Annotated in this window: 50 protein-coding genes and 1 pseudogene (1 of these 51 cut by a window edge); 44 read left to right on the top strand and 7 right to left on the bottom strand. The window is 59.0% G+C overall.

The features are described 5' to 3' along the window. Window positions 1-92: 92 nt before the first annotated feature. From BY454_RS07650 to flhB, 19 genes and pseudogenes are all read left to right on the top strand, one after another. Window positions 93-980, top strand: a pseudogene (locus tag BY454_RS07650) (sigma 54-interacting transcriptional regulator); the annotation flags it as partial. A 256-nt stretch (window positions 981-1,236) separates the two neighbouring features. Beyond that, complete coding sequence (gene fliE / locus BY454_RS07645) at window positions 1,237-1,614, top strand: flagellar hook-basal body complex protein FliE (protein WP_104415901.1); 378 nt, start codon at window positions 1,237-1,239, stop codon at window positions 1,612-1,614. Between the two features lie 15 nt (window positions 1,615-1,629). Further along, window positions 1,630-3,345 carry a flagellar basal-body MS-ring/collar protein FliF gene (gene fliF, locus BY454_RS07640; RefSeq protein WP_104415900.1) on the top strand — a complete coding sequence of 572 codons (1,716 nt, stop codon included), beginning with the start codon at window positions 1,630-1,632 and terminating at the stop codon, window positions 3,343-3,345. Next, window positions 3,335-4,357, top strand: coding sequence for a flagellar motor switch protein FliG (gene fliG, locus BY454_RS07635; RefSeq protein ID WP_104415899.1), 1,023 nt, complete (start codon window positions 3,335-3,337; stop codon window positions 4,355-4,357). Before fliF ends, fliG begins: the two co-directional genes overlap by 11 nt. Continuing rightward, complete coding sequence (locus tag BY454_RS07630; RefSeq protein ID WP_104415898.1) at window positions 4,357-5,244, top strand: flagellar assembly protein FliH; 888 nt, start codon at window positions 4,357-4,359, stop codon at window positions 5,242-5,244. The genes fliG and BY454_RS07630 overlap by 1 nt, the downstream gene beginning before the upstream one ends. Continuing rightward, window positions 5,225-6,607 carry a flagellar protein export ATPase FliI gene (fliI, locus tag BY454_RS07625; RefSeq protein ID WP_104415897.1) on the top strand — a complete coding sequence of 461 codons (1,383 nt, stop codon included), beginning with the start codon at window positions 5,225-5,227 and terminating at the stop codon, window positions 6,605-6,607. Before BY454_RS07630 ends, fliI begins: the two co-directional genes overlap by 20 nt. Further along, window positions 6,607-7,050 carry a flagellar export protein FliJ gene (gene fliJ, locus BY454_RS07620; protein ID WP_104415896.1) on the top strand — a complete coding sequence of 148 codons (444 nt, stop codon included), beginning with the start codon at window positions 6,607-6,609 and terminating at the stop codon, window positions 7,048-7,050. Before fliI ends, fliJ begins: the two co-directional genes overlap by 1 nt. Window positions 7,051-7,181: 131 nt before the next feature. Next, complete coding sequence (locus BY454_RS07615) at window positions 7,182-7,487, top strand: STAS domain-containing protein (RefSeq protein ID WP_104415895.1); 306 nt, start codon at window positions 7,182-7,184, stop codon at window positions 7,485-7,487. Next, window positions 7,432-9,213: an ATP-binding SpoIIE family protein phosphatase gene (locus BY454_RS07610; RefSeq protein WP_104415894.1), complete on the top strand. Its 1,782-nt coding sequence runs from the start codon at window positions 7,432-7,434 to the stop codon at window positions 9,211-9,213. Before BY454_RS07615 ends, BY454_RS07610 begins: the two co-directional genes overlap by 56 nt. Next, window positions 9,206-9,544, top strand: a complete 339-nt coding sequence (locus tag BY454_RS07605; RefSeq protein WP_104415893.1) for an Hpt domain-containing protein — start codon at window positions 9,206-9,208, stop codon at window positions 9,542-9,544. The genes BY454_RS07610 and BY454_RS07605 overlap by 8 nt, the downstream gene beginning before the upstream one ends. A 99-nt stretch (window positions 9,545-9,643) precedes the next feature. Next, window positions 9,644-10,948, top strand: a complete 1,305-nt coding sequence (locus tag BY454_RS07600) for a flagellar hook-length control protein FliK (protein WP_104415892.1) — start codon at window positions 9,644-9,646, stop codon at window positions 10,946-10,948. 183 nt (window positions 10,949-11,131) lie between these two features. Continuing rightward, window positions 11,132-11,638: a flagellar basal body-associated FliL family protein gene (locus BY454_RS07595; protein ID WP_104415891.1), complete on the top strand. Its 507-nt coding sequence runs from the start codon at window positions 11,132-11,134 to the stop codon at window positions 11,636-11,638. A 41-nt stretch (window positions 11,639-11,679) separates the two neighbouring features. Further along, window positions 11,680-12,678 (top strand): flagellar motor switch protein FliM, encoded by a 999-nt coding sequence (gene fliM / locus BY454_RS07590; RefSeq protein ID WP_104415890.1) that lies wholly within the window; start codon window positions 11,680-11,682, stop codon window positions 12,676-12,678. Further along, a complete protein-coding gene (fliN, locus tag BY454_RS07585) occupies window positions 12,671-13,168 on the top strand; it encodes a flagellar motor switch protein FliN (RefSeq protein ID WP_104415889.1) in 498 nt (165 codons plus the stop codon). Before fliM ends, fliN begins: the two co-directional genes overlap by 8 nt. 52 nt (window positions 13,169-13,220) lie before the next feature. Further along, complete coding sequence (gene fliO / locus BY454_RS07580; RefSeq protein ID WP_374953541.1) at window positions 13,221-13,619, top strand: flagellar biosynthetic protein FliO; 399 nt, start codon at window positions 13,221-13,223, stop codon at window positions 13,617-13,619. Between the two features lie 5 nt (window positions 13,620-13,624). After that, complete coding sequence (fliP, locus tag BY454_RS07575; protein WP_104415887.1) at window positions 13,625-14,401, top strand: flagellar type III secretion system pore protein FliP; 777 nt, start codon at window positions 13,625-13,627, stop codon at window positions 14,399-14,401. 9 nt (window positions 14,402-14,410) lie between these two features. Next, window positions 14,411-14,680 carry a flagellar biosynthesis protein FliQ gene (gene fliQ / locus BY454_RS07570; protein WP_104415886.1) on the top strand — a complete coding sequence of 90 codons (270 nt, stop codon included), beginning with the start codon at window positions 14,411-14,413 and terminating at the stop codon, window positions 14,678-14,680. A 3-nt stretch (window positions 14,681-14,683) separates the two neighbouring features. Then, window positions 14,684-15,469 (top strand): flagellar biosynthetic protein FliR, encoded by a 786-nt coding sequence (fliR, locus tag BY454_RS07565; RefSeq protein WP_104425549.1) that lies wholly within the window; start codon window positions 14,684-14,686, stop codon window positions 15,467-15,469. A gap of 14 nt (window positions 15,470-15,483) precedes the next feature. Continuing rightward, window positions 15,484-16,620 (top strand): flagellar biosynthesis protein FlhB, encoded by a 1,137-nt coding sequence (gene flhB, locus BY454_RS07560; protein WP_104415884.1) that lies wholly within the window; start codon window positions 15,484-15,486, stop codon window positions 16,618-16,620. A gap of 159 nt (window positions 16,621-16,779) precedes the next feature. Here the strand turns inward: flhB and BY454_RS07555 are convergent, their stop codons facing one another. Further along, the gene (locus BY454_RS07555) at window positions 16,780-18,036 is read right to left on the bottom strand and encodes a uracil-xanthine permease family protein (RefSeq protein WP_104415883.1); all 1,257 of its coding nucleotides are present in this window, start codon (window positions 18,034-18,036) and stop codon (window positions 16,780-16,782) included. A gap of 2 nt (window positions 18,037-18,038) precedes the next feature. After that, the gene (gene upp, locus BY454_RS07550) at window positions 18,039-18,677 is read right to left on the bottom strand and encodes a uracil phosphoribosyltransferase (RefSeq protein WP_104415882.1); all 639 of its coding nucleotides are present in this window, start codon (window positions 18,675-18,677) and stop codon (window positions 18,039-18,041) included. Between the two features lie 219 nt (window positions 18,678-18,896). Between upp and flhA the strand changes: the two genes are divergently transcribed. From flhA to BY454_RS07470, 16 genes are all read left to right on the top strand, one after another. Beyond that, window positions 18,897-21,068: a flagellar biosynthesis protein FlhA gene (gene flhA, locus BY454_RS07545; protein WP_104415881.1), complete on the top strand. Its 2,172-nt coding sequence runs from the start codon at window positions 18,897-18,899 to the stop codon at window positions 21,066-21,068. A 55-nt stretch (window positions 21,069-21,123) separates the two neighbouring features. Continuing rightward, window positions 21,124-22,425: a flagellar biosynthesis protein FlhF gene (flhF, locus tag BY454_RS07540; protein ID WP_104415880.1), complete on the top strand. Its 1,302-nt coding sequence runs from the start codon at window positions 21,124-21,126 to the stop codon at window positions 22,423-22,425. A 69-nt stretch (window positions 22,426-22,494) separates the two neighbouring features. Continuing rightward, the gene (locus tag BY454_RS07535) at window positions 22,495-23,307 is read left to right on the top strand and encodes a MinD/ParA family protein (RefSeq protein WP_104415879.1); all 813 of its coding nucleotides are present in this window, start codon (window positions 22,495-22,497) and stop codon (window positions 23,305-23,307) included. Window positions 23,308-23,344: 37 nt separating this feature from the next. Continuing rightward, the gene (locus BY454_RS07530; RefSeq protein ID WP_104415878.1) at window positions 23,345-24,085 is read left to right on the top strand and encodes an RNA polymerase sigma factor FliA; all 741 of its coding nucleotides are present in this window, start codon (window positions 23,345-23,347) and stop codon (window positions 24,083-24,085) included. 66 nt (window positions 24,086-24,151) lie between these two features. Continuing rightward, on the top strand, window positions 24,152-24,535 hold the full coding sequence (cheY, locus tag BY454_RS07525; RefSeq protein ID WP_104415877.1) for a chemotaxis response regulator CheY: 384 nt from the start codon (window positions 24,152-24,154) through the stop codon (window positions 24,533-24,535). Between the two features lie 20 nt (window positions 24,536-24,555). After that, on the top strand, window positions 24,556-25,341 hold the full coding sequence (locus BY454_RS07520; RefSeq protein WP_104415876.1) for a protein phosphatase CheZ: 786 nt from the start codon (window positions 24,556-24,558) through the stop codon (window positions 25,339-25,341). A gap of 20 nt (window positions 25,342-25,361) precedes the next feature. Next, window positions 25,362-27,464, top strand: a complete 2,103-nt coding sequence (locus BY454_RS07515) for a chemotaxis protein CheA (RefSeq protein ID WP_104415875.1) — start codon at window positions 25,362-25,364, stop codon at window positions 27,462-27,464. A gap of 62 nt (window positions 27,465-27,526) precedes the next feature. Beyond that, window positions 27,527-28,699: a protein-glutamate methylesterase/protein-glutamine glutaminase gene (locus BY454_RS07510; RefSeq protein WP_104415874.1), complete on the top strand. Its 1,173-nt coding sequence runs from the start codon at window positions 27,527-27,529 to the stop codon at window positions 28,697-28,699. Continuing rightward, on the top strand, window positions 28,699-29,439 hold the full coding sequence (locus BY454_RS07505) for a flagellar motor protein (RefSeq protein ID WP_104415873.1): 741 nt from the start codon (window positions 28,699-28,701) through the stop codon (window positions 29,437-29,439). The genes BY454_RS07510 and BY454_RS07505 overlap by 1 nt, the downstream gene beginning before the upstream one ends. Before the next feature lie 26 nt (window positions 29,440-29,465). Continuing rightward, on the top strand, window positions 29,466-30,254 hold the full coding sequence (gene motD, locus BY454_RS07500; protein WP_104415872.1) for a flagellar motor protein MotD: 789 nt from the start codon (window positions 29,466-29,468) through the stop codon (window positions 30,252-30,254). Window positions 30,255-30,437: 183 nt separating this feature from the next. Continuing rightward, window positions 30,438-31,235 (top strand): ParA family protein, encoded by a 798-nt coding sequence (locus tag BY454_RS07495; protein ID WP_104415871.1) that lies wholly within the window; start codon window positions 30,438-30,440, stop codon window positions 31,233-31,235. Then, the gene (locus tag BY454_RS07490; protein ID WP_104415870.1) at window positions 31,228-32,046 is read left to right on the top strand and encodes a chemotaxis protein CheW; all 819 of its coding nucleotides are present in this window, start codon (window positions 31,228-31,230) and stop codon (window positions 32,044-32,046) included. Before BY454_RS07495 ends, BY454_RS07490 begins: the two co-directional genes overlap by 8 nt. Window positions 32,047-32,176: 130 nt before the next feature. Beyond that, a complete protein-coding gene (locus BY454_RS07485; protein WP_104415869.1) occupies window positions 32,177-32,665 on the top strand; it encodes a chemotaxis protein CheW in 489 nt (162 codons plus the stop codon). Between the two features lie 65 nt (window positions 32,666-32,730). Continuing rightward, window positions 32,731-33,126: a DUF2802 domain-containing protein gene (locus BY454_RS07480; protein WP_104415868.1), complete on the top strand. Its 396-nt coding sequence runs from the start codon at window positions 32,731-32,733 to the stop codon at window positions 33,124-33,126. Between the two features lie 37 nt (window positions 33,127-33,163). Continuing rightward, window positions 33,164-35,443: an ATPase, T2SS/T4P/T4SS family gene (locus BY454_RS07475; RefSeq protein ID WP_104415867.1), complete on the top strand. Its 2,280-nt coding sequence runs from the start codon at window positions 33,164-33,166 to the stop codon at window positions 35,441-35,443. Then, entirely contained in the window at window positions 35,440-36,543 is a 1,104-nt protein-coding gene (locus tag BY454_RS07470; RefSeq protein WP_104415866.1) for an ATP-binding protein, read from the top strand. The genes BY454_RS07475 and BY454_RS07470 overlap by 4 nt, the downstream gene beginning before the upstream one ends. Here BY454_RS07470 and BY454_RS07465 read toward each other — a convergent pair. Both BY454_RS07465 and fliK read right to left on the bottom strand, forming a co-directional pair. Next, window positions 36,540-36,842 (bottom strand): EscU/YscU/HrcU family type III secretion system export apparatus switch protein, encoded by a 303-nt coding sequence (locus tag BY454_RS07465; RefSeq protein ID WP_104415865.1) that lies wholly within the window; start codon window positions 36,840-36,842, stop codon window positions 36,540-36,542. The two genes, BY454_RS07470 and BY454_RS07465, sit on opposite strands and share 4 nt — an antisense overlap. Next, complete coding sequence (gene fliK / locus BY454_RS07460) at window positions 36,839-38,218, bottom strand: flagellar hook-length control protein FliK (protein ID WP_258075590.1); 1,380 nt, start codon at window positions 38,216-38,218, stop codon at window positions 36,839-36,841. The genes BY454_RS07465 and fliK overlap by 4 nt, the downstream gene beginning before the upstream one ends. A 130-nt stretch (window positions 38,219-38,348) precedes the next feature. On the opposite strand from fliK, the gene ccmA reads away from it, so the two are divergent. From ccmA to ccmI, 9 genes are read left to right on the top strand one after another with little or no spacing between them, the layout of a single operon-like run. Further along, window positions 38,349-38,987 carry a cytochrome c biogenesis heme-transporting ATPase CcmA gene (gene ccmA / locus BY454_RS07455; RefSeq protein WP_104415864.1) on the top strand — a complete coding sequence of 213 codons (639 nt, stop codon included), beginning with the start codon at window positions 38,349-38,351 and terminating at the stop codon, window positions 38,985-38,987. Beyond that, on the top strand, window positions 38,977-39,702 hold the full coding sequence (ccmB, locus tag BY454_RS07450; RefSeq protein WP_104415863.1) for a heme exporter protein CcmB: 726 nt from the start codon (window positions 38,977-38,979) through the stop codon (window positions 39,700-39,702). Before ccmA ends, ccmB begins: the two co-directional genes overlap by 11 nt. Window positions 39,703-39,758: 56 nt before the next feature. Next, entirely contained in the window at window positions 39,759-40,502 is a 744-nt protein-coding gene (locus BY454_RS07445) for a heme ABC transporter permease (RefSeq protein ID WP_104415862.1), read from the top strand. A 3-nt stretch (window positions 40,503-40,505) separates the two neighbouring features. After that, the gene (gene ccmD, locus BY454_RS07440; RefSeq protein ID WP_104415861.1) at window positions 40,506-40,745 is read left to right on the top strand and encodes a heme exporter protein CcmD; all 240 of its coding nucleotides are present in this window, start codon (window positions 40,506-40,508) and stop codon (window positions 40,743-40,745) included. A gap of 13 nt (window positions 40,746-40,758) precedes the next feature. Continuing rightward, window positions 40,759-41,229: a cytochrome c maturation protein CcmE gene (gene ccmE, locus BY454_RS07435; protein ID WP_104415860.1), complete on the top strand. Its 471-nt coding sequence runs from the start codon at window positions 40,759-40,761 to the stop codon at window positions 41,227-41,229. 34 nt (window positions 41,230-41,263) lie between these two features. After that, on the top strand, window positions 41,264-43,261 hold the full coding sequence (locus BY454_RS07430) for a heme lyase CcmF/NrfE family subunit (protein WP_104415859.1): 1,998 nt from the start codon (window positions 41,264-41,266) through the stop codon (window positions 43,259-43,261). Beyond that, the gene (locus BY454_RS07425; RefSeq protein WP_104415858.1) at window positions 43,258-43,794 is read left to right on the top strand and encodes a DsbE family thiol:disulfide interchange protein; all 537 of its coding nucleotides are present in this window, start codon (window positions 43,258-43,260) and stop codon (window positions 43,792-43,794) included. Before BY454_RS07430 ends, BY454_RS07425 begins: the two co-directional genes overlap by 4 nt. Continuing rightward, entirely contained in the window at window positions 43,794-44,279 is a 486-nt protein-coding gene (locus tag BY454_RS07420) for a cytochrome c-type biogenesis protein (RefSeq protein ID WP_104415857.1), read from the top strand. The genes BY454_RS07425 and BY454_RS07420 overlap by 1 nt, the downstream gene beginning before the upstream one ends. A gap of 54 nt (window positions 44,280-44,333) precedes the next feature. Next, window positions 44,334-45,602 carry a c-type cytochrome biogenesis protein CcmI gene (gene ccmI / locus BY454_RS07415; RefSeq protein WP_104415856.1) on the top strand — a complete coding sequence of 423 codons (1,269 nt, stop codon included), beginning with the start codon at window positions 44,334-44,336 and terminating at the stop codon, window positions 45,600-45,602. Between the two features lie 24 nt (window positions 45,603-45,626). On the opposite strand, the gene BY454_RS07410 is transcribed toward ccmI, so the two are convergent. The 3 genes in view from BY454_RS07410 to BY454_RS07400 are tightly spaced (each overlapping or abutting the next) and all read right to left on the bottom strand, a layout consistent with a single transcriptional unit that may run on beyond the window. Further along, on the bottom strand, window positions 45,627-47,000 hold the full coding sequence (locus BY454_RS07410) for a BatD family protein (RefSeq protein WP_104415855.1): 1,374 nt from the start codon (window positions 46,998-47,000) through the stop codon (window positions 45,627-45,629). Next, window positions 46,994-48,724, bottom strand: a complete 1,731-nt coding sequence (locus BY454_RS07405) for a VWA domain-containing protein (protein WP_104415854.1) — start codon at window positions 48,722-48,724, stop codon at window positions 46,994-46,996. The genes BY454_RS07410 and BY454_RS07405 overlap by 7 nt, the downstream gene beginning before the upstream one ends. Next, window positions 48,717-49,638, bottom strand: the 3' portion of a protein-coding gene (locus tag BY454_RS07400; protein ID WP_104415853.1) for a VWA domain-containing protein. It continues 98 nt past the right edge of the window; only the last 922 of its 1,020 coding nucleotides appear in the window; its start codon lies off the right edge, out of view — the gene reads right to left on this strand; the stop codon is at window positions 48,717-48,719. The genes BY454_RS07405 and BY454_RS07400 overlap by 8 nt, the downstream gene beginning before the upstream one ends.

Below are 49,638 nucleotides of genomic sequence, written 5' to 3'. Positions count from 1 at the left end.
AGAAATTGCCAAAGCTATTGAAATCGTTTTTCGGTCATCCGGACCTGGCTTATATCTCCGGGTAATGTTCGCTTACTTTATTTCGGATTAGTAACTGCGCAGCCATCCCCGAGAACATGCTGGAAGCCATCCTGTTTGGCCATGAGAAAGGCGCATTCACCGGTGCAGTGTCCTCCTCACCCGGTAAATTTGAACAGGCCAATGGCGGTACCATCCTGCTGGATGAAATTTCCGAGATGGACATGAACCTGCAGTCCAAGTTGCTGCGGGTCTTGCAGGAGCGTGAAGTGGAGCGGGTAGGCGGTCGCAAGACCATTTCCCTGGATGTACGGGTGATTGCCACCACCAACCGTGATCTTGGTGATTACGTGCGTGAAGGCAAGTTCCGGGAAGACCTCTACTACCGCCTGACCGTCTTCCCGATGCACTGGCAGCCGCTGCGCGAGCGGCCCCTGGATATCCTGCCGCTGGCCAAGTCCTTGCTGCGCAAGCATGCCCGCAAGATGAAGCTGACCGGTATCAGCCTGGCCGAAGATGCCCGCAAGGCACTGACCACCCATGCCTGGCCCGGAAACGTGCGTGAACTGGATAACGCCATCCAGCGGGCGCTGGTGTTGATGCAGGGCAACGTTATTCACGCCGGTGACCTTTGCCTGGAGCTGGGCATCACCGGCAAGCCGGACCTGCAGGCCGCCGAGCCGGTGGCGGCCACCGCGCCGGAAGTGCCGATTTACACTGCGGAAGAGCAGGCGGCACAGCAGGCTCCTGCGGAGGAAGACGCAAGCGATGGCAGTGGTTCACTGGGTAACGACCTGCGTCAGCAGGAGTTCCGCATCATCATCCAGACACTGCGTAATGAAGGTGGCCGACGTAATCGCGCGGCCGAGCAGTTGGGTATCAGCCCCCGCACCCTGCGCTACAAGCTGGCCCAGATGCGTGATGCTGGCATTGATCTGGATGCCGAGCTGGCCACGGCCTGATCGCGAAATCGCTTAAATATAACTTCTACTCCTTCGGGCACCCTGCGGGGTGCCACTTTTTTGTTTCTCGCCTTTGTGGTTCTCCCGAGCCGTCAATTCTCCGACGCAGAAGATTTTATGTCGTCTTTTGTGTTGTTCAAGTATTTGAAAATGAACGATAAATAAATGTTGGCCTTCTGATTGCTTGATCCCCTGTAACAACCTCTGTCATGAAAAGATGAACAGGCACCCCTTTGGGGGTCACCGGGAGAGAAACATGGTCCAGCGTGCCGACATCAACAGCGTACTGTCCGACATCCGGAATCTGCGTTCCCAGATGATGCAAAATCAGCAGAACCAGCAGATTGAGCCGAATCAGAACGTTCGCGGTCGTGTCGATAGCCCTCGCGATGTGCAGCAAACCCGCGAAACACCAAGCTTTGGTGATATGCTTGGCAACGCTGTGAACAACGTCAACGAGCTTCAGCAGCAGACCAGCGAGTTGAGAACCGCTTACGATATGGGCGACCCGAACGTGGACATCACCCGGGTGATGATCGCCGCCGAAAAATCTTCCGTGTCCTTCGAGGCGCTGACCCAGGTGCGCAACCGTGTGGTCAGGGCGTATGAAGACATTATGAACATGCCGATTTGATAACGGAGCAGTAGCATGGCAAGCGTACCCGCACAAACCAACGCTTCTGACCTGCCTGCAAGCAGCGAAGGCGAAACCCCTGAGAGCGGCAACAAGATGCTGCTTGGTTTCAATCGGCTGAACCTGCTGCGCCAGGTGGGCTTGATGGTCGGCCTGGCCGCCAGTGTCGCTCTGGGCGTCGCGGTGGTGCTTTGGGCCCAGGAGCCCAACTACCAGCCGGTGTTGGGCGATCTGTCCTCATACAACCCTCAGGATGTGTCCAGTATCCTGGAAAGCAACGGCATCGAGTACAAGATGGACCCGCGTTCCGGGGCTTTGTTGGTGCCGTCGGACAAAGTCTATGATGCCCGCCTGAAACTGGCGGCCGAAGGGGTGACCGACCGGGAGACCATTGGTTATGAGTTGATGGACCAGGAGCGGGGCCTGGGTACCTCCCAGTTTATGGAAACCATCACTTATCGCCGTGGCCTGGAAGGCGAGCTGGCCCGCACCATTGGCAGTATGCGTGGCGTCAAGAGTTCCCGGGTTCACCTGGCCATTCCGGAGCGTTCTGTCTTTATCCGTGACGCCCGTGAACCCAGTGCGTCGGTATTTCTCGACCTGTTTGCCGGTCGTCGGCCGGAGCAGGAGCAGATCCGCGCCATTGTTAACCTTGTCGCGGGCAGTGTGCCCATGATGAAGCGCGAACAAGTGACGGTCGTTGACCAGAACGGCAACCTTCTGACCGGCAATGAGCCGAAGACAGAAGTGGACCAGATGAAGGACCAGTACGAGTACACCGCCAAACTCGAGGAGCGCCTGACCCGTCGTGTTGCTTCCATGATTTCACCTATCGTGGGTGATGGCCGTTATCGGACAGAGGTGAGCGCAGACCTGGATTTCTCGTCTGTTGAGCGCGCAGAGGAGCTGTTTAATCCGGAGCAGCAAGCCATTCGCAGCGAACGTGAGCTGACCGAGCAAACCGTTAATGGCAGCAATGGCGGCGTTCCGGGAGCCCTGTCCAACCAGCCTCCGGGAGCGGCGTCTGCGCCGGAGCAGGCCAACAATGCCCAGAACGGCCAGAATGGCCAGGACGGCGGCAATGCCCAGCCCACGAATGTGCGCCGCGAAGCAACCCGTAACTACGAAGTGGATCGCACCGTCAGCTACACCCGCAAGGAGTTGGGTGCCGTTAACCGTGTGACCGTGGCCCTGGCCGTGGATGACAAGAAAGTGGTGGACCCGGAAACCGGTGAAGTCAGCTACGAGCCTTGGAGTGAGCAAGAGTTGCAGCGCCTGAGCATGCTGGTGCGCGATGCGGTTGGCTACTCCGCCGCTCGGGGCGACAGTGTGACGGTGATGAACACTGCATTTGCCCCGGAAGAAACCGTGGAGTTTGAAGAGCCGGCGTTCTGGGAGCAGCCCTGGTTCTGGGACCTGATGAAACAGGTGCTGGCCGGCCTGGTGATCCTGATTCTGGTACTGGGCTTGTTGCGCCCGACTCTGAAGGCGCTGTCTGGCGGTGGCCGCAGTGAGCAGCGGAGCGGAGACGATGATGAATACGGTTCGCTGGATGGTATTGAAGGCGGCGGTGCGTTGCGCGATGCCATGTCATCCCAGGATGACCTGCTTTTGCCGGGCGCAACCGACGGTTATGATAGGCACCTGAATGCCCTCAAGGGTCTGATTGCTGAAGACCCGGCTCGGGTATCACAAGTATTGCGTCAATGGGTGAACGTCGATGACGGATGAGAATGGCCAGAAGGCAATGCGTAAGATCCCTCGTGTCGAGCAGGCCGCTATCCTGCTGATGTCCCTGGGTGAGGCGGATGCCGCCGAAGTGCTTAAACACATGGGCCCCAAGGAGGTTCAGCGGGTCGGTGTGGCCATGGCCCAGATGCAGGATATCAGCAAGGACGAAGTGGAGTACGTGCTGTCCCAATTCGTGGATGCCGTGGGTGGGCAAACCGGCCTGGGTGTGGGCAATGACGATTACATTCGCACCATGCTTACTCAGGCACTGGGGGACGACAAAGCCTCCGGGCTGATTGACCGAATTCTGATCGGTGGTGACACCACTGGGCTTGATACGCTGAAATGGATGGAGCCCAAGGCGGTGGGCGATGTCATCCGTTACGAGCACCCCCAGATTCAGGCCATCGTTATCTCCTACCTGGACCCGGACCAGGCCGCGGAAATTCTGGCGACACTGGATGAAAAGGTCCGACTGGATGTGATGATGCGCGTTGCCTCGCTGGAAAGCATTCAGCCCCAGGCGCTGCAGGAACTCAACTCGATTCTGGAGAAGCAGTTCTCCGGTGGTTCCGCGGCCCAGACGAGCCGTATTGGCGGCGTCAAGCGGGCGGCAGACATCATGAACTTTATGGATCGCAGCATCGAAGGTGGTCTGATGGATTCCATCAAGGACATGGACCCGGACCTGGCCACCACCATCGAAGACCTCATGTTTGTCTTCGATAACCTCAAGGATGTGGACGATCGTGGTATTCAGGCGCTGCTGCGTGAAGTATCCTCCGAGGTGCTGGTTGTCGCGCTGAAAGGCGCCGACGATGGCGTCAAGGACAAGATCTTCAACAACATGTCCAAGCGGGCGGCCGAATTGCTGCAGGATGACCTCGAGGCGAAAGGTCCGGTCAAGGTCAGCGAAGTGGAAGCAGCCCAGAAGGACATCATCACCATTGCCCGTCGTATGGCGGAAGCCGGCGAGATTTCCCTCGGCGGTGCCGGTGAAGAAATGATGTAATGAGAGACTCGGACCAGGATCGCAAAACCCGACCCAAAGAACAGATGACCGCCTGGGAAAGGTGGGAGTTGCCCCTGCTTGACGAACAGGGCAACGAAGTGGCCCAGGAAGCGGAAGTCAAACCCATGACCGCCGGCGAGTTGCAGGAAATTCGCCAGGCCGCGCAGGACGACGGTTTCAAGGAAGGTCGTGAGGAAGGCTACAAGAGTGGCCTGGAGCAGGGCCGGGCCGATGGTCGTGAGGAAGGCTTTGCCGCTGGCCAGGAAGAGGGCCGCGAGCAGGGGCGACAGCAGGGGGTTGAAGATACCCGTCAGCAAATGGCCGCCACCATGGATCGGTTGGAACACCTCATGGGGGAATTGGTGTTGCCGATCAAGCGCCATGAAGAAGAGCTTGAAACGGCGCTGGTAAACCTCACCACGGCCCTGGCACGGTCAGTGGTCTATCGGGAATTGACCCTGGATTCCTCACAGATTCGTCAGGTGGTGCGCCAGGCATTGGCGGCCCTGCCTTCCACTACCGAAAACCTGCGTATTCACATCCATCCGGATGACCTGGAGCCGGTTCGTGAAGTGACCGAGCGCCTGGAAGTCACGCCCAACCTGATAGAAGACGACAGCCTGTTGCCCGGTGGTTGCAAAGTTCAGACCCGTCATAGCCTGGTGGACTACACCGTGGAAAAGCGCTTCCAGCATGCCATCCAAAACATGTTGGAAGAGCAGTTTGGTGAACCCGTGGATGCCATCGCTGCGGATACAGGCATGCAGATGGGTGAGCTGACCGATTTCCATCGGGATGTGCTCGAATCGTCTGCCATGGAGCCCCTATCCTCCAGTCCCCAGTCAGGCGATGAGCCGGAGGAGGACGATGACCTCCCGGCTGGCTGACCGTCTGCGTCAATTACAGGACGCTATTCCACCCGAACCCGCCCCGGAGCTGTCTGGCCGTCTTACCCGCATGGTGGGCCTGACCCTGGAATGCGTGGGTTGCCCCATGGTGGTGGGCGACCGCTGCGTGATTCAGGGTGAAGCCACTGGCAATGTCGAGGCCGAAGTGGTGGGCTTTGAGGAAGACAAGGTTTACCTCATGCCACTGACGGCCATTGAAGGCTTGAAACCTGGCGCCAGGGTCGTGCCCTTATCCGCCACCAGCCGCGTGCCCGTGGGCCCGCAAATGCTTGGCCGCGTGGTCAATGGTGCCGGCGATCCGCTGGATGGCAAGGGCCCGCTGCAGGCCGAGGCCCGGGTTCATCTGTCTGGAGACATTATCAACCCGTTGGACCGGGCGCCGGTGCGCCAGTCCATGGATGTGGGCATCCGCGCCATTAACTCCCTGCTGACGGTGGGCCAGGGCCAGCGCCTGGGTCTGTTTGCCGGCAGTGGCGTCGGTAAGAGTATGCTGCTGGGCATGATGACCCGTTTTACCAACGCCGACATCACCGTGGTGGGCCTGATCGGCGAGCGGGGCCGGGAGGTCAAGGAATTCATCGAGGATATCCTGGGCGATGAAGGCCTGGCCCGTTCCGTGGTGGTTGCCTCACCAGCGGACGACTCCCCCCTGATGCGCCTTCGGGCCGCCATGCTGACCACCCGTATTGCCGAGTATTACCGGGACCAGGGCAAGCGTGTCCTGCTGTTGATGGATTCGCTGACCCGCTATGCCCAGGCCCAGCGGGAAATCGCCCTGGCCGTGGGCGAGCCACCGGCCACCAAGGGTTACCCGCCGTCGGTGTTTGCCAAACTGCCGCAGTTGGTGGAGCGAACCGGCAATGGCCGCCCTGGTGGCGGTTCCATCACCGCGTTCTACACCGTCCTCACCGAAGGCGACGATCAGCAGGATCCCATCGCCGATGCTACCCGGGCCATTCTCGATGGCCACATCGTGCTGTCCCGACGCCTGGCCGAAGAAGGCCACTATCCGGCTATCGACGTGGAAGCCTCCATTAGCCGGGTCATGCCCCAGGTGACCGATCCTGAGCACATGGCTCGGGCCCAGCGTTTCAAACAGGTATATTCCCGCTACCAGCAGGCCCGTGATTTGATCAGTGTTGGCGCCTACGTAAAAGGCTCGGACCCGGAAACCGACTTTGCGATCCAGCACATTGGCAATATGCGCCAGTTCCTGCAACAGGGCCTGAATGAGAGTGCGCCGCTGCAGGAAAGTATTGATCAGTTGATGGCAGTGGTGCCGGAAAGACGTGGTCAGGATCGCCCGAAACGGCCGCCAAACAACCAGAAGGGTAATGGCTGATGCGTCGTTCCCAACGATTACAGCCAGTCCTGGCGCTGGAAGAGCGCAAGGAACAGGAGGCCCTGGACCGCATGGGTGAGGCCCGGCAACAGGTGGAAGCGCATCGCGAGCAGGTGAAGAACCTGGAGCAGTACCAGCAGGAATATCGCAACCAGATACGGGCCAGCCAGCAGGGGGTGGTCTCGGTCAACCGCCTGCAGGCCTGGCAGGCATTCATCGCACAGCTGGATCAGGTCATTCGGCAGCAGGAAAAGCAGCTGCAGCAGGCCGAGCAGGTGTTTGAAGCCCGTCGCCAGGAATGGCTGCAAGCGTGGGAGCGCCGCCGGGGCATGGAGAAGTACATTGAAACCTGTCGGCAGCAGGAACAACGAGAGCAGGATCTGAAAGAGCAGAAGCTGGCGGACGAGGCCGCAGGGCGCGCTTTTGCCAGGCGCCAACGCTAACGCTGTTCCATTGAGTGGTGGTATTGATGCATGCAAAATCTCACATGTCAGCTATGCTTGTCCTCAGACAGTAAGTGGCGGAAGTCGCGTTAAAGGATAACAATTGTCGTCATTTTTCGGGGGGTTAGGTAATGCCAATAGCAGCGCATCGTGTGGATGACGGGCAAACGTTGGTAATCCGGGTCGATGGCCGTTTTGATTTCAGCACCCATCAGGCGTTCCGCGATGCCTACGAACAGGCCGACCCCGCCATCAAACGCTATGTTGTCGATCTTTCCGATACCACCTACCTGGACAGTTCTGCGCTGGGCATGCTGCTGCTGCTGCGGGACCATGCCGGTGGCGACTCCGCCCGGATCTCCATAGAGAACTGCAATAGCGATGTCCGGCGAATTCTCTCCATCTCAAACTTTGAACAGCTTTTCCGGATCTGCTGAACCCTCCAGGCTTCGGATACTGGTCGCGGAGGATAACAAGCCCGACCGGATGATCCTCTGTGCGTTGCTGCAGAAGCTTGGACATGAGGTGTTTGAGGTGTTTGACGGGACCGCTGCTGTGGACCAGTTTCACGAAGTCGATCCCGATATTGTCTTGCTGGATGCCATGATGCCAGAGTTGGATGGCCTGTCCGCCGCCCGGCAAATCAAGTCAATGGCGGGTGAGCGCCTGGTGCCGGTGATCTTTTTGACGGCCCTGACAGATCCCAAAGAACTGGCCCGTTGCCTGGAGGCGGGCGGTGATGACTTCCTGATTAAACCCTTCAATCGTGTCATTCTCGATGCCAAGCTGAATGCGTTGGACCGCATGCGCCGCCTGCATCAGGCCCTGGCGGAACAGGTTGATCAGGTGCGCCAGAAAAACGAACAGATGCTGGCGGAGCAAAAGACCGCCCGCCGGGTATTTGACAACATTGCCCACACCGGGAGCCTGGATTCACCGAATATTCGCTATCACGCCTCTCCCATGTCGGTCTTTAATGGCGACGTCCTTTTTGCTGCTACCCGGCCGGGTGGCGGTAGTCTGGTGTTCCTTGGAGATTTTACCGGCCACGGTCTTCCGGCCGCCATTGGGGCCATGCCAGTGGCAGAGATCTTTTACGGCATGGTGGGGCAGGGATTTGGGGCTGCGGCCATTCTGCGTGAAATCAACGCCAAGCTCAGGCGCATATTGCCGGTTGGCATGTTCTGTTGCGGCGCCATGCTTGAAACCGATTCCCGCCAGGGATTGGTTCGCGCCTGGAACGGTGGCCTGCCGGATGCCTGGCTCCTGCGAGGCTCGGGCGAGCGGGTCGCCATCCCTTCCCGCAATCTGCCGCTGGGCGTACAGAACGCGGAAAACTTCTCCACATCGATGGTGGTTTTTCAGGTTACGCCTGGTGATCATGTTCTGTTGATGACCGACGGATTCCCCGAGAGTGCCAATGAGCAAGGGGAATTGTTGGGGGAATCCGGCGTTCGGCAGGTGCTGGCCGGGCTGAGTTCGCCGTCTGATGCCTTTGACGCCTTGATGCACCGGGTCCGGGAGTTCACGGGACAGCCCGAGGCGGCGGATGACCTGACGCTTTGTTGTGTGGCCATCCCGGAACTGGAGCAGGCCAGGCCCTCGGCTCGGAAACCGCCAGACGCTGAGCCCATTGGGCCGGCGGACTGGCAGTGTGTCTACGAAATCCGGGAGAGAACCCTGTCTGAGTTCAACCCGTTGCCCCTGCTGCTGCACATCTGCATGGAGGTGCCGGGGCTGCGCAGTCGAAGCGGGGAGGTGTATACCCTGCTGTCAGAACTCTACAACAACGCTCTGGAGCACGGTGTGCTGGCGCTGTCCTCGGACTGGAAGAGCTCGCCCCGGGGCTTTGCACTTTATTACGAGGAGCGCCAACGCCGGCTATCTGATACCGATGGCCACTTCATTCGATTTTCGCTCAGTCACGAATCCCGAGACCCCGGTGGGCGCCTGAGGGTGATCTGCGAAGACAGCGGTGCTGGCTTTGATTTTGCGGAGCATTCGGCGAGGGCGTCCAAAACCCGGTCCATTCCGGGCAGTTCCTACGCCGGTCGCGGCCTGGAATTGCTGCGTCGCATGGCGACCCATTTCCACGTGCATGGCGAGGGTAATCGGGTGGAAATTGTTTATGACTGGCAACCTGGGAGGGAAGACGATGATTGACCAACCCCACCTGGACGAAGCCGCCCTGGCGGAACTTCGAGATGTAATGGAAGACGACTTTGGCGTGCTGGTTGATACCTTCCTTGCTGATTCCCGGGCTCGTCTTCGTCACTTGCACCAGGTGCTGGAGCAGGAAGATTCCGACCAGCTGGCGAAAACGGCCCATAGTTTCAAGGGCAGTTGCATCAATATGGGCGCAACGCATCTCAGTGAGCTGTGTGCGCAGCTGGAGCGGGCCGGCAAGGCGGCTGATCTGTCGGCCGCCGCCCGGTTACTGGATGGTGTTGAAGCGGAGTTCGCGGAGGTTGCCTCCTGCTTTGAGCAACTCTGAGATCAAAGACAAGGTTGATGTCATTGGCATTGCTCTTGCTGGTACTTAAGAAAATCGCCCGTTAAGGGCTTTCTGAGAAAAAAGCGGCAAGAGGTTGCCATGCAGCAGAACATTCTCTCCCAAGTGCCGGCTTCCGGCTCACCACAGGATGTGCCCGGTTCCCGGGCAGGCCAAAGTAGCCGTGATCCGGATACCGGCAAGAGTCGCTTTGATGAAGTGTCTCGTGCCGAACAGCAGCGCATGGAGCACAAGCGTCTGGAGCAAAAGCGCCTGGACCAGAAGCAGGCCGACCGCCGGGAAGAGGCGGATCGGCTGCAGGAAAAGCGTGCGGAGCAGCGTGCCCAGGAGTCGGATAACCGTCGCGCGGATGAACCGCGTAACGACCGGAAAGTGGATAAAAAGTCGAGCGATAAAGCTGCGGAGAAAAACGATAAAGCTGACAAGTCCGAGGCATCGAAGGCTGACGGAAAGTCCACTGAAAACGCCGAAAAGGCCACAGAGAAGAAAGAGACGGCTTCGACCGATACGGAAACCAAAGACATTTCCGAGGGTGCTGAAATAGCTATAGAGGACCCTGATGCCGCCATGCCGCCGGTAACGTTCGCCATGCTGCAGACGATGACCGGCGCGGCAAACACCGCCTCTGGTGCCGAAAATGCCGTTGCTGTGAACTCACAAATGACCGGCAAGTCGTTTCTTCAGGGCATGCTGAATGGCCAGTCCAATCAGCCGGGGCAGCCAGCAGGCAGTGCTGGCAAAGTATTGCCACCTGGTGCACAGCTAACGGACCTGCTCTCGGCCAACGTGGGCAGCGACACGTCGCGCCCGATTGATGCGGCCAGCCTGGTCAGTGTCCCCAAATTCCAGACAACGCTGGATCAGGCGGCCCAATCACTCCAGCCAGGTAACCTGCAAGCCGGTAAACTGACGGCCGAAAATGCGGTTCCCTTGCGCAGCTATGCCACCTCGGTCGATGTGCCGGTCGGGCAGGCTGAGTGGGGAGACAAGGTAATGGGTAAACTGAGCTTCCTGACGGCCCGCAATATGAAGGAGGCTGAAATCCATCTCACGCCACCAGACATGGGGCCGATGGAAGTCAAAGTGCGCATGCATAACGAACAGGCTCATGTCACTGTGCATGCTGCTAACCCGGTAGTCCGGGAACAGCTGGAACTGAACTCCCACCGCTTGCGCGACATGCTGGGCGAACAGGGAGTGGAGCTTGGGCAGTTTGATGTTTCCAGCCAGTCCGAACAGCAAACCAGTGAGCAGGGCGACGAAGCCGGTACCGGTGGGTCCGGTCAGGGTGGCGGAATGCTGGCCCAGGGAGAGTCCGACATGGATGAGGTTCAAGCCTCTCATCTGGATCTTTCCTGGAAAGGTGAGGTTGATTTGTTTGCCTAAAGATTGATCGAATTCCGACCAATTTACCGGTTCACCGCAATCCCCTTTGCCCATGCTCTCTGGCGGCGCTAAACTGCCTTCCTGAATCCGAGAGCATGGGCAACTTGGCTCGCCCCTTGCTTCAAAGTCTTAACAGGATCCCCTGACCTCTCAGGGCGACGGAAAATCGACGAAGCGGACAACATGGCAGAAAACACCACACCCGAGGAAGAAGCCCCCAAGAAAAAGGGCAAACTCAAGCTCATTATCATGCTGGTGGTCATCCTGATATTGGCGATCGGCCTGTCGGTGGCGGGGACCCTCTGGTTTCTGAATGGCAGTCTGCCTGGCATGGGTTCGGATGAAACGGCGGAGAATGCCGAGCCGGAGTTTATCCCAAGCAACTACACCGACCTGGAAGACGCGTTGGTGACCTCTCTCCGGGCCGAAGGCCGACAGCGGTACGCGCAGGTATATCTGTCGTTTGAAGCGAAGGATCCTCAGGCCCTGGAGGCGGTGGAGCTTCATATGCCACTGCTGCGCAGTGAATTGACCATGTTGCTCAGCAATACCGATTTCACCGAACTGCGTCGTCCTGAAGGACGACAGGCACTGGCGGAACGCATGTCGGAAAGGGTTAACCAGGTGCTCGAACAGGAACAAGAACCGACCATTGAGCGGGTGTTGTTCAGAAACTTTGTCGTTCAATGATCGCCCGGGTAGGGTGAAATACAGTCAGGGCAGGACCAGCTATGCAGGACTTGTTGTCGCAGGACGAGATTGATGCCCTTCTCCACGGTGTGGATGACGGGGACATTGATACCTATGAAGAAACCGACGACACAGGCGTAAAACAGTACGATCTGGCCAGTCAGGATCGGATTGTTCGTGGTCGGATGCCCACGCTCGAGATGATCAACGAGCGTTTTGCCCGCTATACCCGCATCAGCCTGTTCAACCTCTTGCGTCGTAATGCCGACGTATCCACCGGCGGTGTGCAGATCATGAAGTTCGGTGAGTATGGGCACACCCTTTACGTACCGACCAGTCTGAACCTGTGCAAGGTCCGCCCTCTGCGCGGCACCTCACTGTTTGTTCTGGACGCCAAGCTGGTGTTCAAGTTGGTGGACAACTTTTTCGGCGGGGAAGGCCGTCATGCCAAGATCGAGGGCCGGGAGTTCACCCCCACGGAAACCCGCATCGTGCAGATGGTGCTGGAGCAGGTTTTCCACGACATGAAGGAAGCCTGGCATGCGGTACTGCCGGTGGAGTTCGAATACCTGAGCTCGGAAGTCAATCCGGCCATGGCCAACATTGTCAGCCCCAGTGAAGTGGTGGTGGTCAGCACGTTCCACATTGAGCTGGATGGCGGTGGCGGTGAACTGCACTTCGCCCTGCCGTACTCCATGATCGAGCCGATTCGTGATGTGCTGGACGCCGGTGTACAGAGTGACATCGATGATGTGGATGAACGCTGGGTGAATGCCCTGCGTGAAGATATCAAGGAAGTGGAAGTTCCGATCAACACAACGGTGTGCCGCCGCCGTATTTCCCTGCGGGAAATTGCGGGGCTGAAAGCAGGTGATGTCATACCGGTAGAAATTCCGGAACATCTGACCGTCACCGCAAACGGCATTCCGGTCTACAAGGCCACGTTGGGAACCCGAGACGACAAACTGGCGCTGAGAATCCATGAACGGGTGAAGCTGCCCAAGGTGAAGAAACAATTGAAGGTGAATCGCAATGGCTGATGACGACAAGAAAGACGATCAGGAACTCAGCGAAGACGAAAAACTGGCGGCTGAATGGGAAGCGGCCATGGGCGAATCCGGTGACGACGATTCACGGGAAGACGAATGGGCGGCTGCCATGGCGGAAGCCGAGGGTGGGGGCGATGATGATTCGAACCACGACAACGTCCGCGCCGCACCCATGGAAGAGTTTGGCCCCGATTCGGGCTCAACGGGAGAGGGCGGTGCACCCGATATGGATGTCATCATGGACATCCCGGTTACCATTTCCATGGAAGTGGGCAATACCCAGATTCCCATTCGCAACCTGTTGCAGCTGAACCAGGGCTCGGTGATTGAGTTGGATCGTCTGGCGGGTGAGCCGCTGGACGTGCTGGTCAACGGCACCCTGATCGCCCACGGCGAGGTGGTGATGGTGAACGAGAAGTTCGGTATCCGCCTGACCGACGTGATCAGCCCGGGCGAGCGTATCCGCCGGTTGCAGAAATAACATGGCACGCGTTTGGGGGTTGATAGCCATGGTACTGGCCAGCGCGCCCGTGATGGCGCAGCTGAGTCCCGATGAGGGCGGCGCGGAAAATGCGGCCCGCGCACCGGACACCCTGGCTACTGTGTTGAGTCTGGGTGCCGGTTTGCTGGCGGTGATCGCCATCATCTATGGCTGCGCGTGGCTGATTCGCCGCATGAGCGGCATGACGGGCATGAACAACAACGCCATACGGGTGGTGTCGGTCATGGCCATCGGCGCCCGGGAACGGATTGCCCTGGTAGAAGTGGGTGGCCAGCAAATCCTGCTTGGCATCACCCCCAGCGCTATTCGCACCCTGCAGGTGTTTGAAGAACCGGTGGTTGATGCCGGCAATCCGCCCGATAGTGATTTTGCCCGCCGCTTGCAGAGCATGATCGGCAAATCCTGGACCGCTCCGAAAAGGAAAGACTAGTCTCCATGCTTGCCGCGACTCTCCGACGACTGATTCCGCTACTCGTAATACTGGCCGGAATGGCCTGGGCGCCGCTGGCACTGGCACAGGAACCCACGGGTATCCCGGGGATTCCAGCGTTCACCGTGACCCCTGGTGAAGATGGTGGAGCCCAGGAATACAGCGTAACCCTGCAGATCCTGGCGCTGATGACGGCGCTGACCTTCCTGCCGGCGATGCTGATGATGATGACGTCCTTCACCCGCATCATTGTCGTGTTTGCCATCCTGCGTCAGGCCCTTGGCCTGCAGGCCACGCCTTCGAACCAGATCCTTCTGGGGCTGGCCCTGTTCCTGAGCATTTTCATCATGAAGCCGGTGCTGGAGGAGGCCAACGAGGTAGGCCTGCAGCCCTACCTGCAGGAGGAGGTCACCTCGCTGGAAGCAGTAAAGCTGGCCAGTCAGCCGTTCAAGAATTTTATGCTGGAACAGACCCGGGAAGACGATCTGGGGCTGTTCATGCGCATTGCCGACGTGCAGTACGCGACCCCGGAGGATGTGTCCTTCTGGGTACTGATGCCGGCGTTTGTGACCAGTGAGCTGAAAACCGCGTTCCAGATCGGCTTTATACTGTTTATACCGTTCCTGATTATCGACATGGTGGTGGCCAGTGTTCTGATGGCCATGGGTATGATGATGCTGTCACCCATCATCATTTCTTTGCCGTTCAAGATCATGCTGTTCGTGCTGGTGGATGGTTGGGCCCTGATTATGGGGACTCTGGCCGCGAGCTATGGAATATAGGAGGCATCAATGACTCCGGACACCGTTATCGACATCATCCGGGAAGCTCTGTGGCTGATCGTAATGCTGGCCACCATGATTATCGGGCCGGGGTTGGCCATCGGCCTGGTGGTCAGTACCTTCCAGGCCGCAACCCAGATTAACGAGCAGACCCTGAGTTTCCTGCCCCGTTTGCTGATCACGCTCATCGTGATCATCGTGATGGGGCCATGGATGCTGACCCAGCTCCTGGATCATGCCAACGGCCTGATTTCCCGTATTCCCTACCTGATTGGCTGACGGATGATTCCAGCGGAAGTCAGTGCAGACCTGATAGGTCAGTGGGTGGGCCAGTACTTCTGGCCGCTGTTCCGCCTGGGTAGTTTCCTGATGGTCATCCCTATTTTTGGTACCCAACTGGTGCCGGCCCGTGTCCGCCTGGGGCTGGCGTTGATGATGACGGTGCTGATCTCTCCGATGATTCCCGAAGTGCCCCAGGTGGAGGCCCTTAGCGCCGACGCGGTGGTTATTACGCTGCAGCAGGTCCTGATCGGGGTAGGGATGGGCTTTGCCCTGACTGCCCTCTGGCAACTGTTTGTTGTCGCCGGCCAGATGATCGCCATGCAGATGGGCCTTGGTTTCGCGTCCATGGTGGACCCCGCAAACGGCGTAAACGTGCCGGTCCTGTCCCAGATCTACACCATCACGATTACCCTGTTGTTTCTGGTGATGAACGGTCACCTGGTGGCCTTCGAGGTGTTTATCGAAAGCTTCTACACCCTGCCCATTGGCATGGAAGGCCTGGGCCAGGGTGGAGTATGGAAAATTGCCCATCGCATCAGTTGGATGTTTGCCTCCGCGATGCTGCTGGCACTGCCGGCTATGACGGCCGTCTTGATCGTTACCATTTCCTTCGGTGTGATGACCCGGGCCGCGCCGCAGATGAACATCTTCGCACTCGGCTTCCCGATCAGTCTGATTTTTGGCCTGTTTGCTATCTGGGTGCTGCATGCCAATTTTCTGCCACACTTCGAAGAGTATACCCGGGAAACCTTCCAATTCATGCGGGGCCTTCAGGGGCAACCCTGACAGGCTGGTGAATCATGGCTGAAGAGAACGACAACAGTCAGGAAAAAACGGAAGAGCCGACGCCCCGACGCCTTGAGAAAGCCCGGGAAGACGGCCAGACCGCCCGGTCGAAAGAGCTGGGAACCATGGCGGTGTTGATGGCCGGGGCTATTGGGCTTCTGGTGTTTGGTGGTCAGTTGGGGGCGGCCCTGGAGGGCATCATGCGCGATGCCTTTGTGATTGAACGTTCGGCCATGTTTGATACCCGCCACATGAGCATCCAGCTGCTTGCTTCGGCCAAGGAAGCTGCCTGGGCATTGGCGCCTTTTATGGCCGTGCTGGTGATTGCGGCGGTAGCCGGCTCTATCGCTATTGGCGGGTTGCTGTTCAGCGGCAAGGCCATCCAGCCAAAATTTAACCGCATGAACCCGATCAAGGGGCTGGGACGCATGTTCTCCATGCGCTCGTTGATCGAGCTGGTGAAGGCGATTGCCAAGGTTGGGCTGGTCATGGTGGTCGCGATACTGATCCTGAACGCCCGCACCGAGGACCTGCTCAGCATTGCAGAAGAGCCCGCCATTCCTGCCATGGTGCACGTGCTGTGGACTTTGGGCTGGAGCTTCCTGCTGCTGTCGGCGGCCACCATTGCAATTGCTGCGATTGATGTACCCTTCCAGATCTACGATCACACGAAAAAGCTGCGCATGACCAAGCAGGAAGTGAAGGACGAGTTCAAGGACACCGAAGGTAAGCCCGAGGTCAAAGGCAAGATTCGCCAGTTGCAGCGGGAAATGGCTAACCGGCGCATGATGCAGGACGTGCCGGAAGCCGACGTGGTCATCACCAACCCGACCCACTATGCCGTGGCACTGAAATACGACCAGGATAGCATGGGCGCGCCAGTGGTGGTGGCCAAGGGCGCGGATGAGGTCGCCTTCAAGATCATGGAAATTGCCCGGGAGCACAAAGTCGAGCTGTTGCGCACGCCACCGCTGACCCGGGCGGTTTACCACAACACCGACGTCGGCGAGGAAATCCCCGACGGCCTCTACATGGCCATCGCCCAGGTGCTGGCTTATGTGTTCCAGCTACGTCAGTTCCGCAAGGGCTACGCAGCCAAACCCACCATGCCGGACTTCCCGATTCCCAAGGATATGCGGCGTGATATTTGATTTGGTTTGGCGATACCAGAAAAGCCGAAACATCAGGGCTGACTGGCTCTGATGTCTCCCGAGCTGGCAGGCTAGGGCAGAGGCAATCAGTAATCTGGAAAAACGAAGGGAATGCTGAAAAGCATGCCGGCCCCCGGAAAAGAGGGCCGGCACAAAGCTTCAGTCAACGCGCTTTTCGTGCATGCGCTTACCCCAGGCCTCCTTCTCACCCGGTAGCACCAGGTTCAGGATGACCGCAGCTACCGCGCATAGGGCGATGCCTTCCAGGTGCCCCAGCACCATGTTGCCGATGCCGAACACCAGGGTCACACCCACAATCACCAGATTTCGTGAAATCGACAGATCCACGTTGTGACGAATCAGCGTGTTCAGACCCACCACCGCGATGGAGCCGAACAGCAGGCACAGGATGCCGCCCATGACCGGCACCGGAATGGTCTGTAGGGCTGCGCCGAACTTGCCGATGAAAGCCAGGACGATGGCCACGCCAGCGGCCCACCACATGACTTTGGGGTTGAAGTTCTTGGTCAGCATGACCGCACCGGTCACCTCTGAATAGGTGGTATTGGGCGGCCCGCCAAGCATGGAGGCAGCGCTGGTGGCCAGGCCATCGCCCAGCAAGGTGCGGTGCAGGCCCGGCTTTTCCAGGTAGTTCTTCCGGGTGACGTTACCAATGGCCAGAACATCCCCGATGTGTTCGATAGCTGGCGCAATGGCCACCGGAATCATGAACAGGATCGCGCTCCAACTGAATGCCGGGGTCGTAAAGTTCGGTACCGCGAACCAGGGGGCTTGCTCAACAGCCGTGGTGTCGACGACGCCGGTGAACCAGGAAATAATGTAGCCCACGATCACACCGATCATGATCGGGATCAGGCGGAAAATGCCCTTGGCCCAGACCGACATGATGATGGTCACGGCCAGGGAAATCATGGAGATCCAGATGGCGGTGTCATAGGGGATCAATTGCGAGCTACCGTCGCCGGTGCGGCCGGAGGCCATGTGAACCGCCAACGGCGCGAGACCCAGGCCGATGGTCATGATCACCGGCGCAATCACCACCGGTGGCAGCAGGCGGGTGACAAAGCCCGTGCCGCGCAGGCGAATCGCGCCGGACAGGATAACGTAGAGGATACCGGCGGCCATCAGCCCGCCCAGGGTCTCCTCAATTCCGAACTTGCCCTTGGCGGCAATGATCGGTGCAATGAAGGCAAAGGACGATGCCAGGAAAATCGGAATTTGCCCGCCGGTCACCACGTGGAAGATCAGTGTGCCGACGCCGGCGGTAAACAGGGCTACGTTTGGGTCCAGGCCGGTAATCAGTGGCATCAGTACCAGTGCACCGAAGGCCACCAGCAGCATCTGTGAACCGGCAATGGCCTGTTTCCAGACTGGGTCCTTGAGATGGTCCTGCATGATTATTCGTCCTTCTGCTTGGTGCCGAAGATTTTGTCGCCAGCATCGCCCAGCCCCGGCAGGATATAGCCTTTCTCATTCAGGCAGTCATCCACGGAAGCGGTGTAGATGGACACGTCCGGGTGTTTTTCCAGAACCTTTTCCACGCCTTCGGGAGCCGCGACCAGTACCAGTGCCCGGATTTCCGTGCTGCCGGCTTTCTTGAGCAGGTCGATGGTGGAAATCATCGAGCCACCAGTGGCCAGCATCGGATCAACAATCAGCGCGGTGCGCTGATCCATCTCGCCCACCAGTTTTTCCAGATAGGTTTCGGCTTCCAGCGTTGTTTCGTTGCGAATCTGGCCAACCACGCTTACTCTGGCGACCGGAATCAGGCTCAGTACGCCATCGAGCATGCCCAGGCCCGCCCGCAGAATCGGTACAATGGTGATTTTCTTGCCGTGAATCTGTTCCACGGTCACCGGGCCCGCCCAACCTTCAATGGTTTGCTCCTGCAGGTTGAAATCCTTGGTGGCCTCGTACGTCAGCAGGGCGCCAACTTCCTGCGCCAGTTCGCGAAAGTTCTTGGTGCTGATGTCGGCGCGGCGCATCAGGCCGAGTTTGTGCTGGATCAGGGGGTGCTTCACTTCGTGGATCGGCATGGGGTCACCTGTTGCGAATTTGCGAGCTTGGATTTTGATCAGTTAAACGGCCGAAGGATACCGTATCTGCCTGCTCGCGTCAGGCGTTGATCGCCCTGAATTCGGCAATTTTCTATGGCCTGGTATGAATATTGCCGGAGAACCTCCTGAATAACGGTAAGTGCCAGGTTTTCGACTCAACACCCGACTGAAAACACAGAAACCGGAGAACATTCCAGCATGGACAGATCATTAGTCCTGAATAACGTCAAAACCCTGACGCGGGGGAACTTTGGTGTTCCGCTGATGCTGATGGGGTTGCTGGGCATGATGATTCTGCCCATGCCCGCGTTCCTGCTGGACGTGTTCTTCACTTTCAACATCACGCTTTCCATCGTCATTCTGCTGGTGTGTGTGTACGCCTTGCGGCCGATGGAGTTTGCCTCGTTCCCCACCGTCCTGCTGGTTGCCACACTGCTGCGGCTGGGCCTGAACGTGGCGTCCACCCGGATCGTATTGCTGGAAGGGCACGAGGGCGGGGATGCCGCCGGTAAGGTGATTGAATCCTTCGGTGAAGTGTTGATCGGCGGTAACTACGCCGTGGGTCTGGTGGTGTTCGCCATCCTGATGATCATCAACTTCCTGGTGGTGACCAAGGGTGCCGGCCGGGTATCCGAAGTAAGTGCCCGCTTTACCCTCGACGCCATGCCCGGCAAGCAGATGGCCATCGATGCCGACCTGAACGCCGGTCTGATCAATCAGGATGAAGCCAAGCACCGTCGGGAAGAAATTGCCCAGGAAGCGGACTTCTACGGGTCCATGGACGGTGCTTCCAAATTCGTGAAAGGCGATGCCGTCGCCGGTCTGTTGATTCTGGCCATCAACATTATTGGTGGTATTGCCATCGGCATGATGCAGCATGGCCTGGATTTCGGGCTGGCGGTGGAGCGTTACGCCCTGCTGACCATTGGTGACGGCCTGGTAGCCCAGATTCCGTCACTGTTGCTGTCCACCTCCGCCGCCATCATGGTGACCCGTGTCACCTCCAGCCAGGACATGGGCGGGCAGATCATCGAGCAGATGTTCAGTGCCCCCAAGGTGTTGGCTATTGCCGCAACCATCCTGATTATTCTGGGTCTGATCCCGGGTATGCCGCACATCGCTTTCCTTGGCCTGGGTGGCATTGCCGGAGGTGCCGCCTGGTTTATCTGGAAGAAGCAGCGTCAGACTGTTGAGGAGGAAGGCACGTGGGCTGGCCGAGGTGCGTCGGCAGGCTCGGCGCAGCGCCAGGGTACGGAGACTTCTGCCGACCAGGGTGGTGACGGACAAGCCCTGCCGGCGCCGGGTGAGACCCGCGAGCTGGGCTGGGACGATGTAGCTACCGTCGACATCGTGGGGCTGGAGGTGGGCTATCGCCTGATTCCGCTGGTGGACAAATCCCAGGGTGGTCAGCTGCTCAGCCGGATCAAGGGTGTGCGCAAGAAGCTGTCCCAGGACCTGGGCTTTTTGATGCCCTCGGTGCACATTCGCGACAACCTTGACCTGATGCCCAATGTTTATCGAATCACCCTGATGGGCGTCACCATTGCCGAGGCTGAGATACACCCCGAGCGGGAACTGGCCATCGACCCGGGCCAGGTGTTCGGCAAGGTGGAAGGTATTGCCGGCAAGGATCCGGCGTTTGGGTTGGAGGCCACCTGGATTGAGCCCGACCAGAAAGACCAGGCCCAGACCCTCGGCTACACCGTGGTGGATGCCAGCACTGTGGTAGCGACCCACCTGAACCAGATCCTGCAGAGCCACGCCCACGAGCTGATTGGCCACGAGGAAGCCCAGAAGTGGCTGGACCAGCTCGAGAAGATTTCGCCCAAACTGGCCGAAGAGCTGGTGCCGACCACCATCACCGTCAGTATTTTGTTGAAGGTGCTGCAGAACCTGCTGAAAGAAGAAGTGCCGATTCGCGATATGCGCTCGATTGCCGAGGCTATTGTGAACGTTCATCCGAAGAGCCAGGACCCCAAGATTCTTACCACTGTGGCGCGCCAGGCCTTGCGTCGGATGATTGTCCAGAGCATCTGTGGCAACGAAAAAGAGATCCCCGTGATCACATTGGATCCAGACTTGGAACAGTTATTGCTAAAGTCTGTTCAACAGAGTCAACAATCCGGCGGACAGGAAGATATTGGCCTGGTGCTCGAGCCCAACATGGTGGAAAAGCTGCAACGCTCACTGCAAGACAGCGTTCAGCGCCAGGAAATGATGGGCAAGCCAGCCATCCTGCTGGTCTCCGGGCCCTTGCGGCCAGTGCTGGCGAAGTTTGCCAGCTACGGAGTAGAGCGCTTGCATGTGCTCTCGTACCAGGAAGTGCCGGATAACAAACAGATCACGATCGTCGCCTCTGTAGGCCAGTAAGGGCCTCAGGGCAGGGCGGGCAGCCAAACCGGCAGCCGGTGGAGGATGAAGCACTATGAAAGTAAAACGGTTTTTCGCGCAGACCATGGCAGAGGCCCTGAAGCAGGTCAGTAACGAAATGGGCCCGGATGCCGTTATTCTGTCCAATCGTCGGGTGGATGGCGGCGTCGAAATTGTGACGGCCCTGGATTATGACGAAAATATGGCGCGTCAGCGGCTGGGCGAAAAAGCAGGGGAAGCCACCAACGGTGCCCGGCTGGCCGAAATGCAGGCCGACCAGCACCGCCACCTGGAAAGCGAGCTGACCCGTTCCCGGAGCCGTATCCAGGAAGTCCGTGAGAAGCGGGCCGCCGCCGGCGCCCAATACACCGGTGTGGCCTTTAACGATGCGGCGCTGGATGAAGAAATGCCGGTTGCCCAAGCTCCGCAGAAGCCGGCGACGGATAGCGGCTATTCCGACGAACTGGCCAGCATGAAAGCGGAAATCAAGTCGCTGCGCGAGCTGGTAAGCAACTCGTCCGCCCAGGCCGAGCGTAAAAAGCCGGAAGGGCCTGGCAATGCGGTGCAGCAGCGTCTGTCCGAGCGGCTGCAGGAATTCGGTCTGGGCCATGAACTGGCCGGTAGCCTGGCTCAGCAGAATCGCAACGCCCGGCTGGAAGATGCCTGGAAGCAGTCCCTGAAAATGCTGGCCACCGGTGTGCGCACGGCACGGGAAAGCTGGCTTGAGGCTGGCGGTGTCTACGCCCTGGTCGGGCCAACCGGCTCTGGCAAAACCACCACAATTGGCAAACTGGCGGCTCGCTATGTGCTTGAACACGGCCCGGATTCCCTGGCGCTGGTTACCACCGACCGCTACCGGGTGGCGGCACACGAACAGCTGTTTGTCTTCGGTCGCATCCTGAATGTCCCGGTGCGGGTGGTTGATGAAACCCATTCGCTGGACGACATTCTCGATGAGCTGTCAGACCGTCACCTGGTGTTGATCGACACCGCCGGCCTGACCAGTGCTGACCGCGGCTACCAAGAGCAACTGGCTGAATTGGCACGCAGCCACCACAACATTCGCAGCCACCTTGTGGTCTCGGCTACCAGCCAGCCAAGAATCATGAAATCCGTTTGGCATTGCTATAAGATGGCAAACCTTGCCGGCTGCGTGATGACCAAGATTGATGAGGCCCTCACGTTGGGTGAATCGCTTGGTTTTGTGATGGAAACCGGTCTTCCGGTGGCCTGGTATACCGATGGCCAGAAAATTCCCGAAGACCTGCACCGGGCCCAGGCCGTTCCCCTGGTTCGGCTCGGTGTCGAGCGGCTGCGGGCCATGCAGCATTCACAGGCGGTTGCCGAGGGTGCGTAACAGCACTGGCAGCAGAACAACAACCCGGCAGGCATGCCTACAAGAACGTAGTGAGAGACTGAGAACAGTATGAGCAGACCACATCCGGTTCAGGTAATCGCGGTTTCCGGCGGCAAAGGCGGCGTCGGGAAAAGCAACGTGTCAGTCAATCTGGGTATTGCGCTGGCCGAAAAGGGTAGGAGAGTCGTGATTCTGGATGCGGATCTCGGTCTGGCCAACATTGACGTGCTGTTGGGGATCAAGGCCAAGCGCAACCTTCAGGACGTGCTCAATGGCGAGTGCGACCTTAAGGACGTTCTGGTCAACGGGCCAGGTGGCATCAAAATTGTGCCGGCTTCCTCCGGCACCCAACGCATGACGCAGTTGAGTGCGATGGAGCATGCGGGATTGATCAACGCGTTCAGCGAGCTGGGGGACCAGATTGACGTTCTGATTGTCGATACAGCCGCCGGTATCTCTGAATCCGTGGTCAGTTTCCTGCGGGCGTCCCAGGAGGTGCTTCTGGTTGTCTGCGACGAGCCCACCTCAATCACCGACTGTTACGCGTTGATCAAACTGATGAATCGTGACTACGGCACCAACCGTTTCCGTATCGTGGCCAATCAGGTTCGTAACGACCAGGAAGGGCGGGTGCTGTTTGATAAACTGACCCGAGTCACCGAAAGGTTTCTGGATGTGGCGCTACAATACGTCGGCATAGTGCCTTATGATGAGGCCGTGAAAAAAGCGGTCCAGCGCCAGAAAGCCTTTCTGGAGGCTTATCCGAGGGCGCGTGCATCGTCGGCTATTCGCACGCTGGCGCAGAAAGTGGACAACTGGCCCCTGCCGACGACACCTCGGGGGCATCTGGAATTTTTTGTGGAGCGGCTGATCGAAGCCTGACTCCGAACGGAATCCATTGCTTTAAGAAGCCGGTTACATGACGTTGGCAAAACACCTGGGTTTGTACCAGCAAACAAGCGCCAAAACGCCTTCAGAATTAATTGAAGAGCATGCGCCGCTGGTCAAGAAAATTGCGCTTCACCTGATGGGTCGGTTGCCGGCGTCCGTGCAGCTTGAAGACCTTATGCAGGCTGGCATGATCGGGTTGTTGGAAGCGGCTCAGCGTTATTCTTCCGGTAAGGGCGCCACGTTTGAAACCTACGCCGGTATTCGCATTCGCGGTGCCATGGTTGACGAGATCCGCAAGGGCGACTGGGTGCCGCGTTCGGTCCATCGCAATGCCCGCAAGATTGCGGCTGCCATTAAAGCAGTGGAAGATCGCACCGGTCGTGAGGCGCAGGACGTTGAGGTTGCCGAAGAGCTGGGGATGGAGCTTGATGACTACCACGCCTCCCTGGCCGATTCGAACAGCGGCCGCCTCTTCAGTCTTGATGAATTAAATGAATCGGGCGAGCTGCCGTTACAGGAAGTAGAGACCAGCGACAATCCGCTGGAAGGTATTTCATCCAATGCCTTTCGGCAACATCTGGCCGAAGCCATTGAAGGGCTTCCCGAGCGGGAAAAACTGGTGCTGAGCCTTTACTACCAGGAAGAGCTCAACCTGAAGGAAATAGGCGCCGTGCTCGGGGTCAGTGAAAGTCGGGTCAGCCAGATCCATAGCCAGGCGGCACTAAGGTTGCGCGGACGGCTTTCGGGTTGGCACGACGACAAAGATTAAGACGGGGTTTCACCTGTTCCAGTGAAACGCAGAATGAAATCCGGGTGTTACTGACTGGAGGTCCCATTGGACAAGAATATGAAAATACTCATTGTGGACGATTTCTCCACAATGCGTCGAATCGTCAAAAACCTGTTGCGTGATCTTGGCTTCACCAATACCGATGAGGCTGACGATGGCAACACCGCATTGCCTATGCTCAAAAGCGGCAAATACGACTTTCTGGTGACGGACTGGAACATGCCCGGCATGTCCGGCTTTGATCTGCTTAAAGCGGTTCGTGCGGATGAGCAACTCAAGGATCTGCCGATCCTGATGGTCACCGCCGAGGCCAAGCGCGATCAGATCATTGCCGCTGCCCAGGCTGGCGTGAACGGTTACGTGGTCAAGCCCTTCACTGCGGCCACGCTCAAGGAAAAGATCGAAAAAATCTTTGACCGAATCCACTAACCAGAGGCCGGATAGCTGCCATGAGTGACAGCCAAAACAACCAGCCGGGCCTGGACCCGGAGGTCACAGAAAAGCTGGAGCAGCAGACCTCGGAACTGGCAGAAAGTGTCAATGCCGGCGACTACGCCAAGGCGATGTCCATCATCAATGAATTGAGTGATGTCCGGGATCAAAGCCTTTACCAGGAAGTGGGGCGGCTGACCCGAAGCCTGCACGAGGCCATTCGCAATTTCCAGATCGATCCGCGCAGTGCCGAACAGCAGGAAGCCCTGTCAAAAATGTCAGACGCTTCGGACCGGCTGAATTATGTCGTGGAAATGACCAACCAGGCCGCCAACCGGACCATGGACCTGGTCGAGGAAAGCATGCCCCTGGCTCACACCATGCGTGATGAAGCCATAGAACTTCGTGATGAGTGGCAACGTCTGCGCCGTCGGGAAATGGCACCAGCGGAGTTTCGTGAACTGTACGGCCGCATTGACCGGTTTTTTGTCAGCATGACGGCCGACTCCGATGTGTTGTACCGCAGCTTGTCGGAAATCCTGCTGGCCCAGGATTTTCAGGATCTGACCGGACAGGTGATCCAGAAGGTGACGGGCCTGGTAAAGGAAGTGGAAGAGAATCTGCTGAGCCTCGTTGTCATGGCCGGCCATGTGGATCAGTTGACCGGAACGATCCACGACATTGAAGAAAAAGAGGAATCGGCCGAAAAAGGGGTTGGGCCCCAGGTTAAGGCTGAAGAGCGTGAAGATGTGGTATCCGGGCAGGACGATGTAGACGACCTGCTGTCCAGTCTCGGTTTCTGAATAATAAAAGAGGGTGACGCATGGCGTTAGAAGCGGACGAAGATATCCTCCAGGATTTCCTGGTTGAGGCCGGCGAGATTCTCGAAAATCTGTCAGAACAGCTGGTGGATCTGGAGCAGCATCCGGATGACGCTGATCTGCTCAACGCCATTTTCCGTGGTTTCCACACGGTTAAGGGCGGTGCTGGCTTCCTGCAGCTGGACGCCCTGGTGAACTGCTGTCACGCGGCAGAGAACGTGTTCGACATCTTGCGTAACCATAAGCGTGAAGTGACGTCTGATCTCATGGACGTGGTCCTTGAGGCCCTCGATAACGTCAATGAGATGTTCGACCAGGTCCGCAACCGCGAGGAACCGGATCCGGCTCCGGATGAGCTGATCGAAGCATTGAAGCAGTACGCCCAGCCGGAAAGCGAAGACGCACAACCGGCTCCAGCAGCCAACACGGCCAGCCAATCATCGGGCGCCGGTCAGGAATCCGCCGAGAACGACGGCGATATCACCGACGATGAATTTGAGCAGTTGCTCGATGCGCTCGGTGATGACAAGGGTGGTGACGCCCCTGCCTCTTCTGGGAACAGCCCAGATAGCAGCCAGGATGGGGCGGACGATGAAATCTCTGAAGATGAATTCGAAGCCCTGCTCGACCAGTTGCACGGAGAAGGTAAATTCTCCGGTGCCTCGGCTGCCAAAGACGCCAGCGGCCCAGCGGCACAATCCAGTGATAAGCCCAAGCAGGCCGATGCCTCATCCGGTGACGGCGATGATCTGATCAGCGACGACGAGTTTGAGGATCTGCTCGACCAGTTGCATGGCAAAGGTGCAGGTCCTAGTGCGCAGGATGCGTCTCCGGCGCCGAAGCCGGCTGCTCCGAAAAAGCCCGAGCCCAAGCCGGAACCGAAAAAAGAGGAAAAGAAACCAGCGCCTGCGGCCAAGTCCGGTGGTCGTGAAGCGGCGCCCAAGGGCGACACCACGGTGCGTGTTGATACCAGCCGGCTTGATGACATCATGAACATGGTGGGTGAGCTGGTACTGGTGCGTAACCGCCTGCAGCGCCTGGGTTCCGAGAGCGAAGACAGCGAGATGCACAAGGCCGTGTCCAACCTGGATGTGGTCACCTCGGACCTGCAATCGGCGGTGATGCAGACCCGTATGCAGCCGATCAAGAAAGTTTTTGGCCGTTTCCCTCGGGTGGTGCGGGACCTGTCCCGCAGCCTGAAAAAGGAAGTGGATCTGGTCATGCATGGCGAAGACACCGACCTGGACAAAAACCTGGTCGAAGCCTTGGCTGACCCCCTGGTGCACTTGGTTCGTAATTCCGTGGATCACGGTATCGAAGATCCGGATGTGCGGGAGAAAAACGGCAAGCCGAGAAAAGGCACGGTCACCCTGTCTGCCGAGCAGGAAGGGGACCACATTCTGCTGTCGATTTCCGATGACGGCGCCGGTATGGACCCCGAGGTGCTTCGCCGCAAGGCCGTCGAGAAGGGTGTGTACGATGAAGATGCAGCGTCACGCCTGACCGAGAGTGAATGCTATAACCTGATCCTGGCCGCTGGTTTCTCCACCAAGGACCAGATTTCCGACGTCTCTGGCCGCGGTGTGGGCATGGACGTGGTGAAAACCAAGATCAGCCAGCTCAACGGCCAGATCAACATCGAATCGATCAAGGGCAAGGGCTCCAACATCATCATCAAGGTGCCGTTGACCCTTGCGATTATGCCGACGCTGATGATCATGCTGGGCGATCAGTCCTTTGCCCTGCCGTTGGTGAACGTTGTGGAAATCTTCCACCTGGATCTCACCAAAACCAACATCGTGGACGGCAAGGAATGCATTGTGGTGCGCGAGAAGGTCTTCCCTCTGTTTCACGTCAAGCGCTGGCTGGTGCCGGCCTCGGCCGGAGAAGAGCCGCCCAGGGACGCCCACGTGGTGATTGTGGCCATGGGCACTAGGCAGGTTGGCTTTGTGGTGGACCAGTTGATCGGTCAGGAAGAGGTGGTGATCAAGCCATTGGGTCGTGCCTTGCAGGGCACGCCGGGCATGGCCGGCGCCACCATCACCGGCGATGGCCGCATTGCACTGATTATTGACGTGCCCAGCCTGTTGCATCACTACGGCTGAGCGGTACACGATTACGGCTGATTTCAATCGGGCAGAAGTCCGGGATTGTTTAGGAGAAATGGATGACAGTTTCTGTCCTGGTCGTTGACGATTCAGGTTTCTTCCGCAAGCGACTGGCGGAAATCCTTACGGCTTCGGGTCAGATCAAGGTGGTGGGCACTGCCTCGAACGGACGCGAAGGTGTGGAGCTGGCCGAAAAGCTTCGCCCCGATGTGATTACCATGGATTACGAGATGCCGGTAATGGATGGCATCTCGGCGGTTCGGGAAATCATGAAAAAATGCCCGACCCCGGTTCTGATGTTTTCCTCGCTGACCTACGAAGGCGCCCGGGTAACCCTGGATGCCCTCGAGGCTGGCGCCGTGGATTTCCTGCCCAAGAACTTTGAGGAAATCGCCCGCGATAGCAGTCAGCTTCAGAAAATCCTGATCCAGCGGGTGATGGACGTCTCCGGCAGTCGGCCGGGCGCCAGAACCGCGCCTGCGCGAAGCAGCGCGGCTCCGGCTTCTTCGCCCGCCCGCCCGGAAGCGCGGCGGCCCGCTGCTCCCTCTCGCCCGGCACGACCGGCGGCTGCCCGGCCAATGTCACCGACCAGGGAAACAGCCCGTCCGGAGACTCCAGAGCCGGAAGCGCCGCGTCGATCCGGGCCGAAAACACCGACCAAGCATTATCAGGTGGTCGCCATTGGTACCTCCACGGGCGGCCCGGTTGCGCTGCAGAAAGTGCTGACTGAGCTGCCGGCGTCGTTCCCGGCGCCCATTGTGCTTGTTCAGCACATGCCAGCCAGTTTTACCCCCGCCTTTGCCGAAAGGCTGAACCGGTTGTGCCGGATTGAGGTGCGCCAAGCCGAAGACGGTGACGTGCTGCGTCCGGGGCTGGCGCTGCTCGCGCCCGGTGGCAAGCAGATGATGGTTGAAAATCGCGGTGGTCAGGCTCGTGTTCGCATCCTGGCCAGCGATGAACGGCTTAATTACAAGCCTTGTGTGGATGTGACCTTCGGCTCACTGGCGCGCAGTTTCCCCGGCAAGACGCTGGGTGTGATCCTGACCGGCATGGGGGCAGACGGTAAAGACGGCTGTCGCCTGATGAAACAGACCGGTTCGGTGATCTGGTCCCAGGATGAGAAAACGTCAGTGATTTACGGCATGCCCATGGCGGTCGCCAAGGCAGGGCTCAGTGACGAAATTCTGCCACTTCAGGATGTCGGCCCACGGCTGGTTGAAGGCGTGAGTTGATGGATATTCTCAGCCTGCTTGGGATTGTCCTGGCGTTTGTCGCTATTTTGGGCGGCAATGTGCTGGAAGGGGGCGCGCTAAGCTCCCTGTTTAACGGTCCGGCAGGGCTGATCGTGGTGGGTGGTACCCTGGCGGCCACCATTCTGCAAACCTCCTGGCCTGTACTCAAGCGTGCCTCGGCACAGGTGCGCTGGGTTCTGGTTCCGCCCTATATTTCCATGGAAGACGGCATCGGCAAGGTCATCGACTGGAGCGTGAAGGCCCGCAAGCAGGGGCTGCTTGGTCTTGAGGGCATGTCCGAGAAAGAACCGGAGCAATTTGCCCGTAAAGGTCTTCAACTACTGGTGGACGGTGCCGAGCCAGAGGCGATTCGCAGTATCCTCGAAGTGGATCTCGAATCCCGGGAAGAGCGCGATCTGGAATCTGCCCGTGTGTATGAAGCCATGGGCGGTTATTCGCCAACCATCGGTATCATTGGTGCGGTGATGGGTCTGATCCAGGTGATGACCAACCTGGAAGACCCTGAATCCCTGGGCAGTGGCATCGCCACAGCCTTTGTCGCCACCATCTATGGCGTGGCTCTCGCCAACCTCCTGTTCTTCCCCGTGGCCAACAAACTACGGGGTATCATCCGGGATCGCACCCGTTATGAAGACATGATGATCGATGGCATCATCGCCATTGCCGAGGGCGAAAACCCGAAATCCATTGAGCTGAGGCTGCGGGGCTTCCTGCAATAAACGGCCTGGGGACGGGATAGCAGCCTATGCGTCGACGCCGACAGTCACAGGATGATCTCCATAATAAAGAACGTTGGCTGATTTCCTACGCGGATTTCATCACACTTCTGTTCGCTTTTTTCGTGGTCATGTACTCGGTTTCCTCGGTGAATGAAGGCAAGTACAAAGTCTTGTCTGATACGTTCACCGGTGTTTTCAATACTCCCCAGCGTTCCATGCAGCCGATCCCCGTGGGTGATAATCAGGTCCAGCCAGCGCCACCGGAGACAACGGCTCCCGAAACCGATTCCGACAAAGCCACAGACGATGTTCAGATGCCGGAGCTGGATTCGCCCGACCGGGCGCAGGTGCTGCAAACCATGGCCAACCAGCTTGAGTTGGAATTTGACGAACTGATCAACCAGGGTGTGGTTTCTCTGGAAACCAGTGACGAATGGCTGGAGCTGAACCTGCCCAACAGCCTGCTGTTCAGCAGTGGCGATGCCGAGCCCCATTACGACGCTTTTGGGGTGATCGAAAAAATTGCCGGTGTGCTGAGGAACCACGACAATGCCGTGAAAATAGAAGGCTTCACGGACAACCAGCCCATTCGTACCGGCCGGTACCCGTCGAACTGGGAGCTGTCTGCCGCCCGGGCCGCGACGGTGGTTCGAATGCTTGCGATGGAAGGCATCGAGCCCGAGCGGATGGCGGCAGTGGGGTACGGCCCGTATCAGCCGGTCGCCCGGAATGACACCGAGGAAGGGCGTCGTCGTAACCGGCGTGTGGTATTGCTGATTTCCAAGGGAGCCAGTATTCGTGGTGCCATGCGCTAATATCAGTGCGTGGTAAACCTGAAATTGGCACACTTCCTGTATTACTTCTTTTCCAACTTTATTGAATCGGCAAGGAATTGCCACTGAGTGGTGGTCCGGGCTTTCAAGTTACGCCCTGTCCTGCCGTTAAGAAGTATGCGTTGGCACGTTGTGCCGCGTTGATCTGTAGCTGGAGTATCAAGAGTGCGAATCTGGGCCGTAGCGAATCAAAAAGGTGGTGTTGGTAAGACAACGTCCGTGGTGGCGCTTGCGGGGCTGTTGGCCCAGCAAGGCAAGCGGGTGCTGGTGGCCGACCTGGACCCGCATGGCTCATTGACCAGTTGGTTCGGTTATGACCCCGATACCATCGCTCACAGTGTGTTTGATCTGTTCCAGCACGAAGGCAAGGTGCCGGAGGGGCTGCCTGCGCAGTTGATTACCGAGACCAGTTGCCCTGGCCTGTCACTGCTGCCGGCAAGCACCGCCCTGGCGACCCTGGAGCGGAAAATGGTGGGCGTGGGAGGCATGGGGTTGATCATTTCCCGGGCCCTGGCACAGCTGTGGGACGATTTTGATTATGTGATCCTCGATAACACGCCATCGCTGGGGGTGTTGATGGTCAACGCCCTGGCGGCGGCCCAGCATCTGGTGATTCCGGTGCAGACGGAGTTTCTGGCCATCAAGGGCCTGGAGCGCATGCTGCATACCCTGCAGATGATCATGCGCTCCCAGAAGAACCAGTTGTCCTATACCATCGTACCAACGCTGTATGACCGCCGGACCCAGGCATCCGTAAAGAGCCTGAATCTGTTGCGCAAGACCTACACCGACAGCTTGTGGCGGTTTGCGATTCCGGTGGATACCAAATTCCGGGATGCCAGCCAGCAGGGAATGATTCCCTCTATGCTGGATCCCAATACCCATGGCGTGAGAGCCTACAGTCATTTGCTTGACGATCTCCTGAAGTGGACGGAGAAGCTCAAGGAGCCGCAGGATGGCTGACAAAAAAATGACGCAGTTGGCGGAGCCGGAAGCGGCGATAGCCAGCTATCTGGACGACCTGCTGCACACCGCGACCAGCACGGCTCTGGAAGAGGAGCAGGCGAAGCCGGAACCAAAACCCGAGCCGAAGCCTGAGCCAGAACCGGAGCGGCCGGCTCGCAGGCTTCGGACCGTCCCACGTCCAAGGCCTGCACCAGTGGAGCAGAAAGCCGAGCCCGAGCCGGCGATCAAGACAGAAACAGCCAGGCCCGCGAAAGTAGAACCGGAAGTTGAGGCTCCGCCAGCCGAGCCTGAGCAGGAGCTGCAGGCGCAACCGGTTCCCGTCGAAACGGAGGACCGGCCCGACTGGTCGGAGGAACCGTTTGAGTGTTTGATTTTTACCGTCGCCGGGCTCAAGTTAGCGGTGCCGCTGGTGTTGCTGGGCGCAATTCACCGCCTGGAACGGGACGATGAAATCCGTCCGATTCCTGGCAGCCCGCGCTGGTACATGGGCATTCGTCCGGACCGCGAACAGAACCTGCGGGTTGTGGACAGTGCGGAGTGGATCATGGCGGGGCGGGTGCCAGATAATACCCGCGAAAATTACCGCTTCGTGATTCGCCTGGACGACAGTGAGTGGGGGCTGGCCTGTGATGACGTTGCCCAGTCCTTTACCTTGCGGCCTGACGAAGTGCGCTGGCGCACCGGGCGCAGCAAGCGGCCCTGGCTGGCCGGCACGGTGGTGGACCACATGTGTGCGCTGATTGACGTGCGTGCGATGGCCCAGTTGCTGGTGCGTGCGGAACGTGAACACCATCTCGACCTGAGTTGAACAGGTCAGTTACTGAATGAAACCGTGCAATGCTGGCACGGTTTGTGCCCTTAATTATAGTATTGGGCACTGATGATGAATTTTTGACGATCAGGTTGCCCGCCGGGCAGCCGAGTAAGGAGAGAGCGTTATGGCATCCCCGAGCGGACAGCAAAATCAGGCCCAGGATGATCAGGTACTGCAGTACGTGACCTTCCGGCTGGATGAAGAGACTTATGGCATTGATGTCATGCAGATCCAGGAGGTACTGCGGTACACCGAGATCGCCCCGGTACCCGGCGCACCGGATTACGTGCTGGGCATCATTAACCTGCGGGGCAACGTGGTCACCGTGATCGATACCCGGCGCCGTTTCGGGCTGGCCGACGCGGAAATCACCGACGCCTCCCGCATCGTGGTGATGGAATCGTCCAGTCAGGTGATGGGTATTCTGGTGGATTCCGTGGCCGAGGTGGTTTACCTCAAGGCCAGCGAGATTGAAACGGCCCCGAATGTCGGCAACGAAGAAAGCGCCAAATTCATTCAGGGTGTGTGCAACAAGAACGGCGAGCTGATTATTCTCGTCGAATTCGACAAGATGCTGTCAGATCAGGAGTGGGCTGAAATCGCATCGCTGTAAAGCAGGACTTTGCAGCGCTTACGATGGACGTCCACGCCGGTCACTAACCAACGGAGACGTCCATTATGAGCATTGCTGCCATTCCTTCCTGGCTCCCATGGAGCCTTACCGCTGTCGCTCTGGGTCTGGTGCTGCTGCAGGGCATTGTCAACGGCCGCCGGATCCGGGCCTTGCAGGCGAATGTCAAAGATCGTTGCGACACGCTTGGGCGTGAATTGCATGCCACCACCAGTGGCAGCATGGGCGTGGGTCAGCGTTTGGTGGCCTGTGAGCGTCAGTTGTTCGAACTGCGCAATGCCCTGGACGAAATGCGCCAGAACGATCCCCTCCGGATTTCCTATGACGAAGCAGCGCGCCTGGTTGATCTTGGTGCCGATATCGACGATCTTATGGACACGTGCGGAATTTCCCGCCCCGAGGCCGAACTGGTTTCAGCACTGAAGAAACGTCAGGCGGCCTGATTCCCCTAAGCCTATCCGGCTTTAAGGACGCTGCTGAATGAAACCGATTTATCCGAGGGCCGAAGCAGCCCTCAACAGTGTCTTCCGTCATGACTTCGTGGCCGGCGCCGACCTGGCACCTTCCATTACCGGCCACTCCATTCCCCGCCAGGAAACCGTCCACCATCTGCTGGGCCTGATGCCCGAGATTGAGCCCGACCAGGTGGTGATGCACGTGGGCGGCGGCTCCGGCTACCTGACTGCCGTACTGTCACAGTTGGCTCACCGTGTGATTTACGTGGACCGTAACCCCGTGCTTGCCGATACGGCTCGTGAACGCTTCTTCAGGCGCGGGTTGCATAATATCGACGTAATCCAGGCCTCGGCCGATAAAGGGGTGAGCACGGACGAACCCTGCGATTGGGTGCTGTGCACCACCTTTCTGCCCAATGTGAAAGTCCTGACCGCCAACCTGCGGGAAGGTGGCCACCTGGTCTGCCTGGAGGGGCGGGCAGGGCCGGTACCCAGCGTTGCAATGTACCGGCGGGACGGTGACAAGCTGGAGCGTTGCCGGACTCTGGGCTGGGTGGACTTTAATCGCAATTCGGAACAGATCCTGATTGACCTGGGTCTGGTCAACGACAGTGAGCTGGACAAGGCCCGCGCTGAGGCCTCCAGCCGCAATGAGCGTGTTCTGGATGTGCTTCGGCGCTCGCTAAATCTCGAGGAAATCGATCTCTACCGGTCCCTGGCTGAGCAGCGGGGCCTGGTTTTTGCTGAAGCCGATGATGTTCTCAATCACCTCAATTCCGATCTCTTCAGGCGTTTTTCCCGAACGTTTCTCGACCTTTCACGGACGATTCCCGTGGCGGAAGAAGATGGCTCGATGACGGTCGTTACCGACGATCCCGATGTCCGCACAGATCAACTGGAAAGGCTCACTCCCAAGCACCGGATTGTCTGCCTGCTGGTAACGCCGACCGATTTTCGCAGGATCTGGTCGGCCCTGGACCTGACGGTGAAAGGGAGCCGTTTCGTTGCCGAGCAGAATGCCGGCCTCCAGCCTTCTCCGGACAAAGGCGAAAACGGCAAAGATCTTTTGGGTAAGGAGATCAACAAGCATATCAGCCCCTACCTGGTTTCGGTTTACGAGGCGATCCTGCTGGATGCCGTTAGCGAGAAGGCCAGTGACATCCACATTGAACAGTATGAGGATCGGGTACGCATCCGCCTGCGGGTGGACGGCGACCTTCACGAGTTGCCGCAATACCAGCTGTCGGCCCGGGAAATCCGTGGCGTGATCAACGTCATCAAATTGCGCGCGGAGTTGAACATTGCCGAGCACCGGCTGCCCCAGGGTGGTCGTTCCCGATTGCAGCTGGGCGATGCCACTTACGATCTGCGCATCCAGACTCAGCCTTCTCTCCATGGTGAGAACGCCATTATCCGCCTGTTGCCCCAGACCGGTCGGGCCATGACCATTGCCGAACTGGGCATGTCTCCGGTGGTCGGTGTCCGTTACCAGCGGCTGCTGGATAACCCGGCGGGACTGGTGCTGGTGGTAGGGCCAACCGGTTCCGGCAAATCCACCACGCTTTACGCCGGGCTTCAGACCCTGGCGGACGATGGTCGCCGAAAAGTGATTACTGTGGAAGATCCCATTGAGTATTCCATCGACAATATCCAGCAGACCCGAGTGCGCTCGGAGATCGGCTTCAGCTTCGCCGACGCCATGCGGGCGTTTGTGCGGGAAGACCCTGACGTGATCCTGATCGGGGAGATTCGTGACCAGGAGACCGCCCTGGAAGCCATTCGCGCCTCGCAGACCGGCCACGTGGTGCTCTCAACGCTGCACTGTAACGATGCGGTTGATTCCCTGCAGCGTCTCTATGATCTGGGCATTCACCCGAATTCCATCGCCGGCGAACTGCTGGCGGTGATTGCCCAGCGTCTCGCCAAGCGCATCTGCACGCACTGCCGCAAGCCGGCCAAGCCCGATCCGGTCATCCTGTCGGAAGTGTTCCCGGACGGGCCCCCGGTGGGCTTTACCTGTTATGAGGGCGAGGGCTGCGATAAATGCAATGGTCGAGGCACGCAGGGGCGGATTGCCATTGTGGAATACATGGAGGTAGACACGGATATTCGTAACACCATTTCCAGCCAGCCCCCCATCGGTGAACTTCGCTGGCGGGCGCTGGATGCCGGGCTGGTGACCATGCGTGACAGCGCCCTGGACCACGTGATTGAAGGCATTATCCCCTTATCGGAACTGCCGCGCATTCTGCCCCGGGAACGCATGGCGCCGGAAATACGCGGTGGCCGGAGGAGTAACCCATGAAACGCGAAGACAAGCCGGCGAATGGGGTGCAGCGCCAGCCCGCCGAAGTGGTGTATCGGGACGAGCTCGACCGGCTGGTGGCTCAGGATTCCGGGCCGGTGCCGCCGGGCTGGCAGATGTCGCCCCGCTCGGTCGAGAAGTTTCTCTGCGGCGACGAGAAGCTGGGCATTGAGCGCAAATTTGTGGCGGATCGGGCCTTGATTACCCGAATCGTCATCTCCCTGTGTACCAACCGGGGCTGCTTGTTGGTTGGCCCGCCGGGAACCGCCAAGTCCTGGCTCTCGGAACTGCTGGCGGCTGCGGTTTCCGCCAATTCCACCCTGACCCTGCAGGGCGGAGCCATTAGCCAGGTCAGCCAGATGCTGTACAGCTGGAATGAGGCATTGCTGCGCGCCGAAGGACCAACCCGTCGGGCGCTGATCCCCACGCCATTGTTGCGGGGCATGATGGAAGGGCGTCTGGTGCGTTTTGAGGAAATAGCCCGTTGTCCCCAGGCCTTGCAGGACGCCATGCTGTCTGTGCTGTCGGACCGCGTGGTGGTTATTCCGGAGCTTGGCGGCGATGACGGTGTCATCCTGGCCCGTGAAGGCTTCAATCTAGTTGCCACCTCCAACAGCGTGGATACCGGTGTCCACACCATGAGTGCCGCGCTCAAACGCCGGATGGATTTTGAGGAAATTCGGCCAATTCGTAATCTGGCGGATGAGGTTGAAGTGGTTCACCGCGAGGTGGCTAAAGCCAACCGGCAGGCTGGTGTTGAGGTGGCGCTGGAAGAGCCGGTGGTGGAAGTGTTGGTGACCATGTTTCACGAACTTCGCAACGGCCAGACCCTGGATGGGCGAAGCACTGATCGTCTGGCGGGCTCGGCCCTGTCCACCGCGGAGGCGGTGTCGGTGGCCCATGCCGCCAGCCTCAATGCCTGGTATTACGGCGATGGCATCATGACGGTCGAACACCTGATGCATCACCTGATTGGTTCGGCGTTAAAGGATGAGCCGGAAGACCGGCGGCGCCTGAAGCATTATTTTGAGACCGCCGTGGCACCGCGCAAATCAGCCCACTGGCAGCAGGCCTGGGCACTACGCTCACTGATTCATTAGTCAGTAGAGTCGGCGGGGGCGGCATCTTCGGGGGTGCGCCCACGAATATGGAATGCAAAGGCGAGAATTTCTGCAATTACCCGGTACAGCTCTTCGGGAATTTCGTCATTCAGTGACAATCGGGCGAGGATGCCGGCCAGTTCGGCGTTCTCGTACAGAGGCACTTCGTGTTCCCGGGCGATGCGAATGATCTCTTCGGCCAACTCCCAGGTGCCCGTGGCGGAAATGATGGGCGCCCGCTCGCCGTCGTATTTCAGGGCGACTGCTGCCGGGGTGTGATCGGTGTCTTGTCTGCTCATGCCTTGGTATCCACCAGTCGGTGTTCCAGCCGGGTTTGTGTCTGCTGTGGACAGCCGCGCCGGCAATCGAGTTCCCCCACCTCCAGACCCAGATCAGTCAGGCTCTTGCGCAATAATGGCAGTTCCTGGTGAACCTGCCTCAGGGTTGACTGCTTCTCGGCCCAGACCTGCGCGCTGACCGACGGCGGGCGGAAGCTGACATCGAAATGCAGGGGGCCGGCTTCGTCCATGTCCATCGATAGCGTCAGTCGCCATTCACTGATGCTGGTGCGCTGTTGTGGCTTATCGTTGTCTTCCCGGGAATGCTCATATTGCTCCAGTCGCAGCTGCGCGATTTTGGGTTCCTGCTGGGGATTGAGCCAGGGCAGGTCAATGAGCTGCGTATTTACCGGTGTGCCCGGATCAGCACCAGCGCGGGCGGTCAGGGTTTGGCTATGCAGCTGATTGACGGTGATGCGGTTGAGCATGCCTGCCAACAGTCGCAGCATCTGTCCGGTACTGGTTGGCTCGCTGGATGTTTGCGCCGAAGGCGTCGTGGTTTGCGGGAACTGTAGCGGCGCCTGCAGGAATTCCCGGCTGGCTGTGGGAGTTAGTCGGTTAAAGTGCTCCGCGCCCTGGTTCTGGCTCGCCAACAGGGAGGCCACGGCCCGGGTCAGCGCCAGTTTTAGGTCGTTGGGCGCCGGCGACGATGGGTTGCTTTGCAGCAGCCTGGATTCGGCAAAAGCGCCGCTTTCCGATAACCACTGTTTCACCTGACTGGCGACATTCTGCTGGCTGCCAGAACCAGGGGGCAGTTTGTTGGCCTGGGGGAGCTGGGAAAGCACGCCTTCCAGCGCTTGACGGGCCGCAACCGGCAAGGGTTGTGCCGGGGTGGTGCTGGGCAGTTGCCCGGGCTGCGGCTGTGGTTTGATCCCGACTTCCATGGCTTTCACCAGCTGCGCCAGTCCGCTCTGCAGATTCTGTTGCCAGGGCAGGCGTTGGGCGAGGGCACGGGCAATGGTGGACTCCTGGCTCGCCGCCAGCTTGCCCATCAGCTGCAGTTCATTATTGGCGCGCATGACTTTGACCAGATCGCCCACCGATAAGTCAGGAGGCCGGTTGCCCGTGTTCACTGCCAGTGAGCGTCCTTTCAGCTCCAGGATCAGCTCATGACCGCCACCTTTCTGTTGCAGTACCTCGGCGACGCGTGCCAATGCGGTTTCCCGGTTGGCCATTTGCAGTTGGGCCAGTTGCTGGCGGGCGGTCAGGGACGGATCGATGCGCACACTGGCATCGGTGCCAGCGGTGAGTGGGCCCGTGGGGCGCGTCGTCGCGGTCTGCCGGGTTGTCAGTTCCGGTATCTGGGTGTTCGGGGGTTGTCCACCGTTCAGTTTCATATGGCCGATTTGATGTGAGGCACGAGTAATCCTGCCATGCTTTCGTTATAATGCGCCGCACCGGCAAAGAATGCCTTTTCCATGCACCTGATGCCTGCTGTGCATCCCTCGCTCTGAAAACGGGGCCCAGATGTCCGAGCCGTTACTACAGGCTATCAATCTTGAATGCGAACGTGACGAACGTTTGCTTTTCCAAAACCTGTCTTTCTCCATACTGCCCGGTACGGTGACCCGTGTCGAGGGGCCTAACGGTACTGGTAAAACCACCTTGTTGAGAATCCTGGCGGGGCTGAATGATGCCTGGTCCGGTGATTTGTTGTGGTGTGGAGAGCCGCGCTCGCGCCAGCGGGAATCTTTCCTGCGCAACACCCTGTACCTGGGGCATCGTCCGGGTATCAAACCGTTGCTGACGCCGATGGAAAATCTGCGGGCCTTAATGGCGGGTCGACGCCCGGTGAGCGACAAACTGTTATCCCAGGCACTGGCCGGGACAGGGCTGGCCGGCTTTGAACGTGTGCCCTGCCGTAATCTGTCTGCCGGCCAGCAGCGACGTGTGGCATTGGCCCGGTTACTGATTGCCGACGAGCCCCTGTGGCTGCTGGATGAGGTTTTTACCGCCATTGATGCCAGTGGTGTTCAGGCCATCGAAGCCTTGCTGCAGCAACGGGCGGCCGAAGGTGGGGCGGTCCTGGTGACAACCCACCACGATTTGCAGTTGCCGGGGATGAATCGGATCACGCTGGGACAGGGGCAGAACCATGAATGCTAAGGTGGATGCTGTTCTGAAGCCGGTGGAAACCGGGGTGGGTCCCGTGCAGGCCATGATCGCCGTGTTCAGCCGGGATGTGCGCGTTGCCTTCCGTCAGCGCCAGGATCTGCTCAACCCCCTGCTGTTCTTTGTCATGGTGGTAACCCTATTCCCCTTGGGGGTTAGCCCGGAAGTGGAATTTCTCAGGCAGTCGGGCGCCGGCATACTGTGGGTGGCCGCGCTCTTGTCCGTATTGCTGTCCCTGGATCACCTGTTCCGGCACGATTTTGATGATGGCACCCTGGAACAACTGGTGCTCCAGCCTCAGCCACTTTTCCTGCTGGTGCTGGCGAAAACGTTGGCGCACTGGATGCTGACAGGTCTGCCATTGGTGCTGCTGACGCCGATACTGGGCATAATGGTGCACCTGGAAGGGAACTCTATTGCCATCCTGTGTCTAACGCTGCTGATTGGCACACCGGTTCTCAGTCTGATCGGCGCCATTGGGGCGGCATTGACGCTGGGATTGCGGTCGGCGGGTGTGCTCTTGTCACTGCTGATCATTCCGCTGTACATTCCTGTGCTTATTTTTGGCACGGGAACGGTGGCAGCGGCGTCAGAAGGCGCCCCGGTGGCCGGCTATCTGGCTTTGATGGGGGCGTTTCTGGTGCTGGCACTGACTCTGGCTCCGTTTGCATCGGCGGCGGCGTTGCGGATCAGTATGTCCAACAGCTGACCGGTCTGTGAGGCTGGCAACAATGAACAGTAAAACAGTAAGACGGTGACCAACTGATGTGGCAATTTTTTCACAAGCTGGGTTCTCCCAAATGGTTTTACGGGATCGCAACCCGGTTTATGCCCTGGCTGCTGGTGGCAGGGTTGATGTTGTTGCTGGCCGGCCTGGTGTGGGGGCTGGCATTCGCGCCCAAGGATTACCTTCAGGGTAATAGCTACCGGATTATCTTCATTCATGTGCCCACCGCTTTCCTGGCCCAGTCCATGTACATCATGATGGCTGCGGCGGGTGTCGTTACCCTGGTCTGGAGAATGAAACTGGCGGATGTGTTCGTGAAAGCCGTGGCGCCGGTAGGGCTGGTGTTTACCTTTCTGTCGCTGTTTACCGGCGCTGTCTGGGGCAAGCCCACCTGGGGCACCTGGTGGATCTGGGATGCACGCCTGACCTCCATGTTGATTTTGCTGTTCCTTTATGGGGGCGTGATTGCCCTGGACCGGGCCATCAACGATGAAAAATCCGCCGCTCGCGCCGTCGCGGTCCTGGTGCTGGTGGGCGTGGTGAACATCCCCATCATCAAATACTCCGTGGAGTGGTGGAACACCTTGCACCAGCCCGCCACCCTGAAGCTGACTGAGGAGCCATCAATGCCAACGGAAATGTTGGTGCCTTTGCTGTTGTCCATTGCGGGGCTGTACCTGCTTTTCGGCTGGCTGGCCTGTCTGAGGATGAAAACCGAGATTCTGGTGCGGGAACAGAGAACCCGCTGGGTAAAAGATATGATTATGGCGGGAGGGCGCTGATCCATGGCATTCGACTCCTTTTCAGCATTTCTCGCAATGGAAGGTCACGGCCCCTATGTCTGGACCTGCTATGCGGTGTTTGTGGTCTTCGTGGCCGGCATGATGTTCTGGTCGGCCAGGCGCAACCGGGCCGTCATCGAAGGGTGCAAGCGCCGTTTTGAGCAACAGCAGGGAACTTCCGGGCAGGATGTCAGACAAAAGGCGTCAGCCACCTTTACACGAGTAGAAGTTTCCCAGGACTGACAGGCGATAATTCATGCATCCAATTCGAAAAAAACGACTGACGATTGTGGTCTTCCTGATGGCGGGTATTGCTATCGCGGTGGGCCTCACCACGTACGCCCTGCGTCAGAACATCAACCTGTTCTATGACCCGACCCAGATCGCCGCCGGGGAGGCGCCGACGGATGTCAGGATCCGGGCCGGTGGCATGGTGGAAGAGGGCAGTGTCCAGCGTGAGTCGGACAGTCTGAAGGTACAGTTCCGGGTAACCGATTACTCGGCGTCGGTACCGGTGCAGTATGACGGCATTCTGCCGGACCTGTTTGCGGAAGGGCAGGGCGTCGTTGCCATGGGCCGCCTGAACTCCGAGGGGCTATTCGTGGCCGATCAGGTCCTGGCCAAGCACGATGAAAACTATATGCCGCCGGAAGTTGCGGACTCCCTGGAGCGTGCCGAGAAGAGTCGGGCTGATGCGGAAAAAGCCGCACAGAGCGCCTCCTATTAATCTTTCAACGTACACCTGAAATTGGGGAAGCTTGATGTATCCGGAACTCGGACAGCTTGCACTGATTCTTGCGCTGTTGCTGGCAGTGCTTCTCTCTGTTGTGCCCCTGGTTGGTGCCCTGACCGGGCGAGATAGCCTCCAGGCCTTCGCCAGGCCACTGGCTTCGGGCATGTTCGTGTTCACCGGTCTGGCTTTTGCCATTCTGGCGCACGCATTTCTGGTGGATGACTTCTCGGTCGCCTACGTGGCCAACAATTCCAACAGCATGCTTCCCTGGTATTACAAGTTCAGCGCCGTTTGGGGCGGCCATGAAGGCTCGCTGCTGTTATGGGCGCTGATGCTGTCGGGCTGGACCCTCGCCGTTACCATATTCAGTCGCAAACTGCCGTCGGTGATGATCTCCCAGGTGCTCTCCGTGCTGGGTATGATCGCTGTCGGTTTCTTCCTGTTTGTGATCATCACCTCCAACCCGTTTGATCGCCTGCTTCCCAATATTCCCGCCGATGGCCGTGACCTGAACCCGCTGCTGCAGGACATTGGCCTGATTATGCACCCGCCCATGCTTTATATGGGCTATGTGGGCTTCTCGGTGGCCTTTGCCTTTGCCATTGCCGCGTTGATTAATGGTCGGCTGGATGCGGCCTGGGCGCGCTGGTCGCGGCCCTGGACGACGGTGGCCTGGGCATTCCTGACCGTCGGTATAGCCCTCGGCAGTTGGTGGGCCTATTACGAGCTTGGCTGGGGCGGCTGGTGGTTCTGGGACCCGGTCGAGAACGCGTCCCTGTTGCCGTGGCTGTCCGGCACCGCCCTGATGCATTCGCTGGCGGTCACCGAGAAACGTGGTGTGTTCAAAAGCTGGACCGTGTTGCTCGCGATTGTCAGCTTTGCCTTGAGCCTGCTGGGTACCTTCCTGGTTCGCTCCGGCGTTCTTACTTCCGTGCATGCATTTGCCTCTGACCCGGAGCGGGGCAGCTTCCTGCTGATGCTGCTGGGTATTACCGTAGTGGCCAGCCTGGTGCTTTATGCGTTCCGGGCGCCGGTGGTGCACGTGCGCTCCCGTTACGGCTCCCTCTCCCGGGAAGTCTTCCTGCTGTTCAACAACGTGTTGCTGGTGTCAGCCACCGCGTTGGTGGGCATTGGCACGTTGTATCCGTTGGTATTGGATTATCTGGAGATGGGTAAGCTGTCCATCGGTGAGCCGTTCTTCAATACCACCTTCAGTCCGTTGGCCGTGGCGACGGGCTTGCTGCTGGGTGTGGGAATTTTCTCCCGCTGGAAGAAAACCGACGGCGGCTGGCTGGCGCGTAAGCTGCTTTGGCCCCTGGCCCTGAGTACCGCTATTACGGCGGCTGTCATGATCGGTTATGGAGGCTTTACGCCCTGGGCTTTCCTGGGTGTGTTTACAGCCGTCTGGGTGACGGTGGCCACCTTCTGGGATATCTGGGACAAGTCGTCGTCGCGTAATGGCCGGTTGTATGGCCTGCGTCGCCAGTCTCGCAGCTACTGGGGCATGGTGCTCGGGCATCTGGGCGTGGCCATGGTGATGGCCGGTGCCACCATCGTCTCGAACTACGGTATTGAGCGGGATGTACGCATGCAACCGGGGGATTCCGCCATGGTGGGGGATTACCGGATTGTGTTCACCGACATTGGTCAGCGTGAAGGCCCCAACTACACCTCTGAATATGGCAGCTTCGATGTGTACCTGGATGGCAAACAGGTGTCCGAACTGCATCCTGAAAAGCGTAACTACACGGTTGGCATGAGCATGATGACCGAGGCCGACATTGATGCCGGTCTGTTCCGGGATGTGTTTGTGGCCATTGGTGAGCGCATCAGCGACGAAGCCTGGGCCATCCGGGTGCAATACAAACCGCTGGTGCGTTGGCTGTGGTTGGGTGCCCTGGTGATGGCGTTGGGTGGCTTCCTGGCCATTGCCGACAAGCGTTACCGGATCCGCGTGAACAAAGAGAAGGAAGCCAAGGTGATTCAACCGGATGCTTCGGGAAAAACGGCTGAGGTGACCTCATGAAGCGCCTGTTTCTGTTTTTGCCGCTGATTGTGGCGATCGCTGTCGGCGTGTTCCTTTTCGCCGGTATTGGCAAGGATCCCACCCGGCTGGAGTCGGTACTGATCGGTAAGCCGGTACCTGAATTCAGCCTGGAAAGCCTGAATGACCCGGAGCGCCGCCTGGATACGTCGCTGCTCAAGGGTGAGGTGTCATTGCTGAATGTTTGGGCGGAATGGTGCCCCTCCTGCTGGGACGAGCACAAGTACCTGATGCGTTTGTCGAAGGACAAGGGCGTGCGGATTGTTGGGCTCAACTACAAGGATGAGCGGGAGGCGGCCTTCCGTTTCCTGAATCAGCTGGGCAATCCCTACGAAACCATTATCTTCGATCCCAAGGGCAAACTGGGCTTTGACCTGGGGGTTTATGGCGCACCCGAAACCTTCGTGATTGATGCCGACGGCGTGGTCCAGTATCGCCATGTCGGAGTTGTGAACCAGAAAGTCTGGGAACAGGAGTTGTTGCCAGTGATCAACAAAGCGAAGGGTAATAGCTGATGCGCCGTTTTCCGATCCTGTTGTTCGCTCTTTTCGCGCTGAGTTTCACGGTTCAGGCTGAAGTCAAAGACGTTTACGACTTTGATACACGAGCCGAGGAACAGCGTTACCAGAATCTGATTGCCGAACTTCGTTGCCCCAAGTGCCAGAACAACAACATTGCGGATTCCAATTCTGCGATCTCCCAGGACATGCGGGATGAAGTCTACCGAATGATGAAAAACGGCGCTTCCAACGAGGAAATCGTGGACGCCCTGGTGAGCCGTTTCGGTGAGTTTGTCCAGTACAAACCGCCGGTGGACCGGCGCACCATCCTGCTCTGGGCCTTTCCGGCGATAGCGGTGATTGGTGGGTTCCTGGTGGTTGTTGGTGTGGTCATGCGGTCGCGCCAGCGTGAACAGCAGGGCGAAACCCTCAGCCAGGAAGACAAACGCAAGGCCGAACGTATCCTGGCGGGTGAGAGCGACGAATCGGCCAAGGGCTGAGAACGTTCCACGCGCTAATGGTTTTTACACGTACCGAATAACGAAACCTGACCCATGACCGAAACATTCTGGATTGCCGCAACGGTATTCATTCTTTTTGCGCTTGTTTTCGTGCTTTACCCGGTGTTTTTCCACCGGCCCAAGGCGCGGATCGAAGCGGACCTTCGACACCAGAACCTGCTGGCGTACCGTTCCCGTCTGAAAGAGCTTGAGCGGGAACATGAAGCCGGCATTCTGGACGATGAGAGCTTTGATCAGCTCAAAGAGGAACTGGCCGGTGCCATGCTTGATGACGTGCCGGAGAACCAGGCACCCGAGAAACGCGTGCCCGGTCGTCGCAGTGCCATCGTGGTGGCGCTGATTGCCCTGGTTTTTCTGCCAGTGGGTACCTATCTGGGGTACCAGCAATGGGGCGCGATGGACCAGGTTGAACAGTTCATCACCATGCAGGAGATGGAAGCCTCCGGCGGCAACAAGGCCGTGCGTATGGCGGAGCTGGCGGAGCAGTTGCGTGATCGCCTGGAGGAAAGCCCCGATAACGCTGAAGGCTGGGCCATGTTGGGCCAGACTTACATGCGTATAGAACAGTATGAAAAGGCATCCCGCGCCTATCAGCAGCTGGCGGATGTGGTTGAAGGTAATGCCAATGCCCGTGCCACTGCACTCGGTCTGGCGGCCCAGGCACAGTTCTTTGCCAGCCAGGGGCAGATGACGCCGGAGGTGGTGGATACCATTGAGGCAGCCAAGGCATTGAACCCTGACGAAGTGAATTCGCTGGGCCTGGAAGGCATTTATGCGTTTGGCCAGGAAAACTATCGGGAGGCAATCGAGTCCTGGGAGCGCATTCTGGAAGTTGCCCCGGATCACCCCCAGGTGGCCTCTATCCGCGAGGGTGTTGCTGAAGCCTATCGCCGGTTGGGTGAAACACCCCCGGTGCCCCAGGCGCCTGAACCGGTGGCCAGCGAAGGGGTAGATCTGCGCGTTTCCCTGGCCGAGGACGTGAAACAGCAGGTTTCAGACGACACTACATTGTTCATTTTTGCCCGGCCGGTTGGCGCATCGGACGGCCCACCGCTGGCGGTGGCGCGGATGACGGCTGGTAATCTGCCGGCGGACATTCGCCTGGATGACAATTACGCGATGTCGCCTCAAGCCGCCATTTCCGGACAGCAAGAGGTGACCGTCGTTGCGCGCCTGAGCCGCACCGGCAGTGTGCAGCCTCAGCCGGGTGACTGGCAGGGTCAGGTGCAGGCCAGCGTTATGGCTCCTGGAGAACAGGGGCAGCCTGTACTGCTGGTCATTGACGAGCAGCTCACCAACTGATGAATGTTGTACCCGTCGAGGCTGTCACCCTGACAGTCCCGGCGGGTAGAGAGGCGGCAGGCCAGTGGGCTTTGTCGTCCCGGCGTTTCCTCGCTTTGCCTTCTCGATTGCCTGAATCAGGCGCTCTCTTTGTGCCTTCGGCACTGGCTGGTCCTGGCCCTTCATCGAGAACAGGCTTTCCTCAAAGGCCGTCAAGGCGGCTTCCAGCTCCGCATCCCTTAAGTAACGAAGCACATCCTGGGTAGTGACAAAGCGTTTTCCGGCGTACTTTTGGATGGCCCAGTGCACCAGAAGTGCGGAGGTGCGGGGAGAGCTGTCTTTGATCGCCTGGATCAATCGCTCATAGGCCTGTTTGTCCGTTTCATGGGTTTGCTGAGCGGGCTTTCTCCGTGCTTTATCCGCTGGTCCCCTGGTACGCCACCAGAGCACGAGCGTTGCCAGCCACAGGCCAGCGAACAGAAGGGTGCTCCAGAACCAGACTGACATGTCGTGATTTTCCGCCTCTTTGTTGGTGCCCGGCGCATCCTCCGCATCCATGGTCGGTGTGTCGGCTGGGGCCGGCGCTTCCAACGACGGCTGGGAACCGCTGATCTGGTAGTTCCGGGCAGGTAATGCTGCCTGTTCAAGCCGATCGGTTTGGGTATTCCACCAATACACCGTCAACTCCGGCACCGAAGCCGGCCCGGCTTCTACCGGAACCAGCGCAAAGCTTTGCTGGAGAATTCCCTGCAGCCCGTCGGGCGAGGCCTGTGTGTGCCGTTCCGGCTGATCCGGGTACTGACGGATTGCCGGCGAGCCGGTTTGCGGGAATGCAGGCAGGGCTTCTGCTGGCAGTCCGTTCACCTCCAGGGTGAGCTGACGTGTCAGGTTTCGTCCTGCCTCCAGTTCCTTCGATGCCGGCAGGCCGTCACTGGTTAAGGTTACATCGCGGGCGGGCAGCCATGGTGTGTTGGCTGGATAAGCATCGGGTATTGGCTTCACCGGTACATCGTAAAGTTGTTGACGGTCTTTAACCGCCTGCAGTCGCCTTGAGGAATCACGGACATGGCCTTCGAAGTGGATGGCCGGCAGTGTGAGCGTACCCGGGCGTTGGGGGAAAATGGCATAACGCCGTTCGATGACCTGATACCGGACGCCGTCCCGGAACTGCACCGATTCCCGCTGGCTGCCAAGCCTTTCAATGATGGCATTCGGGTGCGAGGGTTCGGACAGTTCGCCCTGGACCAATGCTCCGGAGAAATACAGCTGCACACTGAGGATCAGCTGTTCCTGGACATAGACTTCGGCTTTGTCCGCGGAGAGCTCAAGGAAGGCGTCCCGGCTTTGCGCCGTGACCGGCAGGGATGCCGCGAGCAGGCTTGCCAGAGTGAGCAGGGTGCAGAGTACGTTTTTCACCATGGGGTATCGCCTTCATCGGTCGCCGTTTGGCGTTGTTCGTGCTGTTGCAGGAATTTGCGCTGTAACAGGCCGCCCGGGTTATCGGGAATGCGCCTTAGCCACTGCTCCTGGCCCTGGTCCAGTGTGTCATCCGCCAATGGGGCAGGCTGATTGCCACGTCCGGGTTCGTTGTCGGGCTCCTGGCTTTGCGACGGTTTGGCCGCCCGCTCTTCGGGCTTCTGATCCGGTTCGGTTTGCTGTGATGGTTGCTGGCCCTCGTTGCCATTGCCACCATCTTGTTGCTGTTGCTGTTGCTGTTGCTGTTGCTGTTGCTGTTGCTGTTGCTGTTGCTGTTGCTGTTGCTGTTGCTGTTGCTGCTCCAGCGCCCGTTTGACCAGTTGCCGGTTTTCGCGGGCGGCCTCCAGTTCCGGGTTGGCCTGAAGGGCCTCATCATAGGCACTGATGGCCTGTTCCAGCTTGCCGGCCCGGGCCAGGGCGTTACCACGATTGTAGTGGCCGATGGCCCCGGGTTGTTTGGCAAAGGCCTGGGCGGCTGATTCGTATTGTTCGTCCCGGTAGAGCGCCGTGCCTCTCCAGCCGGGCTGTTCCAGTTGCCGGGCGGCCGTCTCCGGGTCCTGTTCAATCAGCTCCGGGGCTCGTTGGTCTTCCCGCTGCCACAACCCCGCCCAATCCAGTGCCTGCGCCGGTCTGGGCGTCAGCGCCATGGGCAGCAGTGCCAACGCCAGTATGGCAAACGCGCCCCGCCGCCAGGCCAGTAACAGGAGCGGGGCAGCCAGCCAGAGCAGCCAGTAGCCGTCATCCTGCCAGCGGTTGGCGCTCAGTCCGTCCTCGGCATCGGTCCATTCACCGGTTTGGGTCGTTGTCAGGTTCAGGGCCTGGATGTCGGTATTATCAAGGGTTAGAACATGGCTTTGGCCGCCGCTGGTTTCCGCCAGACTGGCCAACCCCTCTGGTTCGGCCCTGGCTATGACAATTTCCTCTCCATCGCGAATAAAACCCCGTTGGGCCAGCGGCATGGGGCCGCCCTCTCGGGTACCCACCACCAGCGTGCTCAGGCTGTAATCGGTTGCGTTAAGATCGCGAGTTATCCGTTCTCGGTAGGCGTCGTTAACCTGGTCGGTCAGCAACAGGATGCGGCCCTGGCCAATGGCCCCTTGCCTGAGTAACTCGATGGCCTGTTTGATGGCCAGGTCGGCCCGATTGCCCTGGGCGGGCATGATCACGGGTTCCAGCACGTCCAATAAAGCCTCAATGGTCCGGGTGTCCTGGGTCAGGGGCGTGACTACATGGGCGTCGCCGGAATAGACCACCAGGGCATTCAGGCCGTCCTCCCGCGCGGCCAGGATGTCCCGTATCTTGCGTTTGGCACGGGTCAGTCGGTCCGGCTGGACATCGGTGGCGAGCATGGATAGTGACAGGTCCAGAACCAATACCAGGCTGTCCTCGGACTGTTTCAGGGGGGTCGGTGCCTCGCGCCAGCTTGGGCCGGCCAGGGCGATGGCCAGGGTTATCCAGGCGAGGCTCAGGGCGAGCAACGGTGAGCGCCGGGGCTGATGCGCTTCCGGCCCCTCCCGGTTCGGGATCAGTGGCTTGAGCAAGCGGGCGGGAATGTGAGCCTGCCAGCCGGTTTCCTGCTGGTTCAGTCGGTGTCGGAGTGCGTAAAGCAATGGCAGGAGTAGCAGTAACGTGAGCCAGAGCGGTCGCAGGAAATGAAAGTCAGTCATGGCTGGCCTCCGCGTTGGCCCTGTTGCGCCGGTGCCCACCGCCCAGGCGGCTGGCCAGCAACAACAGCCCCAGCAGGGTGGCCAGGCCGGCGGGCCAGACATACAGGTCTTTAACCGGGCGGTAGGTCTGTCCGTCCTGTTCAATCGGTTCCAGCTGGTTGATGGTATCGTAAATCCCTTCCAGTTCCTCCAGGTTGCGTGCCCGGAAATACCGGCCTCCAGTTTGCTGGGCCATACGTGTGAGCAGGCCCTCGTCGAGGTCCCGGGATGGGTTTATCCGCTGGTTGCCAAAGATGCCCCGCTGGATCATGGATTCTGCGCCAATGCCCACGGTGTAAAGCCGCACAGCTGCCGCGCGGGCGATCTCAGCTGCCTTGTCCGGAGTGACTTCACCAGCGGTATTGGCGCCGTCTGTCAGCAGGATAGCCACCCGTTGTTCCCGGGGACGTTCACGCAGCCTTTTGACGGCCAGGCCGACTGCATCGCCAATGGCGGTGGCGCGGCCGGCCATGCCCAGTCCGGCTTCATGCAGCAGCGTTCTTACGGTTTCACGGTCAAACGTCAGCGGGGCTTGCACGTAAGGTCGGGTGCCAAACAGAATCAGCCCCAGACGGTCGCCTTCGCGCCGGGTGATGAAATCGTCCAGTACCCGTTTGACCGCCTGCAGCCGGTTCAGGCTTCGCCCCTGCTGGATCATGTCCCGCTCTTCCATACTGGGCGAGATGTCCACCAGCAGCATCAGATCGCGACCGGTGACCGGCAGTTGCGTCTGTTCACCCACATGTTGGGGGCGTGCCAGGGCCAGCACCAGGCAGAGCCAGGCAAGAAGCATCAGTGCCCGCCGCCACCGGGGTGTGCCCTGGCCATGGGTGCTGACACCGGGCATGGACGTTAACCAGTGACCGATCGGCAAC

This window comes from Marinobacter persicus (assembly GCF_002934325.1).
GTDB classification, from domain to species: domain Bacteria; phylum Pseudomonadota; class Gammaproteobacteria; order Pseudomonadales; family Oleiphilaceae; genus Marinobacter; species Marinobacter persicus_A.
The sequence above is the reverse complement of the archived record's forward strand: the minus strand, read 5'-3'. Positions and strand labels throughout refer to the sequence as shown.

Bases quoted from the DNA above. Each gene is read 5' to 3' on its own strand.
- BY454_RS07535 (WP_104415879.1), top strand. From the start codon at position 22,495: ATGAGCAGACCACATCCGGTTCAGGTAATCGCGGTTTCCGGCGGCAAA.
- ccmB (WP_104415863.1), top strand. From the start codon at position 38,977: ATGAATGCTAAGGTGGATGCTGTTCTGAAGCCGGTGGAAACCGGGGTG.
- fliF (WP_104415900.1), top strand. From the start codon at position 1,630: ATGGCAAGCGTACCCGCACAAACCAACGCTTCTGACCTGCCTGCAAGC.
- BY454_RS07555 (WP_104415883.1), bottom strand. From the start codon at position 18,036: ATGCAGGACCATCTCAAGGACCCAGTCTGGAAACAGGCCATTGCCGGT.
- BY454_RS07505 (WP_104415873.1), top strand. From the start codon at position 28,699: ATGGATATTCTCAGCCTGCTTGGGATTGTCCTGGCGTTTGTCGCTATT.
- BY454_RS07475 (WP_104415867.1), top strand. From the start codon at position 33,164: ATGAAACCGATTTATCCGAGGGCCGAAGCAGCCCTCAACAGTGTCTTC.
- fliR (WP_104425549.1), top strand. From the start codon at position 14,684: ATGATTCCAGCGGAAGTCAGTGCAGACCTGATAGGTCAGTGGGTGGGC.
- fliM (WP_104415890.1), top strand. From the start codon at position 11,680: ATGCAGGACTTGTTGTCGCAGGACGAGATTGATGCCCTTCTCCACGGT.
- motD (WP_104415872.1), top strand. From the start codon at position 29,466: ATGCGTCGACGCCGACAGTCACAGGATGATCTCCATAATAAAGAACGT.
- BY454_RS07610 (WP_104415894.1), top strand. From the start codon at position 7,432: ATGTCCGGCGAATTCTCTCCATCTCAAACTTTGAACAGCTTTTCCGGA.
- BY454_RS07465 (WP_104415865.1), bottom strand. From the start codon at position 36,842: ATGAGCAGACAAGACACCGATCACACCCCGGCAGCAGTCGCCCTGAAA.
- BY454_RS07595 (WP_104415891.1), top strand. From the start codon at position 11,132: ATGGCAGAAAACACCACACCCGAGGAAGAAGCCCCCAAGAAAAAGGGC.
- ccmD (WP_104415861.1), top strand. From the start codon at position 40,506: ATGGCATTCGACTCCTTTTCAGCATTTCTCGCAATGGAAGGTCACGGC.
- fliP (WP_104415887.1), top strand. From the start codon at position 13,625: ATGCTTGCCGCGACTCTCCGACGACTGATTCCGCTACTCGTAATACTG.
- fliI (WP_104415897.1), top strand. From the start codon at position 5,225: ATGACCTCCCGGCTGGCTGACCGTCTGCGTCAATTACAGGACGCTATT.
- BY454_RS07425 (WP_104415858.1), top strand. From the start codon at position 43,258: ATGAAGCGCCTGTTTCTGTTTTTGCCGCTGATTGTGGCGATCGCTGTC.
- BY454_RS07605 (WP_104415893.1), top strand. From the start codon at position 9,206: ATGATTGACCAACCCCACCTGGACGAAGCCGCCCTGGCGGAACTTCGA.
- flhF (WP_104415880.1), top strand. From the start codon at position 21,124: ATGAAAGTAAAACGGTTTTTCGCGCAGACCATGGCAGAGGCCCTGAAG.
- BY454_RS07485 (WP_104415869.1), top strand. From the start codon at position 32,177: ATGGCATCCCCGAGCGGACAGCAAAATCAGGCCCAGGATGATCAGGTA.
- BY454_RS07600 (WP_104415892.1), top strand. From the start codon at position 9,644: ATGCAGCAGAACATTCTCTCCCAAGTGCCGGCTTCCGGCTCACCACAG.
- flhB (WP_104415884.1), top strand. From the start codon at position 15,484: ATGGCTGAAGAGAACGACAACAGTCAGGAAAAAACGGAAGAGCCGACG.
- BY454_RS07630 (WP_104415898.1), top strand. From the start codon at position 4,357: ATGAGAGACTCGGACCAGGATCGCAAAACCCGACCCAAAGAACAGATG.
- BY454_RS07480 (WP_104415868.1), top strand. From the start codon at position 32,731: ATGAGCATTGCTGCCATTCCTTCCTGGCTCCCATGGAGCCTTACCGCT.
- fliN (WP_104415889.1), top strand. From the start codon at position 12,671: ATGGCTGATGACGACAAGAAAGACGATCAGGAACTCAGCGAAGACGAA.
- fliE (WP_104415901.1), top strand. From the start codon at position 1,237: ATGGTCCAGCGTGCCGACATCAACAGCGTACTGTCCGACATCCGGAAT.
- BY454_RS07520 (WP_104415876.1), top strand. From the start codon at position 24,556: ATGAGTGACAGCCAAAACAACCAGCCGGGCCTGGACCCGGAGGTCACA.
- BY454_RS07510 (WP_104415874.1), top strand. From the start codon at position 27,527: ATGACAGTTTCTGTCCTGGTCGTTGACGATTCAGGTTTCTTCCGCAAG.
- fliK (WP_258075590.1), bottom strand. From the start codon at position 38,218: ATGAAACTGAACGGTGGACAACCCCCGAACACCCAGATACCGGAACTG.
- ccmE (WP_104415860.1), top strand. From the start codon at position 40,759: ATGCATCCAATTCGAAAAAAACGACTGACGATTGTGGTCTTCCTGATG.
- ccmA (WP_104415864.1), top strand. From the start codon at position 38,349: ATGTCCGAGCCGTTACTACAGGCTATCAATCTTGAATGCGAACGTGAC.
- BY454_RS07615 (WP_104415895.1), top strand. From the start codon at position 7,182: ATGCCAATAGCAGCGCATCGTGTGGATGACGGGCAAACGTTGGTAATC.
- BY454_RS07405 (WP_104415854.1), bottom strand. From the start codon at position 48,724: ATGACTGACTTTCATTTCCTGCGACCGCTCTGGCTCACGTTACTGCTA.
- BY454_RS07490 (WP_104415870.1), top strand. From the start codon at position 31,228: ATGGCTGACAAAAAAATGACGCAGTTGGCGGAGCCGGAAGCGGCGATA.
- BY454_RS07470 (WP_104415866.1), top strand. From the start codon at position 35,440: ATGAAACGCGAAGACAAGCCGGCGAATGGGGTGCAGCGCCAGCCCGCC.
- BY454_RS07445 (WP_104415862.1), top strand. From the start codon at position 39,759: ATGTGGCAATTTTTTCACAAGCTGGGTTCTCCCAAATGGTTTTACGGG.
- fliQ (WP_104415886.1), top strand. From the start codon at position 14,411: ATGACTCCGGACACCGTTATCGACATCATCCGGGAAGCTCTGTGGCTG.
- BY454_RS07530 (WP_104415878.1), top strand. From the start codon at position 23,345: ATGACGTTGGCAAAACACCTGGGTTTGTACCAGCAAACAAGCGCCAAA.
- BY454_RS07430 (WP_104415859.1), top strand. From the start codon at position 41,264: ATGTATCCGGAACTCGGACAGCTTGCACTGATTCTTGCGCTGTTGCTG.
- fliG (WP_104415899.1), top strand. From the start codon at position 3,335: ATGACGGATGAGAATGGCCAGAAGGCAATGCGTAAGATCCCTCGTGTC.
- BY454_RS07410 (WP_104415855.1), bottom strand. From the start codon at position 47,000: ATGGTGAAAAACGTACTCTGCACCCTGCTCACTCTGGCAAGCCTGCTC.
- upp (WP_104415882.1), bottom strand. From the start codon at position 18,677: ATGCCGATCCACGAAGTGAAGCACCCCCTGATCCAGCACAAACTCGGC.
- ccmI (WP_104415856.1), top strand. From the start codon at position 44,334: ATGACCGAAACATTCTGGATTGCCGCAACGGTATTCATTCTTTTTGCG.
- fliO (WP_374953541.1), top strand. From the start codon at position 13,221: ATGGCGCAGCTGAGTCCCGATGAGGGCGGCGCGGAAAATGCGGCCCGC.
- BY454_RS07515 (WP_104415875.1), top strand. From the start codon at position 25,362: ATGGCGTTAGAAGCGGACGAAGATATCCTCCAGGATTTCCTGGTTGAG.
- BY454_RS07420 (WP_104415857.1), top strand. From the start codon at position 43,794: ATGCGCCGTTTTCCGATCCTGTTGTTCGCTCTTTTCGCGCTGAGTTTC.
- flhA (WP_104415881.1), top strand. From the start codon at position 18,897: ATGGACAGATCATTAGTCCTGAATAACGTCAAAACCCTGACGCGGGGG.
- fliJ (WP_104415896.1), top strand. From the start codon at position 6,607: ATGCGTCGTTCCCAACGATTACAGCCAGTCCTGGCGCTGGAAGAGCGC.